This is a genomic window from Parvimonas sp. KA00067 (assembly GCF_001553085.1).
GTDB lineage: Bacteria > Bacillota > Clostridia > Tissierellales > Peptoniphilaceae > Parvimonas > Parvimonas parva.
Genome location: NZ_KQ960148.1, coordinates 57,672 through 115,342 on the forward strand (window position 1 = coordinate 57,672; position 57,671 = coordinate 115,342).

Annotated in this window: 57 protein-coding genes (2 of these 57 cut by a window edge); 8 read left to right on the forward strand and 49 right to left on the reverse strand. The window is 28.5% G+C overall.

Annotated features, from left to right (window positions below; translation table 11 throughout):
- The 21 genes from obgE to uvrB form a co-directional block, all read right to left on the reverse strand.
- Positions 1-933, reverse strand: the 5' portion of a protein-coding gene (obgE, locus tag HMPREF3181_RS03280; protein ID WP_068472936.1) for a GTPase ObgE. 333 nt of this gene lie to the left of the window's left edge; 933 of the gene's 1,266 nt are visible here — the first part of the coding sequence; the start codon lies at positions 931-933; its stop codon lies off the left edge, out of view.
- Positions 934-1,009: 76 nt separating this feature from the next.
- Positions 1,010-1,669, reverse strand: coding sequence for a ribulose-phosphate 3-epimerase (gene rpe, locus HMPREF3181_RS03285; protein ID WP_068472939.1), 660 nt, complete (start codon positions 1,667-1,669; stop codon positions 1,010-1,012).
- Positions 1,670-2,545 carry a ribosome small subunit-dependent GTPase A gene (rsgA, locus tag HMPREF3181_RS03290; protein WP_068472942.1) on the reverse strand — a complete coding sequence of 292 codons (876 nt, stop codon included), beginning with the start codon at positions 2,543-2,545 and terminating at the stop codon, positions 1,670-1,672.
- Between the two features lies 1 nt (position 2,546).
- Positions 2,547-4,493, reverse strand: coding sequence for a Stk1 family PASTA domain-containing Ser/Thr kinase (pknB, locus tag HMPREF3181_RS03295; RefSeq protein ID WP_068472945.1), 1,947 nt, complete (start codon positions 4,491-4,493; stop codon positions 2,547-2,549).
- Positions 4,487-5,239 (reverse strand): PP2C family protein-serine/threonine phosphatase, encoded by a 753-nt coding sequence (locus tag HMPREF3181_RS03300; RefSeq protein ID WP_068472948.1) that lies wholly within the window; start codon positions 5,237-5,239, stop codon positions 4,487-4,489. Before HMPREF3181_RS03300 ends, pknB begins: the two co-directional genes overlap by 7 nt.
- Positions 5,240-5,341: 102 nt before the next feature.
- Positions 5,342-6,538, reverse strand: a complete 1,197-nt coding sequence (locus HMPREF3181_RS03305) for a S41 family peptidase (RefSeq protein ID WP_231723260.1) — start codon at positions 6,536-6,538, stop codon at positions 5,342-5,344.
- Positions 6,539-6,550: 12 nt separating this feature from the next.
- Entirely contained in the window at positions 6,551-7,747 is a 1,197-nt protein-coding gene (locus HMPREF3181_RS03310; RefSeq protein WP_068472951.1) for a murein hydrolase activator EnvC family protein, read from the reverse strand.
- A 9-nt stretch (positions 7,748-7,756) separates the two neighbouring features.
- Positions 7,757-8,653, reverse strand: coding sequence for a permease-like cell division protein FtsX (ftsX, locus tag HMPREF3181_RS03315; RefSeq protein ID WP_068472954.1), 897 nt, complete (start codon positions 8,651-8,653; stop codon positions 7,757-7,759).
- A complete protein-coding gene (ftsE, locus tag HMPREF3181_RS03320) occupies positions 8,640-9,329 on the reverse strand; it encodes a cell division ATP-binding protein FtsE (protein WP_068472957.1) in 690 nt (229 codons plus the stop codon). Before ftsE ends, ftsX begins: the two co-directional genes overlap by 14 nt.
- A gap of 138 nt (positions 9,330-9,467) precedes the next feature.
- On the reverse strand, positions 9,468-11,132 hold the full coding sequence (gene ptsP / locus HMPREF3181_RS03325) for a phosphoenolpyruvate--protein phosphotransferase (RefSeq protein ID WP_068472960.1): 1,665 nt from the start codon (positions 11,130-11,132) through the stop codon (positions 9,468-9,470).
- Positions 11,133-11,182: 50 nt separating this feature from the next.
- Positions 11,183-11,443 carry an HPr family phosphocarrier protein gene (locus tag HMPREF3181_RS03330; RefSeq protein WP_068472963.1) on the reverse strand — a complete coding sequence of 87 codons (261 nt, stop codon included), beginning with the start codon at positions 11,441-11,443 and terminating at the stop codon, positions 11,183-11,185.
- A 254-nt stretch (positions 11,444-11,697) separates the two neighbouring features.
- Positions 11,698-12,165, reverse strand: coding sequence for an OsmC family protein (locus tag HMPREF3181_RS03335; RefSeq protein WP_068472965.1), 468 nt, complete (start codon positions 12,163-12,165; stop codon positions 11,698-11,700).
- The gene (locus HMPREF3181_RS03340) at positions 12,158-13,339 is read right to left on the reverse strand and encodes a cobalamin-independent methionine synthase II family protein (protein WP_068472968.1); all 1,182 of its coding nucleotides are present in this window, start codon (positions 13,337-13,339) and stop codon (positions 12,158-12,160) included. Before HMPREF3181_RS03340 ends, HMPREF3181_RS03335 begins: the two co-directional genes overlap by 8 nt.
- 7 nt (positions 13,340-13,346) lie before the next feature.
- Complete coding sequence (locus HMPREF3181_RS03345) at positions 13,347-14,168, reverse strand: phosphate/phosphite/phosphonate ABC transporter substrate-binding protein (protein WP_068472971.1); 822 nt, start codon at positions 14,166-14,168, stop codon at positions 13,347-13,349.
- 72 nt (positions 14,169-14,240) lie between these two features.
- A complete protein-coding gene (locus tag HMPREF3181_RS03350; RefSeq protein ID WP_068472974.1) occupies positions 14,241-15,368 on the reverse strand; it encodes an acyl-CoA dehydrogenase family protein in 1,128 nt (375 codons plus the stop codon).
- A 349-nt stretch (positions 15,369-15,717) separates the two neighbouring features.
- Positions 15,718-16,764 (reverse strand): dual-specificity RNA methyltransferase RlmN, encoded by a 1,047-nt coding sequence (gene rlmN, locus HMPREF3181_RS03355; RefSeq protein ID WP_068472977.1) that lies wholly within the window; start codon positions 16,762-16,764, stop codon positions 15,718-15,720.
- Positions 16,765-17,352, reverse strand: a complete 588-nt coding sequence (locus HMPREF3181_RS03360) for a DJ-1 family glyoxalase III (protein WP_068472980.1) — start codon at positions 17,350-17,352, stop codon at positions 16,765-16,767. It lies immediately after the preceding gene.
- A 14-nt stretch (positions 17,353-17,366) separates the two neighbouring features.
- A complete protein-coding gene (locus HMPREF3181_RS03365) occupies positions 17,367-18,575 on the reverse strand; it encodes an ATP-binding protein (protein WP_068472983.1) in 1,209 nt (402 codons plus the stop codon).
- Positions 18,576-18,867: 292 nt separating this feature from the next.
- Positions 18,868-20,928, reverse strand: a complete 2,061-nt coding sequence (locus HMPREF3181_RS03370; RefSeq protein ID WP_068472986.1) for a hypothetical protein — start codon at positions 20,926-20,928, stop codon at positions 18,868-18,870.
- A 762-nt stretch (positions 20,929-21,690) separates the two neighbouring features.
- Complete coding sequence (gene uvrA, locus HMPREF3181_RS03375; protein WP_068472989.1) at positions 21,691-24,525, reverse strand: excinuclease ABC subunit UvrA; 2,835 nt, start codon at positions 24,523-24,525, stop codon at positions 21,691-21,693.
- Positions 24,518-26,491 (reverse strand): excinuclease ABC subunit UvrB, encoded by a 1,974-nt coding sequence (gene uvrB, locus HMPREF3181_RS03380; RefSeq protein ID WP_068472993.1) that lies wholly within the window; start codon positions 26,489-26,491, stop codon positions 24,518-24,520. Before uvrB ends, uvrA begins: the two co-directional genes overlap by 8 nt.
- Positions 26,492-26,708: 217 nt before the next feature.
- Here uvrB and HMPREF3181_RS03385 point away from each other — a divergent pair, with 217 nt between their 5' ends.
- The 4 genes from HMPREF3181_RS03385 (at position 26,709) to asnA (ending at position 31,909) form a co-directional block, all read left to right on the forward strand.
- Positions 26,709-27,407 carry an ABC transporter ATP-binding protein gene (locus tag HMPREF3181_RS03385; RefSeq protein ID WP_068472996.1) on the forward strand — a complete coding sequence of 233 codons (699 nt, stop codon included), beginning with the start codon at positions 26,709-26,711 and terminating at the stop codon, positions 27,405-27,407.
- Position 27,408: 1 nt separating this feature from the next.
- The gene (locus HMPREF3181_RS03390) at positions 27,409-29,718 is read left to right on the forward strand and encodes an ABC transporter permease (RefSeq protein WP_068473000.1); all 2,310 of its coding nucleotides are present in this window, start codon (positions 27,409-27,411) and stop codon (positions 29,716-29,718) included.
- Between the two features lie 178 nt (positions 29,719-29,896).
- Entirely contained in the window at positions 29,897-30,778 is an 882-nt protein-coding gene (locus tag HMPREF3181_RS03395; protein WP_068473003.1) for a PSP1 domain-containing protein, read from the forward strand.
- A 117-nt stretch (positions 30,779-30,895) separates the two neighbouring features.
- The gene (gene asnA / locus HMPREF3181_RS03400) at positions 30,896-31,909 is read left to right on the forward strand and encodes an aspartate--ammonia ligase (protein ID WP_068473005.1); all 1,014 of its coding nucleotides are present in this window, start codon (positions 30,896-30,898) and stop codon (positions 31,907-31,909) included.
- Positions 31,910-31,954: 45 nt separating this feature from the next.
- On the opposite strand, the gene HMPREF3181_RS07675 is transcribed toward asnA, so the two are convergent.
- The 7 genes from HMPREF3181_RS07675 to HMPREF3181_RS03430 all read right to left on the reverse strand — a co-directional run bounded on the left by HMPREF3181_RS07675 (position 31,955) and on the right by HMPREF3181_RS03430 (position 36,010).
- Positions 31,955-32,080, reverse strand: a complete 126-nt coding sequence (locus tag HMPREF3181_RS07675; protein WP_231698822.1) for an LPXTG cell wall anchor domain-containing protein — start codon at positions 32,078-32,080, stop codon at positions 31,955-31,957.
- 12 nt (positions 32,081-32,092) lie between these two features.
- The gene (locus tag HMPREF3181_RS03405; protein ID WP_068473008.1) at positions 32,093-32,899 is read right to left on the reverse strand and encodes a hypothetical protein; all 807 of its coding nucleotides are present in this window, start codon (positions 32,897-32,899) and stop codon (positions 32,093-32,095) included.
- 3 nt (positions 32,900-32,902) lie between these two features.
- Entirely contained in the window at positions 32,903-33,175 is a 273-nt protein-coding gene (locus tag HMPREF3181_RS03410) for a cyclic-di-AMP receptor (protein WP_068473011.1), read from the reverse strand.
- Positions 33,176-33,183: 8 nt separating this feature from the next.
- Positions 33,184-33,510 (reverse strand): cyclic-di-AMP receptor, encoded by a 327-nt coding sequence (locus HMPREF3181_RS03415; protein ID WP_068473014.1) that lies wholly within the window; start codon positions 33,508-33,510, stop codon positions 33,184-33,186.
- Positions 33,507-34,136 (reverse strand): dTMP kinase, encoded by a 630-nt coding sequence (gene tmk / locus HMPREF3181_RS03420; protein ID WP_068473017.1) that lies wholly within the window; start codon positions 34,134-34,136, stop codon positions 33,507-33,509. Before tmk ends, HMPREF3181_RS03415 begins: the two co-directional genes overlap by 4 nt.
- Positions 34,137-34,147: 11 nt before the next feature.
- Complete coding sequence (locus HMPREF3181_RS03425; protein ID WP_068473020.1) at positions 34,148-34,465, reverse strand: pro-sigmaK processing inhibitor BofA family protein; 318 nt, start codon at positions 34,463-34,465, stop codon at positions 34,148-34,150.
- A gap of 135 nt (positions 34,466-34,600) precedes the next feature.
- Positions 34,601-36,010 (reverse strand): L,D-transpeptidase family protein, encoded by a 1,410-nt coding sequence (locus tag HMPREF3181_RS03430; protein WP_231723261.1) that lies wholly within the window; start codon positions 36,008-36,010, stop codon positions 34,601-34,603.
- Positions 36,011-36,216: 206 nt separating this feature from the next.
- Between HMPREF3181_RS03430 and HMPREF3181_RS03435 the strand changes: the two genes are divergently transcribed.
- Both HMPREF3181_RS03435 and ppdK read left to right on the forward strand, forming a co-directional pair.
- Entirely contained in the window at positions 36,217-37,023 is an 807-nt protein-coding gene (locus tag HMPREF3181_RS03435) for a pyruvate, water dikinase regulatory protein (protein WP_068473025.1), read from the forward strand.
- 12 nt (positions 37,024-37,035) lie between these two features.
- On the forward strand, positions 37,036-39,660 hold the full coding sequence (ppdK, locus tag HMPREF3181_RS03440; protein ID WP_068473028.1) for a pyruvate, phosphate dikinase: 2,625 nt from the start codon (positions 37,036-37,038) through the stop codon (positions 39,658-39,660).
- A 180-nt stretch (positions 39,661-39,840) separates the two neighbouring features.
- On the opposite strand, the gene HMPREF3181_RS07840 is transcribed toward ppdK, so the two are convergent.
- The 20 genes from HMPREF3181_RS07840 to HMPREF3181_RS03535 all read right to left on the reverse strand — a co-directional run bounded on the left by HMPREF3181_RS07840 (position 39,841) and on the right by HMPREF3181_RS03535 (position 54,798).
- Positions 39,841-40,014: a hypothetical protein gene (locus tag HMPREF3181_RS07840; RefSeq protein ID WP_197415917.1), complete on the reverse strand. Its 174-nt coding sequence runs from the start codon at positions 40,012-40,014 to the stop codon at positions 39,841-39,843.
- 162 nt (positions 40,015-40,176) lie between these two features.
- Entirely contained in the window at positions 40,177-41,097 is a 921-nt protein-coding gene (locus tag HMPREF3181_RS03445) for a pseudouridine-5'-phosphate glycosidase (RefSeq protein ID WP_068473031.1), read from the reverse strand.
- On the reverse strand, positions 41,069-42,187 hold the full coding sequence (locus HMPREF3181_RS03450) for a carbohydrate kinase (protein WP_068473033.1): 1,119 nt from the start codon (positions 42,185-42,187) through the stop codon (positions 41,069-41,071). Before HMPREF3181_RS03450 ends, HMPREF3181_RS03445 begins: the two co-directional genes overlap by 29 nt.
- A gap of 177 nt (positions 42,188-42,364) precedes the next feature.
- On the reverse strand, positions 42,365-42,544 hold the full coding sequence (gene rpsU / locus HMPREF3181_RS03455) for a 30S ribosomal protein S21 (protein ID WP_004832359.1): 180 nt from the start codon (positions 42,542-42,544) through the stop codon (positions 42,365-42,367).
- Positions 42,545-42,693: 149 nt separating this feature from the next.
- Complete coding sequence (locus HMPREF3181_RS03460) at positions 42,694-43,035, reverse strand: histidine triad nucleotide-binding protein (RefSeq protein ID WP_082713889.1); 342 nt, start codon at positions 43,033-43,035, stop codon at positions 42,694-42,696.
- Positions 43,036-43,211: 176 nt separating this feature from the next.
- Positions 43,212-44,600: a beta-Ala-His dipeptidase gene (gene pepD, locus HMPREF3181_RS03465; RefSeq protein WP_068473039.1), complete on the reverse strand. Its 1,389-nt coding sequence runs from the start codon at positions 44,598-44,600 to the stop codon at positions 43,212-43,214.
- 1 nt (position 44,601) lies between these two features.
- Positions 44,602-45,813 (reverse strand): peptidase T, encoded by a 1,212-nt coding sequence (pepT, locus tag HMPREF3181_RS03470; protein ID WP_068473042.1) that lies wholly within the window; start codon positions 45,811-45,813, stop codon positions 44,602-44,604.
- Between the two features lie 78 nt (positions 45,814-45,891).
- Complete coding sequence (locus tag HMPREF3181_RS03475; RefSeq protein WP_068473045.1) at positions 45,892-46,677, reverse strand: J domain-containing protein; 786 nt, start codon at positions 46,675-46,677, stop codon at positions 45,892-45,894.
- Position 46,678: 1 nt separating this feature from the next.
- A complete protein-coding gene (locus HMPREF3181_RS03480) occupies positions 46,679-46,900 on the reverse strand; it encodes a YdbC family protein (RefSeq protein ID WP_068473047.1) in 222 nt (73 codons plus the stop codon).
- A 9-nt stretch (positions 46,901-46,909) separates the two neighbouring features.
- Positions 46,910-47,731 carry a hypothetical protein gene (locus HMPREF3181_RS03485; RefSeq protein ID WP_068473050.1) on the reverse strand — a complete coding sequence of 274 codons (822 nt, stop codon included), beginning with the start codon at positions 47,729-47,731 and terminating at the stop codon, positions 46,910-46,912.
- Positions 47,721-48,011, reverse strand: a complete 291-nt coding sequence (locus HMPREF3181_RS03490; RefSeq protein WP_068473053.1) for a GIY-YIG nuclease family protein — start codon at positions 48,009-48,011, stop codon at positions 47,721-47,723. The genes HMPREF3181_RS03485 and HMPREF3181_RS03490 overlap by 11 nt, the downstream gene beginning before the upstream one ends.
- Entirely contained in the window at positions 48,011-48,628 is a 618-nt protein-coding gene (locus tag HMPREF3181_RS07495; RefSeq protein ID WP_082713890.1) for a regulatory protein RecX, read from the reverse strand. The genes HMPREF3181_RS03490 and HMPREF3181_RS07495 overlap by 1 nt, the downstream gene beginning before the upstream one ends.
- A gap of 99 nt (positions 48,629-48,727) precedes the next feature.
- A protein-coding gene (gene prfB / locus HMPREF3181_RS03500) for a peptide chain release factor 2 (protein WP_197415918.1) occupies positions 48,728-49,841 on the reverse strand; the annotation gives its coding sequence in 2 pieces (ribosomal slippage) (positions 48,728-49,765 and positions 49,767-49,841; 1,113 coding nt in all).
- 87 nt (positions 49,842-49,928) lie between these two features.
- Complete coding sequence (locus HMPREF3181_RS03505) at positions 49,929-50,624, reverse strand: DNA alkylation repair protein (RefSeq protein WP_068473060.1); 696 nt, start codon at positions 50,622-50,624, stop codon at positions 49,929-49,931.
- Between the two features lie 13 nt (positions 50,625-50,637).
- Positions 50,638-51,159 (reverse strand): nitroreductase family protein, encoded by a 522-nt coding sequence (locus HMPREF3181_RS03510; protein ID WP_068473063.1) that lies wholly within the window; start codon positions 51,157-51,159, stop codon positions 50,638-50,640.
- Between the two features lie 11 nt (positions 51,160-51,170).
- Positions 51,171-51,392, reverse strand: coding sequence for a DUF951 domain-containing protein (locus HMPREF3181_RS03515; protein ID WP_369817069.1), 222 nt, complete (start codon positions 51,390-51,392; stop codon positions 51,171-51,173).
- Positions 51,373-52,203, reverse strand: a complete 831-nt coding sequence (locus HMPREF3181_RS03520; RefSeq protein WP_068473069.1) for a mechanosensitive ion channel family protein — start codon at positions 52,201-52,203, stop codon at positions 51,373-51,375. The genes HMPREF3181_RS03515 and HMPREF3181_RS03520 overlap by 20 nt, the downstream gene beginning before the upstream one ends.
- Positions 52,196-52,468 carry a putative Se/S carrier protein gene (locus tag HMPREF3181_RS03525; RefSeq protein WP_068473072.1) on the reverse strand — a complete coding sequence of 91 codons (273 nt, stop codon included), beginning with the start codon at positions 52,466-52,468 and terminating at the stop codon, positions 52,196-52,198. Before HMPREF3181_RS03525 ends, HMPREF3181_RS03520 begins: the two co-directional genes overlap by 8 nt.
- Before the next feature lie 12 nt (positions 52,469-52,480).
- Entirely contained in the window at positions 52,481-53,497 is a 1,017-nt protein-coding gene (locus HMPREF3181_RS03530; protein ID WP_068473075.1) for a hypothetical protein, read from the reverse strand.
- A gap of 8 nt (positions 53,498-53,505) precedes the next feature.
- The gene (locus HMPREF3181_RS03535) at positions 53,506-54,798 is read right to left on the reverse strand and encodes an NAD(P)H-dependent oxidoreductase (protein WP_068473078.1); all 1,293 of its coding nucleotides are present in this window, start codon (positions 54,796-54,798) and stop codon (positions 53,506-53,508) included.
- Positions 54,799-54,992: 194 nt separating this feature from the next.
- On the opposite strand from HMPREF3181_RS03535, the gene HMPREF3181_RS03540 reads away from it, so the two are divergent.
- A complete protein-coding gene (locus tag HMPREF3181_RS03540; RefSeq protein ID WP_068473081.1) occupies positions 54,993-56,051 on the forward strand; it encodes a rod shape-determining protein in 1,059 nt (352 codons plus the stop codon).
- Between the two features lies 1 nt (position 56,052).
- Entirely contained in the window at positions 56,053-56,970 is a 918-nt protein-coding gene (locus tag HMPREF3181_RS03545; protein ID WP_068473083.1) for a tRNA modification radical SAM protein MnmL/YtqA, read from the forward strand.
- Between the two features lie 20 nt (positions 56,971-56,990).
- On the opposite strand, the gene HMPREF3181_RS03550 is transcribed toward HMPREF3181_RS03545, so the two are convergent.
- On the reverse strand, positions 56,991-57,671 hold the 3' portion of the coding sequence (locus HMPREF3181_RS03550; protein WP_068473086.1) for an MFS transporter. It continues 456 nt past the right edge of the window; the window shows 681 of its 1,137 coding nt (coding positions 457-1,137); its start codon lies off the right edge, out of view; the stop codon is at positions 56,991-56,993.

Sequence of the window (57,671 nt, forward strand, 5' to 3'; positions counted from 1 at the left end):
AACTGCTGAAAGTTCTAATATTGTTCTATCTTTAAAATATTCTCTAACTCTTTCTAAATTTTCATTAGAAGTTAGCAAGTCCATTTTATTAGCAACAATTATTTCTTTTTTATTTTTTATATTTTCATTATAAAGTTCTAATTCTTTATAAATTGTATTGTAGTCTTCGATTGGGTCCCTTCCTTCAATTCCGGAAACGTCCAAAACGTGAACCAAAAGTCTAGTTCTTTCAACGTGTTTTAAAAATTCAAAACCAAGCCCTACTCCGTCACTTGCTCCTTCAATAAGCCCCGGAATATCTGCAATCACAAATGATTTATTTTCTTCAACTCTACAAACTCCTAAATTAGGTTCTAAAGTTGTGAAATGATAATTTGCAATCTTTGGCTTTGCATCACTTAATACAGAAAGCAAAGAAGATTTTCCAACATTTGGAAGTCCAACAAGGCCGACATCTGCAATTAATTTTAATTCTAACTTAATTGTTCTTTCTTCACCTTTTTTACCAGGTTGTGCAAATCTTGGAGCTTGTCTTGTACTTGTTGCAAATCTTGCATTTCCTTTACCTCCACGACCACCTTTTGCAACGATGAATTCATCATCTTTAACTTTGAAATCGTGAATTACTCTATTAGTTTCAAAGTCTTTAATCAATGTTCCAACAGGAACTTTAACTATTAAGTCTTCACCTTTTTTACCGTATTGTCTTTTTGTTCTTCCGTTTTCTCCATTCTGTGCGAAATAATGTTTCTTATATCTAAAGTCCATAAGAGTTCTAACTCCTTCATCAGATATAAAAATTACACTACCACCGTCACCACCGTCACCACCATAAGGACCTCCGTCCGGTTCGTATTTTTCTCTTCTAAAAGATACACAACCGTCGCCACCTTTTCCGGCTTTTAATTCTATTTTTGCAATATCTATAAACATATTTACCTCTTTTTCTTTTTTCAACTATAAAAAAGATTGAGAGTTCAATCTTTTTTGTATGATAACTCACAAAAAATTATTTTTTATAATTTTCAAAAATCTCTTTGTAAGCCTTAATTCTATTTTCTTTGTCAACAAAAACATCAGAGCCTGAAACTATTAAATCTGCTCCTGCATCTATTACATCTTTAACATTTGTAGTTTTAACTCCACCGTCAACTTCTATTATTACATTCAAATTTCTCTCATCTATTTTTTTTCTTAAATTTTTTATCTTATCAATAGCTGACGGAATAAAACTTTGTCCACCAAAACCTGGATTTACACTCATAATCAAAACTAAATCCAAATCTTCCAAAACATAATCCAAAACATCAATATTTGTTGCAGGATTCAATGAAACTCCTGCCTTCATTCCCAATGATTTTATATATGATATAGTTCTATGAAGATGCTTACAAGCCTCATAATGAACAGTTAGTATATCAGCTCCGGAATCTTTAAAATTTTGAACATATCTATCCGGCTCTTCAATCATCAAATGAACATCAAAAACCATATTTGTTAAAGGTCTTAACTGTTTGATTATCATTGGTCCAAAAGAAATATTTGGAACAAACATACCGTCCATTACATCTAAATGTAAATATTTAACTCCGTTTTTATCAAGCACCTCCAAATCTGATTTTAAATTCGTAAAATCAGCTGACAACAATGATGGTGATAATTCTAACATTTAATACCTCCTATTTTTCAAATACTCATTTAAGTAGAATAGATAACTGTTATATCTACTCTTACTTATATTTCCATTTTCAAGTTCATTTTTCACATAACAACTTGGCTCATTTATATGTTTACAATCTGAAAATTTACATTCTAAATTGTACTTAAATTCTATAAAAGCATCTCTAATTTGGCTTTCATTTTCTATAAATTTAGTAATGTCCAAAGAAGTAAAACCTGCCGTATCTATTATAAAAGAATTTTCAAAAATCTCATATAAAGTTGCAGACCTTGTAGTATGCTTTCCTCTTTTTGTCTTATTACTAATTTCTCCAACCCAAATATTATAATTTGGATTCAAATAGTTCAAAATTGTACTTTTCCCCACTCCGGAAGGACCTGTAATAACAGAAATTTTGTCCCCACATAGTTCTTTAAATAATTTTTTATTATCTAAATTCACACTATTAAATATAATTTTATATCCCAGCTTTTCATAAATGATTTTAAACTCTCTTTCAAGTTCTTCGCCAATCAAATCGCATTTGTTCAAACACAAAATTATCGGAACATTCATTATTTCATAATACATTATATATCTATCTATAATCTTATATGAAATTTCAGGATTTTTTAGTGAAAAAACCACAATGGCTTGGTCAACATTTACAACTGGAGGTCTTAAAATTTCATTTTTTCTTTCAAACACCTCTACAATATATGCAGTATTATCTTCAAAAATTTCAATCTTAACATTATCTCCAACCATCGGAGAAAATTTTTGTTTTCTAAAAACACCTCTAGCCTTAGACATATAGTTTCCATTTTCAGTTTTTACATAATATAAATCTTTTGAAATATCAAATATTATTCCATTTTCAAACATATTAATTCTCATTTGATAGTACAAGCTTATCATTTACATAAATGTGGAATTTTTCTTCAAACCTAGCTTTAATATTTATAGTAAGTTTTCCACCACTTGTAACCATTGTTTTTTCATATAATCTTGTTTCATTAGGTCCCATATCTCTAGTAACTAATAAAACATAATTTTTCTTAGGTTCATCAATAGTATATTTTTTTATAACAAATCCCGGATCATTAGAAGAAGTAATATCTAAAGTGTTTTCTTTAGCAGATTTTCCTGAGCTAACTGTTATATCAACCTTAGTTTCAGCATCAACCTTAGTCCCTTTTCCATAAGATTGCCATATTACAGTTCCAGCTTTTTGCTCAGATTCTTTCTTTTCAGTTTTTCCTACTAAAAGTCCGATATCATATAACATTTTAACTGCCTCTGCCTCAGTTTTACCGACTAAATCAGGAACTTCAACTTTCTTATCTTCTTTTCCTCTACTAACGACAATATCTATCTTAGTATCTTTTTCAACTTCTTCACCATAATTTATACTTTGACTAATTACCTTATTTTCTTCAACTTTATCGTCATATTTTCTTTCAACATTGCCTAAAGTTAAATTACTCTTCTTTAACAATCCTTCAACTTTATCATACTCAACATTAGAAAGATTTGGAACTATTGTTTTATTTTTTCCAACGCTAACTGTAAGTTCAACATTTGTTCCCTCTTTTGCCTCTGCATTTGGACTTGGAGATTGACTAACAACTTTACCCGCTTCAACAGAATCATCGCTAACAGTTTTTACAATAAGTCCATTAAGTTTTTTATCTTTTAAAACCTTTATAGCCTCATTTTTTTCTAAACCTACAACCGGTGGCACTTTTACAGTATTTCCGGCTTTATTTGAAACAGCTAGTCTATAAATAAAGAAAACAGAAACAACTATAAGTAGTGCTAAAATAACATAGGTTATACTGTGATCAAAAATTCCTTTTTTCTTATCAAGTATTTCCCTATTTTTATTAGTATTTCTAACCGGTGGTTTACTGGAAACAAAGTCTTTTTGCTTATTAGTTTTGTAAACAGATTCCTTATACAATGCTCTATCACTATTGTCGTTAAATGTAACCTTTTGATTTTTTTCAATTTTTCTATCTTCCAAAGCTTTTATCAAACTTTCAGCACTATCAAATCTATCATTTGGATTTTTTTCCATACATTTAACAATTATAGAATTTATCCAAGGCTCTAAATTTGGAACAAGTCTAATCGGCTCAACTAACGGCTCATTTATATGTTGCATAGCTATTCCAACTGCATTATCTGTATCAAAAGGCACTCTACCTGTTACCATTTCATACATTACAACCCCTAAAGAATAAAGGTCTGATTTCTCATCAATAAATTTTCCCTTTGCTTGTTCAGGAGAAATATAATGAACAGTTCCAAGAACTGAAGAAGTATAAGTTATTGTTGAACTTGTGGCAATTCTTGCAATACCAAAGTCTGTAACCTTAACATTCAAATTTTCATCTATAATAATATTATGTGGTTTTATATCCCTGTGTATTATATGATGCTTATGTGCACAATCAAGAGCATTTGCTATTTGTTTAGATACAGCAACAACTGCATTTGAATTTAATCTTCCTTTTTCTTTTATTAACTGATTTAAAGTTTTACCATTTATATATTCCATAACAATATAGTTATATGTCTTATCATTCTCGATATGTTGTCCAACATCGTAAATTTTAACTATATTTTGATTATTTAAATTCGCAACAGATTGTGCCTCTATAACAAATTTTTTAATAAATTCCTTATCTTCAAGATATTGTTCTTTTAAAACTTTAATCGCAACAATTCTCTTTAAATAAATATCTTTTGCTTTATATACAATGGCCATTCCACCAATGCCAACTTTTTCCAGTATCTCATATCTACCATTTAAAACCGAACCTAACATAAAATCACCTCATCATTTTTAAAAATTCCAACAGTAACATTATCTCTTGCTAAACCATTTTTAACAGCAGATATAATATTATCAACCATTTCTTTTGCACTATATTTCAAGTCTAACATTTCTGAAATCTCATCATCACTCATTTCATTTGTAAGTCCATCAGAACATACAAGCAAAATATCATTATTTTTTATCTTCATACTATCAACATCGACTTCTATATATTTTTCTGTTCCTATTGCTCTTAAAAGAGAATTTTTGTCACTATAATTCTCTACTTCTTCTTCTGTCAACGCTCCACTGGAATATAAATATTGAACTAAAGAATGGTCTTTAGTCAACATTTTAAAATTATCATCTTTAATATATATTCTACTATCTCCAACATGAGCAAAATATAAAGTATCTCCGTCTATCAAAAGAGTTTCCAAAGTTGTCCCCATCGTCTTTCGAGAAATTGGTTCACCTTCTGAAATTTCTTCTAAATTCATTTGATAAATAATTTTATTTGCCTCACAAAAAGCATCAACTAACAAATGTGAATAGTTTGAATACAATTTATAATTATCTTTTATATAATTCATAACTACATTAACTGCACAATTAGACGCAACTTCTCCTCTTTCGTGTCCTCCTATACCATCAGCTAAAATTAATATATTCAATTTTTCAAAACTTTCAAAAAGAAAACTGTCTTCATTATTTTTTCTAACATTTCCTTTATCTGAATTCATATAAAAAGACATAAAACGCCTCCTAAAAAAAAACCATTATAAAAATTTAAAATTTTCATAATGGTATTATATCATTTTTTTTTCAATTTAACAACTAACAATAATTTGCAAAGTTTATTTTAATAAATCCAACGCTTTTTGTAATTGTTTATCTTCATTCAAATGTTCTATTCCAATTTTAGAATTATTTTTTTGTTCAATCTTATAATCAGGTTCCAATCCTACTTTATGAATTTTTGTTCCGTTAGGTCCAAAATATTCAGCAACAGTCATTTTTATTCCTTCAGTCTTTCCACCATTATTTATAGGGAAGATTGATTGAATAATTCCTTTACCAAAAGATTTTTCTCCAACTAATGTAGCTTTCTTATTATCATGAAGTGCAACACTTAACACTTCAGACGCAGAAGCTGATCCCTTATTAATCAAAACTACTATAGGAATATCAATTCCTTTTCCACTAGCCTTTTCAAAAGTTTCTTTTCCTTTACTATCTACAATTTTCATAATTGTAGATTCCGGTAAAAGTTTATCAGCTACTTGTTTAACCGCTGTTAACAATCCTCCGGGATTATTTCTAAGGTCGATGATTAAAGATTTTGCTCCTTTGCTTAGACCTTCATCTATAGCTTTTTCAAAATCCACTCCTGTTTTTTCAGCAAAATTAGTAATTTGAACATATAATATTCCATTATCTAAAAGTTTTGAAATTACAGATTCAGTAGTTATTTCTTCTCTTTTTATAGTAAAATCAATAATCTTTTCTTCAGAATCTACAATTCTCTTAATTGTGACCTTAACCTCTGAACCAATTTCTTCATTTCCTCTCATAAGTTTAACAGCTGATTCCAAATCATTTTTATTTAGTGCTTCGTCATTAATCTTTACAATAACATCTTCCGACTGAATACCTGCCTTTTGACTCGGACCTCCTTTTATAGGAGCAACAACAACTACTTCTCCTTTATCATTAACACTTACCTGAACACCTATCCCAATAAATTTTCCGGTACTGGTCTTTTTAAGTTCCTTCATATCCTTTTCAGTCATATATTGAGTATAAGGATCTCCTAAAGAAGAAAATATTGCTTTCTTTATTTCAGTATTCATCTTATCATAATCAATATCAAAATAATATTTTTCTTTTATTGCATCTACAAAAGGTTGGAAACTTCCATAATCTAAAGCTCCCCCACTCGAACTGTTTTGAATTGATAATGTTGATGAATTCTTTCCAGCTTTATATGATATAAATGAACACACAAATATCAATAAAACTAAAAAAGATACCAATTTTTTATTTTTTATCATAAATTATTTCTCCTAGTGATTCAAATATTTAAGAGGATCAACCGGATAACCATTGTATCTTACTTCAAAATGCAAATGTGGTCCTGTTGAATTTCCTGTTGAACCTACCAAAGAAATAACTTGTCCTTTACTTACTCTTTGTCCTGCTGAAGCTATTAAGCTAGAGTTATGTCCATATACAATAACAATATTATTTGTATATTGAATCATAACAGCATTACCATAACTTCCATTCCAACCTGAAGAAATTACTACACCGTCAGTTGCTGAATATACAGGTGTTCCTGTTGGAGCCGGAATATCAATTCCTCTATGTCTTTCTCCACCACTACCAATAGGTGCATTTCTCCATCCAAATGGACTTGAGATTGAATAATATCCACTTAATGGCCACATCATTTCTCCGTTTGAAGGACGTGCTTTTATTTCTCCACTATCTATACCTTGTTGAATTTTCTTTTCATTCATTCCTCTTAAAATATCAGCTTTTACTTTTTCCTCAAAACTTATATTTGCATCTAAATTCTTAACTTTATTTTGTAATTTATCAACTTCTGATTTTGTAAACTCTATACTTTCTTCCAACTTTGCAATACGTTGTTTATTTTTTGCAACTTCTTCAGTATATGTTTGATATTTTATTTCCATTTCTTTCTTTTTAGCCACTTTTTCTTCTTTTCTAGCCTCAAGATTTTCTTTTTCTTTAACCAAAGTTGCCTTATCATTTTTTAAACTTGTAATTAATTTTTTATCATAATCAGCGATTGATTGCATCATAAAATATCTTGAAATAAAATCTCTTATATCAGACGCAGAAAACAAAACCTCAATAGAGTTTAAATCTTTATTTCCGTACATTACACGAACTCTTTTTTTGAAAAGGTCCTCATTCTTTTTAATTCTTCCCTCTAAAACTTGAATCTTTTCTTTTGAGGCTTGAATTTCATCGGATAATTTATTTATCGCATCTTCCAAATCTGTAAGATCTTTATCTAACTGATCAATAAGTTTTTGCTTTTCAACAATTTCTTTAAAAGCTGAATCTTTTTCAGTAGTCATATCTTCAATTGATTTTTTCTTATTTTCTAAATTTTGTTCTTGATTTTGTTTTTCTTTCTTTAAATCTTCAACTTTGTCAGCATAAGAAACTGCTCCAGAACCTAACATTGAAAACAAAAGTAATAACGCTAAAAATCTTTTCTTTTTCATATCAATCACCTATACTTTCATATACTTTCTACTTGAGAATATTGATGCTAAAACTCCAATACCTATACCTATTCCAAAATATGCAACGGCTACATAATATCCAAATGTATTTAAAGGTAGAAGATAGTTATAAAATATATTTCCGATTCCCCAAGTAAGACTTTCATAAACATATTTATAAGCAAAGAATATCATAGAAAAAGATACTCCGGCACCAAGCAAACCCAGTACCATTCCCTCGACAACAAAAGGTCCCGTTATACTCATATTTGTTGCTCCTATGTACTTCTTTATGCTTATCTCTTTTCTTCTTGCAATAACAGTAAGTTTTATTGTTATAGACATTATAAAGAAACTAACTAATAACAGTACGCCTACTAATGAAATCCCAACATATTTTACAATTTGAGACATCTTTGTTATCTTGTCAACTATATCCTTATAATAAACAACTTTTTCAACATCTTTTATATTAGAAATACTTGATGCAACAGTTGTTGAATTTTCTATACTTTCAACTTTTACTTCGTAACTTTCAGGAAGCGCAGATTCCATTCCATCTAATAGAAATGAATTTTCTTTCCATTGTTCTTTCATTTTAGAAAGTGCCTCTTCTTTTGAAACATATTTAACATCTTTTATATTTTCAATTTTTTGTAATTCTTTTTTTATCTCTCTAACTCTAGCAGGAGCAACTTCCGGTTCCAAAATAATATCAATTTGGTCAACCTTTGTTTTCATATCATTTACAATATTATTTGCAACAAAAACCCCAAAAGTAATTCCTCCAAGGATTAAAAGCATCGAACAAATAGAAACTATTGATGCAACACCCATAGATTTATTTCTCCAAATACCAACTAAGCCCTCTCCTATTGCAGAGAAAAATCTTCTAATTGAACTCATCAAAATAACCTCCATGCTCTTCATCGTTTACCATTTCTCCATGATTCATACTAATAACTCTCTTTTTAAGTTTATTAACTATATCCTTATCATGTGTAGAAACAATTACAGTAGTTCCACTTGCGTTTACATCTAACAGCGCCTTCATAATTTCTTCTGAAGTATTAGGATCCAAATTACCTGTAGGCTCATCAGCGATTAAATATTTTGGTTTATTTACAATGGCTCTTGCAATACAAATTCTTTGTTGTTCCCCACCTGATAATTGATTAGGGAATGCATTCGCTCTATCAGAAAGTCCAACTAATTCTAAAAGTTCAGTTACTCTTTCGTTAATTTCTTTCTTTGAAACACCTAGAATTTGTAATGGATACTTTATGTTATCGAAAACCGTCTTTCCCTCTAACAATCTAAAGTCTTGGAATACAACTCCCATTGTTCTTCTAAGTTGTGGAATTTTTCTATTTCTCAATTTAACTATATTTACATCATCAACAATTATTTGCCCTGAAGTAGGTTTAATTTCTCTTAAAAGCATTTTTATGATACTTGTTTTTCCTGCACCACTTGCTCCTATTAAAAACACAAACTCTCCGTCCTCTATTTTAAAACTAAGATTCTTCAAAGCACAAACATCATTTGTATATGTTTTATTTACTTCTATAAATTCTAACAAAATATCACCTCAAATTTATTTTAATTAATCATCGGTATTATTATAACACAAAAATTACAAAATGTAGTAAAAAAAGCAAAAAAAGTTACAAAAACATTACAAAAATATTTCAATAACTTAATATTTGCTAGGTTTGTTCTATTTGTTGTCAAAATAATATAGTACAGAACGTCCTGTTTTAAACTTATTTATATTTTCAAAGAAGTCTAAATAATTATTTTGGTCGAACAATTTTATTCTCTTCTTTATTTTTTGTAAAACATCATTAGTAACACTAAATTCATCAATTCCAAGTAAAATTAAAAGCTCAACAGCGTCCAATTCACTTGCAAAATTTCCACACATAGAAACTCTCTTTCCATTTCTATGTGCAATATCGACAACCCTATGAATAGAACGAATAACAGAAGGGTCATAACAATCATAAAGTAGTTGCATCTTGGAATTTTCTCTATCACAAGCAAGCATATATTGAACAAGGTCATTAGTTCCAATGCTTACAAAATCAACCTCTTTAACTAAAATATCAAAAAGAAAAACAGATGCCGGTGTTTCAATCATTATCCCAAATTCAATATCCTCATCAAAATCAACTCTTTCTTCTTTCAATTCATCTTTGATTTTTAATATTTCATTTTTTATCCACAAAATTTCTTCCAAAGTAGTTATCATAGGAATCATAATCTTTAAATTTCCAAAAGCTGATGCTCTTAAAATTGCTCTTAAATGTTTCCTAAGCTCCTTATGGAACTCTTTATAAATTCTAAAACCACGAAGTCCTAAAAACGGATTCTTTTCTTCATCTAATCTAAAAAATTTAGACTTTTTATCAGCACCAATATCAAAAGTTCTAATAATAATCGGTTTATCTGTACTTTCTGCAAGTTTTTTAAAAATTTCAAATTGATATTCTTCAGTCGGAGAATCGTCAGACATATACAAGAACTCTGTTCTAAACAATCCACAGCCGTCTGTTCCGTTTTTTAATGAAACTTCAAATTCTTCAAAACTTGAAATATTACTACAAACTCTAATATATCTATTATTTCTTGTTCTCACTATATTAGTATCTAAAAATTCTTTTTGTGATGATTTAAGTAAGTTTTTATAACAACTGATAGTATCTTCATTTGGACTTAAAAATATTTTTTCACTATCACAGTCTAAAATACAATCAAAATTCTCATCTTTTAATTCTTTCAAATCCAAAGAATCACAAATCATATAAGGAATTTGTAAATTTTTTGCATACAAAGACGCATGAGAAGTCTTTCCACCATTTGTAGATACAATTCCAAGCAATCTATTTTTATACTTATCAATTATTTTAGGAGATAAATTTTCTATAAATAAAATAAATTTATTTTCAGTAATTTCAACATCTTTTGCTGAAGTTAAAGTCCTAATAAACTCTTCTTGAATAGAAATATAATCATAAATCCTATCTCTCATATAGTCAGACTCAAGATTATTTAACTCAAAACAAATTTGATTAAAAGTTTCCTCAATCGCCTTTTCTAAAGACTTATTTTCTTCTAAAATTTTATTTTTTATCGTATTTTTCAAATACGGGTCGTCTATAAGTTCAATATGAACATTCAATAGACTCTCGAGTTTTTTGTCAACAGCCTTTACCCTTTCAGACTCCAAATAACTTGACAACAAACTTTCAAATCTCGCTATTTCTTTTTCTTTCTCACAATCAGAAATTTCATCACGAACAAATTTTCTCTCATAACAAACAGTTATCGCCTTGCCATAAGCTATTCCGTCAGAAACAGAAAATCCCTCATACAATTTCATAACGCACCACCAAAAAAAGCTCCTCAAAAAGAGAAGCTATATTTCAAAAATTAGTCAGCTAAATTTTCAATGAAATTAAAAACTTCTTCCAAAGTTTTTTCTTCATTTTCCCCATCAACTCTTAATGTAACTTCAGTACCCTTAGAAATACCTAAGCTCATAACATTAAAAATACTCTTAGCATCTGCAACCTTGTTATCTAAAATAATTTCAATGCTTTCATCGAACTTCTTAACAAATTGAACTAAAGATGCTGCAGGTCTTGCATGTAAACCTGTTTCATTTTTTATTGTAACGTTTTTCTCTACCATAATACGCCTCCTAAAAATTTTATATTTAAACTATACATATATTTTACCATTATTATAAAAACAATTCAATAGTTTTTAAAGAAATTTTAAAAAACGTTTTTCATAATTGTTAAATTAATTTAGTTTGTAATTTTTTACATAAAATATAAAAAAATCTATATTAATAAATTTTAATATTGTTAAAAACATCTATCAAAAAAGACTTCAAATAATTAATCTTTTTATTAAAAATTTGAAGTCTATTATTAATATTTTTATAAAATTGGAATAAATCTTATATTAATATCCATTACATCCTTGAGTGTATTATAAATAAAACAACTATTTAAAGATTTCTTACAAAAATCAACTAACTCATCATCTTCAAGATCTGAAAATAAATATACTATGATATCACAACTATCAATTTTAGCTTCCTCTGAATAGCCTTTAACAGCTAATATTGTCAGTGGATTTTTTAATTTTATTTTAATTTTTCCCTCAATATCCTCTAATTTTATATTAAGTTTTTTTGAAACAAAAATTAAATTGTGAATTATCCCCGAAATAATTGAGCTTGCAAAATAATTAAAAGAAGTTTTATTACTATCTTCTATATCAAAACTTATCTGAGAATTTACTTCAATAAAATCTTTTTCTGTAAAAACTTTTACAACATCGTTATAACTTACAATAGCCCTGTAAGAAGCATCATAATTATATGATTCATATAAACTACTCATACATTTCCCTTAAAGCATTTTTAGCTATTTGTAATTGTTCCAACTTCTTTTCAATTATTTCAAATGTATTTACAGGTCTATTTGAAAAAGTAGCAAAGCCACAATCCGGATTTAACCAAAGTTTTTCCTTGGGGATAAATTTCAATGCTTCTTTAGCTCTATCAATTATTGATTGTGCTGTTTCAATCACGTCTGTCCTAGGATTTATAACTCCAAGTGCAAGAATTGAATTTTCTTTAATTTTTTCACTTGATAATAAAGAATCAAGTTCTCCTGCACGAGGAGTCGAAAATTCAAGTGCCAAAATATTGGGAGATGTTTCTTCAAAAAGAGGAACAAGAGGAGTATATGGTCCTTCAAGCAAAATACTCTCATTCTTACTCCAGTTTCCTCTACAAACATGAAGTGAACTAAGTATAGGTTTATCTTTCATATAATCCATAACGCATTTTATCAAACTAGTTGCAAATATCAACTCTTCTGTAGGATCTTTTCTTTCAGAAAGAGCAGCACACATAAAAGATCGAGTTTTCCCTTCAGAAAAAACAACTTCTGTAAGTACAGGTTCATCAAATTGAATTATATCAACACCAGCTTCTATTAAGTTATCTATCTCTTGCTTTAAAATTTTTATTACATCTTTACCTAATTCTTCTTTACTATTGTAAAATTTTTTGCTAAGAGCCGGAAGCCACATAGATCTTGTCATAAGATACGGTCCAGGAAGAGTTGCTTTAACAGAACAAGTTGTAATTTTTTTCAAAAATTTTATCTCATCAGAAACTAAACTTTTATTATATTTTAAAACGCCATTACAAATAGCATTTTTTATACTAACAGATGGAACATCAAGTGTTTCCAAGATTTGTTCGAACGCCTGTTTATCGTCTATATATTCAAGCATATCGCCCATATTCATCATAACAACTCCATCTATCTTATCTGCTACAAAAGAAACATAATTATCTCTTGCCAATTCTCCATTAGTTATTATATCTATTGAATATTTTTCTTGAAGTTTAACCAATTTTTCAGTTTCAATTTTTATTAAATCCTCATATTCCTTTTTATAATCAACATCAAATTTTAATCTTCTCTTCAAAGCCATTACCTCTTTACTTCTTGGCAGACTTCCTATAAGAGAAGTTGTAAATGGTTTAAAAGTTTTTTTCATCTCATACCTACTTATAAAAAGTTTCTAAAAAATTAATATATTCATTTGCATTTTTTATTTGCTCAAATCCTGTTGTTCTACCAACAACCCATTTTTTTAAACCTTCCATATCCATCATTTCTTTATGTTCAGGATTGTTGTAATCCATTTTGTGTAAAATTTTCGCAAACATTTCAAATTTTTCAACTTCAAGACTAGGTCTTCCTGAAAAAATACAATGATCAAAAAAAGGAGTTTTATAAATTATATCAACTTGATTTTTGTCAATAGTTCCATCTAATATCCATGCATCATAATTCAAATCTAACATCCAAGTTGCATCAACTTCACCATTAATCATAGCTTTTGCAGAATCCAATTCTCCACCAACATGATCTCCATGAAGTCCAATTCCTATATCAAATCTTTTTTCAACATAATCTTTTTTAAATTCAAGACCATGTTGATGTAAATTATATATCGGTATAAGTCTGGCTTGAGGAGAATCAACAGCTCCAAAACCTATTATTTTTCCCTTTAAATCTTCCATAGATTTTATATTTGAAGACTTTTTTACAACCAAATATGTTGAACGATCATTATCTGTATCTCTCATAGAACCATTTAATGCTTTCCCATTAGTTCTTAAATTAGCATCCAACCAAGCGAGAGGAGAATTCCAAGCAACATCAATTTCTTCTTTAATAAGTCCGTCAACTTGTGATCTATAATCTTTATAATAAATAGGTTCAATTTCAAAACCTTCTCCTTTAAAGAAATCAGCGATTATTCCCCAAATAACGGTTACTCTAGGTGCATAAACTACTGCACCGACTTTTAATTTATTCATATATGTTTCTCCTATTTTTTAAATATTTAAGATAAATCTAAGCAAAAAGCTTATTTATTAAAAAATTAAAATTTAGATTAAAGGTAATCCTAAAAGAGCTCTTCCTAACCAAAGAATCAAAACATCAACACTTGGAGCCATAATTTGTCCTGCATAAGAATCCCTTAAAAGTCTTTCCATTATTCCCATTTTATTATAAGCTTTTCCTCCGCCAACTCTCATTCCTAATCTTGCAACTTCAATAGCAGCCTCTGACGCAAAAATTCTAGCTGATATAATTTTCACTATAGCATCACTTTCTCCGGCATCAGCAGCTCTGGCTGCTTCTTTTGTTCCTAAGATTGCAGCATTAGTTTGAGAATATATTCTTGAAATATGTGTTTGTACAGTTTCATATTCTGCAAGTTTAGAACCAAAAGTATGTTTCCTATTTGTTGCATGACTTAACGCTTCTGAAAGAACAGCTTCACAAACACCTGTATAAACTGAAGCTAAACCTGTAATAAAGAAAGGTGCAACAACTTCAAAAATATGAGTCATAGCATCTCCAATTTTACCTATTCTATATGATTTTGGCAAATGAGCATCTACAAATTCCATAGGACAAGAAACATTTCCTCTCATTCCTAAACCTTTCCATTCACTTTTCTTAAATTCAACACCTTCAGTTTCAATAGGAACAATCCAGTTGTCAATTCCTTCACCTGATTCTGAAGAAGAAAGTAATATATAATAAGAAGCCTGTCCAGCAGATGTAACCATACTCTTTGTTCCATTTAAAATTACTTCTTTATCATTAAACTCAGCTTTAATATCAGGTCGATAAAAATTTGTACCTGATCCAAACTCTGAGTAAGCAAATCCTAAAAACTTATTATTTTCAACAACATCTTTAACAATTTTGCTTTTTAGCTCATCGCTGGCATATTTCAAAACAATACTTAAACAAACATTATGCATCATATAACAAAGTCCGGCTGTTGCACTACTTTTAGCAAAAGCCCTACATGCTTCAGAATGCTCTGTCATTCCTTTTCCTAATCCCCCAAGTTCAGTAGGAATCATCAATTTAAAATATCCAGCTTTCCCCATTTCTCTAAAAGATTCAACAGGAAATTCCATCTTTTCATCAATCTCTTTTGCATAAGGCAAAATATGTTTTTCGGCAAATAATAATGCCTCTTCATAAAACTTACTCATACTAACCTCCAATTTTAAAATATAAATAATCTTTATAATCATTAAAGATTATTTAATCTTTACCCATTATAGCACAATAATAATTATTTTAAAAATTTGATTTGATAGCCTAAATAATTTTTTCTTATTTTATAATTTATTAAAATTTCAATATTTATAAGCATTTATCAATAAATATTACTTATTATATAAAATACATATATATAAATTTTTTATATAATTAATTTTAGTAAATATTGATATTTACAAATAATAAAATTATCAAATTATAAAAACTTTTAATAATAAATATTTATTTATTAATTAATTTAAAAATTTTTACATAAAAAAACTGACCTACTCAGTCAGTTTAATCTTCATCTTCTAATACACCTTGTCGAAGTTGTCCACAAGCTCCATTTATATCATCACCTTGTTTTTTTCTAATCGTTGCATTTATTCCATAATTTTCCAACATTGACTTAAATGCGTAAATGTATTTCGTACTTGGAGCAACTCCGTCAAATTCTTTTATGGAATTTAATGGAATTATATTTATGTGGCAATTTAATCCTTTTAAAATATTTTTTAATTCCAAAGCATGCTCTCTTGTATCATTTTGTCCTTTTATTATCGTATATTCAAAACTAACACGTCTTGAAGTTTTATCAAAATAATATTTACAAGCCTTTAATATCTCATCGATAGAAAAACTATCTGTAATCGGCATTATCTCTCTTCTTTCCTTTTGGAAAGGATTATGAAGTGAAATAGTAAGTGTTACCGGTAACTTTTCATCAGCAAGTTTATAAATATTGTGAACCAAACCACAAGTTGAAATTGTAATATTTCTAAGAGATAAATTTTTTCCTTTTTCAGAATTTATTAGTTTTAAAAAGCCAATTACATTTTTATAATTATCAAGTGGCTCACCAATTCCCATAATTACGATATTATTTACAGTTAAATTCAAATCGTTTTCTATTAAATAAATCTGGTTTAACATTTCTGCCGAAGTTAAATTTCTCTTAAAATTTTCCTTTGTAGATGCACAAAAAGTACAACCCATTCTACAACCGACCTGACTTGAAATACAAACAGTACAGTAACTACCATAGTCCATAAAAACAGTTTCTATTATTCTGTTGTCAAAAAGTTTTATCAAATATTTTTTTGTATTATCTATTTTCGATTCGTACTTTGTGTAAATTGTTGAAGTATTTATATATCCGATACCTTTAAGTTTTTCAATCAAAGTTTTAGGAAGTTGTTTACAATTTTCTATCTCATAATTTTTCTTTTGGTGCATAAATCTAAAAAATTGTTCAGCTCTAAACTTTTTTTCTCCTAAACTCAAAAATAAATCTTCAAGCTCTTCAAGTCTCATCGAATTAAATTCTATTTTTTCATTTTTCATTTATTTATTTTCTTCCTTTAAGATAAAACTCTTAAGCAAATGGTCAACAGATGCAAATCGAATTTGTTTTTCTTGAACTTTTCCTTTAATCTTTCTAATAAGAGTATATGCAAATTCTAAAGCAAGCCCTGCTCCTCTTGCAGTTATTATGTTATCGTCAATACAAATTGCATCTTCTTTTACATTTGCGTCTAACAACTCACTTTCCATTCCCGGAAATATTACTGCATTTCTACCGGATAACACACCAGCTTTTGCAAGAACACAAGGCCCTGCACAAATTGCAGAAACAAGTTTTTTCTCATCATTAAATTTCTTTACAATATCCAAAACTCTTTTATCATCTCTAATATCAAAAGCTGCAGGAAGTCCGCCCGGAATAATTATTCCGGCATACTCTTTTAAACTTATATTTTCAATTAAATCATCAGCTAAAACAGTTACTCCTCTGTTACTTGTTACTTGAAGTTTTCCGGTAATCGAAATCATATCAATTTTTATATCAGCTCTTCTCAAAAAATCAACTTGAGTTAGCGCCTCAATCTCTTCAAAAGTATCTGTTAATATTAACATATATTTTTCTTGCATATTCTCCTCCTAAATTAATCTAAATCTTCCAATAAAAAATCTATTATATTTTTATGAATTATTCCTTGTTGGCTAAAGTCAAAACTATCGAGTGACAAAACAAATTTTGGATAATTATCATTTACAAACTTATATGCACCAAATTCTCTTTCTCTTGTTGATTCTGTCGGCATTAAATAAGAAACTTGATAATAAAAAATTTCTTCATTTTTCTTAGCGATAAAATCAATTTCTTTATCTTTTACTCTACCAACTTCAACATTATATCCTCTTGAAATCAATTCAATAAAAACTATATTTTCAAGAGAGCGCTCAATATCCTTAATATTAGAAAATCCCACAGCCTGTCTAAATCCATGGTCTGTTAGATAATATTTCTCATCAACTTTAAGAAGTTTTTTCCCGAAAGTATCATATCTTGAAACTTTTTTTATAATAAATGCTTTTTTACAATATTCCAAGTAATTTAAAATTGTATCAACTGAAACATCTCTATTTTCATTTTTAAAATATTTTTTTATACTATTCGCAGAAAAATTCATACCTATATTTTCAATTACATAAGATAAAATTCTATTAAACAAATCGACATCTCTTATACTATTATATTCCAAAACATCTTTTATAAGAACTGTATTATAGACATCCGTTAAATATTTATAACTTGGCATTTCTTCTAAATTAAAATATTTTAAAAAAGGCATTCCCCCTATTTTTATAAATCTATCAAATAATTCTTCTTTCGATAAATTTTCTTCTTTAAAAACACAAACAAACTCACTAAATGTAAATGGCTGAATTTCAAATTCTACATATCGTCCAGCAAGTAAAGTAGAAATATCTCCTGAAATTAAAGTTGAATTTGAACCTGTAATGTAAATATCACAATTAAAATCTACTAACAATCCGTTAACAACTTTTTCCCAATCTTTAACCATCTGTATCTCATCGAAAAAAAAATACATTTTTTTGTTTGAGTTTTTCAAATAAGGCTTTAAATATTCTAAAAATTTTATCGAATTATTAATTTCTAGAAATTTCATAGATTCAAAATTGCAATATATCTTTCTTTCACTTTCAACATTAATTAACATTTCATCTTTAATAATCGATAGAAGGGTTGATTTTCCTACTCTTCTCATTCCTGTTAGTACTTTTACAATCGGCTTATCTATAAATTTTTTTATTTTATTAATATATTTAGGTCTAGTAATATAATTCATATGCTCATCTCCTTTTATCTATTATAAACGAAAATAAAACATAAATCAATAAATTTATAGACTATAATCGAAACTATTAAGCATTTTTTTAATTTTATCGATTATAGTCTAGAATTTTATTTTCCTCCTAAAAATGTAAATAATCATCTAATAATTACGCTGTATGAGTATTATACCCAAAAACAAAAAAATTTAAATAATACAAATTAATCTGTTAAAAATAAAAAAGAACACAGCAAAACTGTGTCCTTTTATTTGTTTTTTAACTTATTCTCAACTTTTTTGAAAATTATTAAGCTAAAGCACCTGATTCATCAAAACTATATTTAGTTCCGTTAATTTCTAATGTTTCATTGCAAGCCATTCTTCCGTCTTCTTTTGCATAGTACCAAACGCCACCTACTTCGAACCATTCGTTTTGAGCCATTCTTCCGCTTGGATTAGCAAAGTACCATTGATCATTTACAAAGAACCATTCGTTTTGAGCGATTCTTCCGCTTGCATTAGCAAAGTACCATTCGTTGTTTACATAAACCCATTCGTTTTGAGATAATCTACCGTTTGCGTTAACCCAGTACCATTCTTCGCCAACTTTAACCCATTGGTCAGCTAACATAGCACCTTTTTCATCAAATCTGTACCAAAGTCCGTTAATTTTACCCCAAGCGTTCTTGTAAACATCTTTTCCGTCTTTGTCTCTGTAGTACCAAACTCCGTCAACTTTACTCCAAGATTTTTCAACTACTTCTGAGCTGTTGATGTCAATTGTTGGTAAGTTGTTTTCTTTAGCAAAATCATTATATTCTTTAAGTTCTTTCAATAATTTTTCTCTTATCATATCCATTTCTGCTTTAGTAGCACCTTTTATAACAGCTTTATTATATTTCTTGAAAGATTCAAATAATTCTTTTGATTTTGCTTCAAATCTAGCTATATTTCCTTTAACTTCTTCAACAGCCTTTTTAGCATCATCAAGTTTTTTTTGTGCATCTTTTAAATCATTTTCTGCAGTTTCAACTCTTTCTTTAACTACTGGATTTTCAGGATCAGCTTTCAATTCTTTCTTTAATTCATCTAATTTTTCTTGTTTTTCTTTAACTTTAATAGCAACCGCTTCTTCTACTGCTTCATGTTCTTCTAACTTAGCTTTAAGTTCTTCAAGAGCTGCTTGTTGATTGTTGTACTTAGAAAGAAAATCTTGTGAAAATTCTGAATCAGCAGCTATACCAAGTGCAGAAACTTTTTCTTTAGCTAATTTAGTAGCATCGTCTAAAGCTTTTTTAGCAGCTTTTTCAGCTGTATAAGCCTTATCATATTCTGTATCATCAGCTTTTGGTGCTACTTGTTGTTGTAGAATTTCTGCTTTAGCTTTTTTTGCTTCACTATAAGAATCAAGATCTGCTTTAGCTATAAGTCCTTCGATCAAAGTAACTTTTTTTGCTTCAAGATTACCATGGTTTTCTTCTAGATATTTATCTACGTCTTCAATAGTAAGTTCTGTATTTGTTTTTAATACTTTTTCTATTTTTGCTTTTGCATCATCATAATTTTTTTCTGCAGTTGCTTTAGCTTCTTTAAGCTTGTCTTCTGTTCCATATTTTTCATAATCTTTTTTTGCTTTTTCATAAGCATTCTTTTCAGCTTCTAATTTATTAGCTGTTTTAAATTCAGCTACAGCTTTTACTGCTCTATCTTTAAATGACTCAATAAGATCGTTAAGTTTTTGATAATTTTCAATTTCATTAATTTCAGTTGCTAATTCATTTTGTGCTGTTAAAAGTGCTTCTTGTTTTTGTGCAAGAACTTTTTGTGCAGCAACAACTTCACTACTAGCTTTTGCTTTTTCTGCGTATTTATCATTAGGTATTTTGTCTGAAGCAGCTTTCTTTTCAGCTAAATCTTCTTCTGCTTTTCTAACTTCAGCACCTTGATTATCATCAATATCTTTTTCTTTTGCTTTTCTGTATTCTTTAATACTTTCTGCTTGACCTAAGAAGTTTTTGTTACCATAAGCTTTGTTTTCTAATTTACCAAAATCTGCAAAAACACTTTCTTTTGCTTCATATGTTCCTATTTTTTTACCTAAAAGAGCGTTTAAATCTTCAACGATAGCTTTAAATTTTAAAACTTGTTCTTTAGTCAAATCTTCAAAAGCAGCTTCTGATTCATAATCTTTAAATATTTGTACTGATAAGCCTTCATCTACTTTTTTAGCTTTTTCTGCTACTTCTTTCTTTAACTCATCAAGAGTTTTTTCTTCTTCTGCGTAAACAACTTTTGTAGCAACGTGAGCTACTGTTGGCACTACCATAGCTGAAGCTAATGCTAAAGCTAATACTGTTTTTTTCTTCATAAAATCACCTCACATAATACATTTAGAGTTTTCCTCCATAATCTTGTACACTGAAGATATGTACAAAACTAAAACAATTTATAGACCCGATCGGCCAGCCTACAAACTAAACTACTTAACAAAACAAAAGCCAATCGAGTTAAATGACTCTAATGATACAATTACTACAAAGTATATGTTTCAAAACAATCACAAGTCAATCTGGTTTTATTAAGTAGCATATCCACTTGTCTAAATCTACAACGATAAGAAAGATATGTTACTTAATAAAAGGATTTGAACTAAACAAACATTTACCTTAAATTATCTAGTGTAATCAATCATCTGATTTATATAACACATTATATATAATTTTAAAAAACATGTCAAGTTTTTTTATAAAAAAATTTTAACTTTTTTGTTTTTGTTACTTTTTTGTAATCTTTTATCTTTAAAATCATTTCAAAAAACTGTTTAAATATTGTTAACGATTTATAATTAAATTTACTTTAAAGAAATTATCAAAAGGAGAATTTAATTTCACGCATTATTTACCTTAATTAAAGTTATCAAAATGTAAATAATCGTATAATTCAAATTAAATAATGTTAATTAAAAATATTTAAAACAACTCTTTTACTTTACCCGAATATTATACCATAATTATAATATTTTTGCAAATAAAATCATTTTATTTTAGATATAAAATAAAAAAGATAAACACAAATTAATGCGTTTACCTTTTTAGATGTATTAGTAATTTAAGAGTTTATCAAAAATTAATTATTTTTCTTTTTCAAATATTTTTTTCAAAAATTGTCCTGTATAAGATTTTTCACATTTAGCAACTTCTTCTGGTGTTCCTGTTACAACGACAGTTCCACCACCATCGCCACCTTCAACTCCTAAGTCGATAATATGGTCGGCTATTTTTATCATATCCAGATTATGTTCAATAACTATAACTGTATTTCCTTGTTCAACCAATGTATTTAAAACTTCAATCAATTTCTTTATATCTTCGATATGAAGTCCTGTTGTAGGCTCGTCTAAAATATAAACTGTATTTCCAGTTCCACGTTTTGCAAGTTCGGATGCAAGTTTTACTCTTTGTGCCTCTCCACCTGAAAGCTCTGTTGAGCTTTGTCCTATTTTAATATAGTCCAAACCGACATCATATAGTGTTTGTAGCTTTCTTTTTATTGACGGGTGGTTTTCAAAAAATTTAAGTCCGTCCTCAACGGTCATATCTAAAACTTCAAAAATGTTCTTTCCGTTATATGTTACTTCTAATGTTTCTCTATTATATCTTTGTCCGTTACAAACTTCACAAGGGACATAAACATCGGGTAAAAAATGCATTTCAACCTTTATAGTTCCGTCGCCCTTACAAGCCTCACAACGTCCTCCATGAACATTAAAACTAAATCTACCCTTAGTATATCCTTTCATCTTTGCCTTTGTTGTCATTGCAAAGACATCTCTAATATTATCAAAAAGTTTTGTATATGTTGCGGGGTTGGAGCGTGGAGTTCTTCCGATAGGACTTTGGTCTATCTCTATAACCTTATCAAGTTTTTCATATCCCTCAATCCTATCAAATTTTCCAGTTTTTTGTTTACTTCTGTTTAATTTATTGGACAATTCCTTATTTAAAATTGAATTTACCAAACTACTTTTTCCACTTCCTGAAACACCCGTTACACAAGTGAATACACCGATAGGAAATTCAACGTCAATATTTTTTAAATTATTTTCTCTGGCACCAAAAACTTTAATTGTATCTGTATATTTTCTTCTTGTCTTAGGAACTTCTATTTTACTTTTTCCTGAAAGATATGCTCCGGTAATTGACTTTTTACTTTTCATAATATCTTTTAGAGTTCCTTGAGCGACTACCTCTCCACCATGAATACCTGCTCTAGGTCCAATATCTACAATATAATCAGCTTGACGAATTGTATCTTCATCATGCTCTACGACAATCAAAGTATTGCCAAGATTTGTTAAATTTCTCAAAGCACCTAAAAGTTTTTCATTATCCCTTTGATGCAAGCCGATACTCGGCTCATCTAAAACATAAACAACTCCAACAAGTCCTGACCCAATCTGTGTTGCAAGTCTAATTCTTTGACTTTCTCCGCCTGACAAAGTTCCTGCACTCCTTGATAAAGTCAGATACTCAAGTCCTACATCTTTTAAAAACTTTAATCTTTCTTTAAGTTCTTTTAAAATTCTTTCTCCAATTATATTTTCAGTTTCAGTAAGCTCTAAGTTTGAAAACCATTCATTAAGTTTTTCAACAGACATATCTGTAATATCTGCAATATTTTTATCCCTTATATAAACAGAAAGCGCCTTTTCATTAAGTCTTTTTCCTTTACAAGTTTCACATGTTTTTTCTGTCATAACTGTTTCAATCTTTTCCCTAAAAGACGATATCGGATTTGTATTATATCTTCTTTCTAAATTTTTTATAATTCCCTCAAAAGGCTTATTAAAAACTTTATTTTCATTCGAAAATTTACTTTCAAATCTAAATTTTACGCATCTATCATTCGTTCCATAAAAAAGTTCGTCCAAAGTTTCCTTGCTCAAATTTTTAAAAGGAGTATTTTCATCAAAACCATTATATTTTATGATTTCATTAAAAATTTTATAGTAGTACCCGTCTTCCCCTGTTGTCATATTGTAACACTCAATCGCGCCATCTAAAAGAGATTTACTCATATCGGGAACAACTAAATCTGGGTCAACAATCTTATGACTACCAAGTCCATTACAATCTTCACACATTCCAAAAGGACTGTTAAAGGAAAAAGTTCTCGGTTCAATTTCATCAAATGAAATATGCCCGTTTGGACAAGCCATTTTTTCTGAAAATAAAATTTCTTCCCCATTAACAACCTTAACTTTTACAATGCTATCGCTAAACTTAAAAGCTGTTTCCAAACTTTCTGCAAGTCTTGACTCAATTCCATTTTTCACAATAAGTCTATCTACAACAATATCAATATTGTGTTTTTTATTTTTATCAAGTTCTATTTCTTCGTTGAGTTCATATTCTTTTTCATCGATGATTACACGAACAAAACCTTGAATTTTTATATTTTCTAAAAGTTTTTTATGCTCTCCCTTTTTTCCACGAATAACGGGAGATAGTACAAAAATTTTACTTCTTTCTTCAAGAGCCATAACCCTGTCAACCATTTGGTCAATACTTTGACTTTTTATCTCCGTTCCACATTTTGGACATTTTGGAATCCCAATTTTTGCAAAAAGTAATCTCAAATAGTCATAAATTTCTGTAACAGTTCCAACGGTTGACCTCGGATTTCTGTTTGTAGTTTTTTGGTCGATAGAAATTGAAGGACTAAGTCCGTCAATATATTCAACATCAGGTTTATCCATTTGACCTAAAAATTGTCTGGCATAACTTGATAAACTTTCAACATATCTCCTTTGACCTTCTGCATAAATCGTATCAAAAGCTAAAGAAGATTTTCCGCTTCCACTAAGACCGGTAAAAACAACCATTTTATCTCTTGGAATTTCCAAATCTATATTTTTTAAATTATTTGCCTTTGCACCTTTAATTTTAATTGTATTTTTAGACATCTAATCCCCACATTTCCTTTAATCTCTTTATTTCATCTCTTATTGACGCTGCTCTTTCAAATTCTAATGAATCTGCAGCAGATAACATTTCGTTTTCCAAGTCGGCGATAAAACTTTCATAATTTGTTATTTCAACATTTTCAGTTTTGTATTCAGAAATATCTTCAGCAACCTTTGTCGCCTGAATAATTTCTCTAATATCTTTCTTAACACTCTTTGGTGTAATGTTATGCTCTATATTATATTTATTTTGAATTTCACGCCTTCTATTTGTTTCGCTTATAGCAATATCCATTGATTTTGTAATTCTATCTGCATACATAATTACTCTACCGTTCACATTTCTTGCAGCACGTCCAATAGTCTGTATCATAGAAGTTTCAGAACGTAAAAAGCCCTCTTTATCTGCGTCCATTATGATTACCAAACTAACCTCGGGCAAGTCGAGACCCTCTCTTAGCAAGTTAATTCCAACTAAAACATCAAACTTTCCAACACGCAAATCTCTAATTATTTCCATACGTTCAATTGTATCAATATCACTATGCAGATAAGTAGTTTTTATTCCTACATTTTTTAAATAATCTGTTAAATTTTCAGCCATTTTTTTAGTCAAAGTTGTAATTAAAACACGTTCGCCATTTTTTATAACTGAATTTACTTCACCAATTATATCATCAATTTGTCCTTCTGTTTTTCTAACTTCAATTAATGGGTCTAAAAGTCCTGTCGGCCTTATAATTTGTTCAACTTCTTCTAAGTGATGACTCTTTTCGTACTTACCCGGAGTTGCAGAAACATATAAAATTTGATTTATCATATTTTCAAATTCAGTAAATTTTAAAGGTCTATTATCCAAAGCTGACGGCAATCTAAAACCATAATCTACTAAATTTTGTTTTCTACTTCTATCTCCTTCGTACATTGCTCCTATTTGTGGAACGGTAACATGACTTTCATCAACGATAATTAAAAAATCATCAGGAAAATAATCTATTAGAGTATAAGGTCTTGATCCTCTTTCTCTACCACTCAAATGAGCTGAATAATTTTCTATTCCACTACAAAAACCAATTTCTTGTAACATTTCTAAATCATATTTTGTTCTTTGTTCAAGTCTTTGAGCCTCAACTAATTTATTTTCTTCATTTAAAACTAAAAGTCTTTCTTCCAATTCCTTAGAAATTGTACCGACTGCTCTTTCTATTTTTTCAGAACTTGTAGCAAAGTGAGATGCAGGATAAATTGCAATATGCTCACGAGTTCCAATTACATCTCCTGTTAAAGAATTTATTTCAGAAATTTTATCAATTTCATCTCCAAAAAATTCTACCCTAATGCTGTTTTCAGAAGAAGAAACGGGAAAAATCTCTAAACTATCTCCTCTAACACGAAAAGTTCCACGAATAAAATTAATATCATTTCTAACATATTGAATGTCAACAAGTTTTCTTATAACTTCATCTCTATCTTTTATCATTCCGGGTCTTAAAGAAACAACTAAATTTTCATAGTCAATCGGATCTCCTAAACCGTAAATACATGAAACGGACGCAACGATAATTACATCACGTCTTTCAAAAAGAGACATAGTCGCAGAGTGCCTAAGTTTATCTATCTCATCATTTATGGAACTATCTTTTTCAATATATGTATCAGATTGTGGAACATAGGCTTCAGGTTGATAATAATCATAATAGGACACAAAAAACTCAACAGCATTGTTAGGAAAAAATTCCTTAAATTCACTCGCAAGCTGATAAGCCAAAGTTTTGTTATGTGCAATTACAAGAGTTGGTTTTTGAACTTTTTCAATAATATTTGCCATTGTAAAAGTCTTTCCACTTCCTGTAACACCTTTTAAAATTATTTCTTTATTTCCTTTTTTAATCGAATCCGAAATTTTTTCAATAGCCTCCGGTTGATCTCCCGTAGGTTTAAATTTTGAATTTAGAACAAACTCCATAATGTACTCCTATTTATATATTAATCAAAAATTTTTTTATTAAAAATAATTTACCTATATTATACTATATTTTTCATCTATAACATAATTAATATACCGCAAAAAATTATTTAATAATCAGAATATAAACTCCTTTCCATTATAAAACAACTTGATAGTGTATATCAAAAGTGCTATAATTGAGCTGTAATAAAATTAAATTTTTATGGAGGTATTTATGTTTTTAGTTGTTAAAAATTTGAATAAAACTTATGGTACAAACGAAAATAAAATTTCCGTTTTAAAAGATATAAATTTTTCTTTAGAAAAAGGAGCACTTTGTACTCTACTGGGACCATCAGGTTCGGGAAAGTCAACATTGCTTAATGCTATTGGCGGACTTGAAAAAATTGACAGTGGGTTGATAACGATAAATAATTGTGAAATTTCAAGTTTAAAACAAAATCCCCTTTCAAATTTTAGAAGAAAATATTTAGGTTTTATCTTTCAATTTTATAATCTAATTCCGGATTTAAACGTAACGGAAAATATTCAAGTGGGTTCTTTTATACACAATGACCCTATGGATATTGAAAAATTAATAAAAGATTTAGGTTTGTGGGAACACAAAAACAAATATCCTAGACAATTATCAGGCGGTCAACAACAAAGATGTGCAATCGGACGTGCTTTAATAAAAAAGCCTGAAATACTGCTTTGTGATGAGCCTACAGGTGCTTTGGACTATAAAACTTCTAAAGATATTTTATCCCTACTTCAAAGAATAAACAAAGAGTATGAAACTACAATTATTCTTGCAACTCACAATGAAGAAATAACAAAGATGTCTAATATAGTTATAAGACTTAAAGATGGTGTCATATCTAAAGAAATGAAAAACGAAAAGGTATTGGATGCACAAGAATTGGAGTGGTAGTATGAGAAACTTAAATAAAAGAATTTTCAGAAGTTTAAAAACTCAATGGTCAAAAAACTTATTGCTTTTTATCCTTATGTGTTCTATGATTTCCGTAACTTCCGGTATGTTGGTTGCATCAGGAAGTATAAAGACTATATATTATGAACTTATGTCTAAAGGAGTTGTTGAAGACGGAAAATTATTATTTGCATTTAATCCGACAGATGAAATTATAAAATCTATTGAAGATGAAAATGTAAAAGTCGAAAAATCTCCTTATGTTGATGCAAAAATTAAGGAAAATAAGGATAATAAAGATGAAAAGACGATTAGGCTTTATACAAATAGAAAAAATATTAATCTTCCTATAATTAATGAAGGAGTTCTTGCAAAAAATAAGAATGAAATAGCCATAAATCATTTGTTTGCTAAAACAAATGATTTAAAAATCGGAGACACTATAACATTTAAAAAAGAATTTTTTAAAGACAATAAGGAACATACTTTTAAAATAGTAGGATTTGCCTCTATTCCTGATTATAATTCATCCTTTCAAAAACATAGCGATTTAATATTTAATGCAACGGATTTCGGAACAGGATTGCTATCTAAAGAAGAAAAAGATATTTTTAATGAGAGCAAATTAAAATATCAAGTTTCTTATAGATTTAATAATAGGAACTTAAGTGAAAAAGAAATTGACGAAAAAAATAAAGATATAGTAAAATCAGCAAATAAATCGAAAACAGTTTTGGAGCAGATTACAAAAAAAGACAATAATGCAATAAGTTATTTGATAGACGACATGGGCGGAGATAGACCTATGATGATTGTAATGCTATGTCTTATGGTAATTTTACTAAGTTTTATATTCGCACTTTCAATTGTAAGTAAAATACAGGAAGAATCTGAAATAATCGGAATACTACTTGCAAATGGATATAAAAAATCGGAACTTGTTTTAAATTATATTGCAAATTCAGTAATAATAACTTTTTTGGCAGCAGTTTTAGGTAATATTTTAGGTTACACATATTTTACAGATTCATTCAAAGCTGTTTACTACAAATCATTTAACTTGCCTAACTTTACCCCTACTTTCAACTTGGAAGCACTAATAATTACAACTATAATTCCAATTTCTATAATTTTGATTTTTAATTATTTATATATCTATAGGAAATTAAATTTTTCACCTTTAGATTTTTTGAAAAAAAATTTAAAACATTATAAAAATAAAATAAAATCAAAATCTGAAAGTGAATCGAAAATAAAGAAAAATTTTTTGGGGTCTTTTAGAAAATCTATTATAAAATCAAATAGAGGTGATTATGTAGCTATAATACTTGGAATTTTTATTACTTCAATCTTATTTATTTTCGGTATTTCTGCAAAGCCGACATTTGATAACTATGGAAATAACTTGAAAGAGAATTTATTTTGTAAGTATCAATATGTCTTAAAAGCACCGATAGAAATTGAAGGTAAAACGGCTGAAAAATATACAACAATATCTGCAAGTGTATATCATCCTATCAGAAAAGCAGATGATGATATATTGTTATTAGGAATTAGTGAAAATTCAAAATATTTTCAAAATACAAAACTGCCTGAAAATAAAAATGAAATCATTGTAAGTGAATATCTTTCAAAAAAACTCAGAAAATATGTAGGAGATGAAATAACTATAAAAAGCAAATTGTTAGATAAAGAAAAAACTTATAAAATAGTTGGTATTTACAAAAAATCATCTACTCTTTCAGCTTTTGTAAAAAAAGAATTCCTAAACGAAGAAATAGAACAAAAAAAAGAATTCTTTAACGGCTATTTCAGCAATGAAAAATTGGATATTGATGAAAAATACATCGCAACTACAATTGATGAAAATTCAATGACCGATGTTTCCAAACAATTATCTGAAATTATGGGGCCTCTTATAAATACTTTTGTATTTTTATCTGCAGTGTTTTTGGCAGGTTTTATGTATAGCCTTATGAAAATAATAACTGATAAGAACACTTTACAAATAGCTTATTTAAAAATCTTCGGATATACTAACAGAGAAATTTCAAAAATTTATATACGACCGATAACTATAACAGTCTTAATAAGTTTGCTAGCTTTAATTCCTCTTGAAGTATATGTGGTAAAAGAAATAATGTACTACTCTATGCTTAAATTTTCAGGATATTTAGAGCTTTATATTTCTTTTACAATAGTAATTTTATCAGTTCTAATAACTATTGCAACCTATGCGTTTGTAAGTATATTACAATTTTATAGAATATCCAAAATGAATTTTAGCGAAGTTTTAAAAAACAGAGAATAAAAATAAATATTTGATAGTTTACCTAGTTTTAAAATAAAATCAAAAAAGATGACGGACTTTTTGTCCGTTATTTTTTTGAATATTTTCTCCCGTCGGTTTTCCCGTTATTAAGTCTATATATCTAGTATTCAGCAGAAAATTATGATATAATATGAATGTACATTTTTTAGGAGGAACTATGAAAAAAGTAGTTGGGGTAAGATTCAAAGAGGCCGGAAAAATTTATTACTTTGACCCTTGCAACTTTAGTATAAATCAAAATGACAATGTAATCGTAGAAACTTCTCGTGGCGTTGAGTACGGACATGTAGCAATAGCACCGAGAGAAGTCGAAGAATCAAAACTTGTTTCTTCATTAAAACCTGTTTTGAGAATTGCCGACAGTATGGACGATTATATTCATACGGAAAACAAGAAAAAAGCTAAAGATGCAATTGAAATTTGCAAAGTAAAAGTAATTGAACATGGCTTAGATATGAAATTAGTTGATTGTGAATATACTTTTGACAATCAAAAAGTAATTTTTTACTTTGTTTCTGATAATAGAATTGATTTTAGAGAATTGGTTAAAGACCTTGCATATATATTTAAAAACAGAATCGAACTTAGACAGATAGGTGTTAGAGACCATGCAAAGATAGTTGGTGCTATCGGTTCTTGTGGACAAACTTGCTGTTGTAAAAGATTTTTAGGAGAATTTGCTCCTGTAACGATAAAAATGGCAAGAGACCAGTCGCTTTCTTTAAATCAAAATAAAATTTCAGGAACTTGTGGTAGGCTTATGTGTTGTTTAAAATATGAGCAAAATGTCTATGAAGAAAAGTTGAAAAAAATTCCACCTTGTGGAACTTATGTTATAACTAACGAAGGAAAAGGTGTTGTTGTAGATAGTTATACTCTATCTGAGATTGTAAAAGTAAAAATTGTAAATGAAGAAGCAAATACAGAAAGTATTAAACCATTTTTCGTAGATGATATTGCTATTACAAAAGAAAGAGATATGGCTTATGCAAAGAAAGACGAGGATATTCAATTTGAATATATCGAGAAATTATTATAGAGTTGTTTAACAACTCTATTTTTTTGTTTCAATATTTTAATTCAATATGGCGTTGACAATATTTGTAAATTATAGTATCATTTATGTTATATTTTTAAATTTATAGGGAGTGATTTTATGAACAATGTGATTATACCAAAAGGGTATTGCTCAGACTTAAACATTATTGAAACACAAAAAGCAATTAAAGAAATTAAGGATTTTTTTGAATCAAATTTAGCAAATGAATTAAATTTAACGAGGGTTTCTGCCCCACTATTTGTAAAAAAGAATACGGGAATAAATGATAATTTAAACGGTAGTGAATCTCCTGTTAGCTTTTCACTAAGTGAAGAAGAAAATTCACAGCAACTTGAGATAGTTCAATCTTTAGCAAAGTGGAAAAGAATAGCTCTAAAAAAATATGAAATTCCGGTTGGCGAAGGAATTTATACAGATATGAATGCAATAAGACCTTGTGAAACTTTGGATAATATTCACTCCGTATATGTTGACCAATGGGATTGGGAAAGAGTTATAAAAAACGAAGATAGAAATGAAAAATTTTTAACAGATATTGTAAAAAAGATTTTTAATGTATTTAAAAGAACGGACGAATTTTTATCAAGAAGATTTTTAGATTACAAAAAAATCTTACCTGAAAAAGTGTTTTTTATCACAACACAAGAGCTTGAAGATATGTTCCCTAACGATACCCCAAAAGAAAGAGAGCACAAAATCGCAAGGGCAAAAAAAGCAGTTTTTATTACAAAAATTGGTGATATATTAAATAGTGGTAAAAAACATGACGGAAGAAGTCCAGACTATGATGATTGGAATTTAAATGGAGATTTAATATTTTGGAATCCCGTTTTAGATTCATCTCTTGAACTTTCTTCAATGGGAATAAGAGTTGATAAAGAAAGACTTTTAAAACAATTAGAGCTTAGCAAAAATGAAGATAGAAAAAACTTAGACTATCACAAAATGCTCCTAAACGATGAATTACCATTTACAATTGGTGGTGGAATCGGACAATCCAGAATATGTATGTTCTTTTTACAAAAAGCACATATTGGAGAAGTGCAATCAAGCTTTTGGTCTGATGAAATGCTAAATATATGTAAAGAAAATAAAATAAATTTACTTTAATTCAAAAAGGATATGACTTTAAAATCATATCCTTTTTATATTTATCTATTTCTTTCTCTTTAAAAATATAACTACTCCCATTGCTAATAAACTAACAGCTCCTACTGCTAAAAATAATTTTCTACTGCTGTTAACATTCATAAGAGTAATAATATTAGCAAAATTTTCCATAAGCTCCTCCAACTATCTTAAAATTGTTATAAATATTTTTTCAATAGATAGTTGAAAATTTACATTATTATACAAATTTTCTCTAACAATTTCTATCGATTTTAAAATTTTAAGCAATTTTTCTTTATCAAAATTAACATTGTTTTTAAATATTTTTAAAATATCTCTGTTTGAACTATCTTTTTTAGTTTCTAAAAACATATAAAACTCTTTAAAGAAATCATATAGTAGTGGCAGGAAATTTCTATCTTCCTTTAAACCTAACAAATACTCCTTATTCTTAGAATCATATATAGCTAAAAAATCTCCTTTTAAAGCCATTGATAAAATTTCTAATAGTTTTCCATACTCAGAGTAATCAAAAACTTCTGTTAAATCCGTTTCGGAAACAAAGATACATCTACTTCTTATGGTTGACAAAAGTTTGTATCTTGAATCTACTAAAATACAGATTATAACATAATCAAAAGATTCTTCTAAAGTTTTTAACAAAGCGTTTGAAGATTCTGTTCTTAAAAACTGCCCACCCTTTATGATAACTAATTTATATTTTGAATCTAAAGGTCTTTTTTGAACATACTCAATCATATTTCTAATAGAATCAATAGAAATATTATTCCTTTCAGGTTCTACTATCATCAAGTCGGGGTGAGTATTTTCTTCAATTTCTCTTGAATTTTTAAATTCATCATCAGGATTTAAAACTTTTTTTATAAGCTCACTAGAAACTTTTTCCAAAAAGCTTTCACTTCCCTCAACTATATAATTCTGAGAAAAAGTCAAAGAATCCAACTTCTCTTTAAAAAGAGCATAATTCATAAACTACATCCTTACTAATTGATTCATATTTAAAACAAACATTACAGTATTAGCAGTTTTATCATCAACAGTTTCTTTATTTTTTGAAATATTTAAAATCATTTCTTTAACTCTATCTACTTTTTCATCTTCTATCCCTATCAAAACAGTAGTATTTCCTTTTTTGAAAAATCCCCCTGTTGAAGATAATTTAGTAGCTCTAACCTTATTTTCAGAAAGTTCGTTTAAAACATCTTGAACAATGTGGTCTTGTATAATAGCCATAATAAGTTTCATAATATCACCTACATTCTAACGAAATCTACAACATCAAGAACAAAAACTGTTGCTCCTCCAACTAAAACTTCCATAGGGAATGGAATATATGCATCCCCCGGCATAGTAACGCTTAGAACTGACGTTGTAATTTCTCTTGATTTACAATTTTCTTCAATAATCTTTAGACATTCATCTAATTTTTCTTCTTCAACACCGATTAAAAGAGTTGAGTTTCCTGCTCTTAAAAATCCACCTGTTGACGCAAGGTTTGTCATTCTAAAACCTTTTTCAGTTAAATCGTCTTGTAAAGGGTTCAAGTCTTGATCTTGAACTATTGCAATTATCATCTTCATAGCAATTCCTCCAATTTCTCATCTATTATATTTTTTACATCTTCAAAAACTTCCATCATACTCTTTGTAGCATCAACTTTTTTCAAAAATTTTTCATTTTTCATTTCTTCAAGAAGTTCCATATATGTATTATAAACTCTACTATGGAAATTATCTCCTGAAAGTTCAAGCCTATCTGCCTCATCACTTAAAGATTTTCTCTTCAAGGTTGTTAGAGGGTCAACATAAAAGAAAATCACCATATCCGGATTAACTCCATTTATTGCAAAATCATTTATTTTCTTAACATTTTCAACGCCAAGTTCTCTACCACCACCTTGATAAGCAAGTGAACTTAAAACAAATCTATCTGAAATAATCACATTTCCTTTTTCTAAATTCGGTTTTATAAGTTCATCAATATGTTGGGCACGACTTGCTGAATAAAGTAACGCCTCTGTACGAGCTGACATTTCACTATTATCATTAGATAAAATAATTTCTCTAATTTTTTCTGATATTTTCGTTCCACCCGGTTCTCTTGTGAAAATTATCTTTTCATTATTTTTATAATATTCCTTCAATAAATTTATTATTGAAGTCTTACCACAACCGTCCGGACCTTCAAAAGTAATAAATAAACCCATTTTTTATCTCCCTAAATTGAATAAAATAAATATGATAAAATTATTCCTACTATTCCAAAAGTACCAACTAGAAAATAACTTATATAAGTAAATGGTACTATTACAATCTTAAAAAGAAACAGAATATATAAAATTACATATCCAATTATAGAATTCAAAATAATCTTTTTTATAATTTTTAAAGGGAATTTTAATAATTTAAAAAGAATATAAATTAAAACAATTCCAATAATATAAGAAATAATACTGTTTTCAAAGAAAAATTTAGTAAGACCGGAAAAATCTAATGATTTTAGTGACTTAAAATATATTTCTTCTAACTTACCCATAGTATCACTCTCCTATCTTTATATTATTATTTTATCACAATGTAAACATTTTATCAATTAAAATTATTGTACGTAATTTATTTTTTGTTAGTGGCATCAAAAAAGCAAATAGATTTTATCTACTTGCTTTTAAATTTAATTACTCTTATAAACAATAACCGGAGTATTTATTTGGACATTTTCATAAATTTGTTTTACTTTTTCTAGTGGTGTATTTATACAACCATAACTTCCTGAAGTTTTATAAATATTTCCTCCAAATTTTCCATTTCTCCAAGTAGCATCGTGAATACCAACGCCTTTCCAATTTATAGGCATCCAGTAATCAACGTGAGCAACATAATCGTAACCTATCGGAGATAAGCCTTTAAGATTCCTATCCTTTTCACGACTCCAAACTTTCATAACACCGATTTGTGTTTCAACTTTTTTGCTAACATCTCCAGTAACAACATCAGTATCTAAAAGAAGTTTCCCATCTTTATAGAACCACATATGTTGTCTGGTTAAATCTATTTCTATATAAGTATTCCCTATATCGTCAGTATTTTCATAAGACAAGCCTTTGTGTATAAATACAGGCTCAATAGCAGTTGATTCATACGCTAAAAGTTTCTCTATCAAAAGGTCTTTCGTTTTATTAACATCAATTTGCCAACCGTAAATTCCATCTTTTCCGGGAACTGTAATTTCACCTTTGCCGGTAGTTTTGAATTTTCTATCCATTCCGAAAGTATCATACTTTATCGCAATTCTTCTAATATAGTCTTTTACTTTTCCTTCATCAGGTTTTAGTTCACCATCTACAAAAGTAAAAATATTAGCTAAAATTTCTCCGTCTAATATTTCTTTATTTGACCCTATGGAAATTTCATATTTTAACTTTGAAATTTTTTGATATTTTTTAAGAGCCTCTTGCAAAGATGCATCGTCTTTCTTTATCTTCGGCTGTTCAGAAATTTTACTCATATCTATACTATCTTTTCTTTCAGACAAAGCAATCAAAATTGCCTCTTTCAATTTTTCTTTAGTAGTATATGTTCCTAAAATTTCATCTTTTATAATATATTGTCCATCTTTAAAAATTATTTTTGCATCTTCAGGGTGCTTTACTCCCTTTAAAATCAAAGTATTTTTCAAAAACTCTTCGAACTTTTCATTATCGTAACTTACATTTACTTCCAATTTTAAATTACGGCTTGTAAAGAAAGAAATAGGCCAAGCGAATTGATTTTGTAAAATTTTCTTATCTGCCAAATATTCTTCTTTATAATTTATTTTTTCCGGCTTAAAAAAATCACTTTTACCATCAGCACGATTCAATTTAATAGATGTATCAGTCCAGTCTTTGTTAAACACATCATCTATCATAACATAACTAACATCATTTCCATTTATTTTTGTGTTAGGTAAAGCTACAAAAGAAAAAATAATAACTCCAAGTAAATAAATAGATAGAATTAACGCTCCTACAAATATTGCTATCTTCTTTCCTATAAACTTACCGGTTTTTGTTTTTTTACTTTTCTTTATCAAAAAACACACCTCCATTTTATTAAATATAAAAACAATATTATATTAAATACCTCATTTTAAAATAAAATAATCATTTTTCATATTATACAATAAGCAAATGAATAATTTATATTATTGCTTTATTTTATCATATTTAATTTCAAAAGTAAAATTGATAAAAAACTTGTATTTATTTAATTAAAAGTTTATAATATATTTAGTAAGGAGGAAGATAAATGCTTAACATTTTTTTAATTTCTGACTCTACTGGAGAAACAGCAGAACAACTTGCACGTGCTGCTCTTGCTCAGTTTAATGGCATTGAATATACTCTTGAAAGATTTTCTCATACAAGAGAATTTTTAGAACTTTCAGAGATATTAAACAAATGTAAAGAAACTGAAAATTCTATTTTATTTTATTCTTTAGTTGATGCATCTCTTTTAGATTATGTTAAAAAATTCTCAGAGCTACATTCTATAACAAATGTAGATTTGCTTTCTGCGTCTATTTTAGCTATTCAAAGAGTAAGCAACACAACTCCCGGTAATACTCCTGGAGCACTTAGAAAACTAAATGAAGAATATTTTAGAAGAATTGACTCTATTGAATTTGCAGTTCGTTATGATGACGGAAAAGACCCAAGAGGAGTTTTAATTGCAGACCTTGTAATTATTGGAATTTCTCGTACGTCTAAAACTCCATTGTCTATGTATCTTGCAAATAAAAACATTAGAGTTGCAAATATTCCTTTGGTTCCAGAAACGCCGGTTCCAGATGAATTATTCAAAGTTTCGCCTAAAAAAATAATTGGCTTAACTAATTCACCAGAAAAGTTGGAAAGTATAAGAAAGGAAAGACTAAAATCTTTAGGTCTTCCTGATAATAGTATTTATTCAAATTCAAATAGGATACTTGAAGAACTTGAATATTCTAGCCGAATAATGAAAAAAATAGGTTGTCCTGTAATAGATGTATCTACAAAAGCTATTGAAGAAACAGCAGATATTATTTTAAAACATCTATTAAAAATTAATAAGTAATTGGAGGAAAAAATGAGCAAATTTGTTTACAATTTTGACGAAGGCAATAAAGATATGAGAGCTTTATTGGGCGGTAAAGGAGCTAACCTTGCCGAAATGACTAATATTGGACTAAATGTTCCTTTTGGTTTTACTATTACTACTGAGGCTTGTAATAATTTTTACAAAAATGATGAAAAAATTTCTGATGATTTAATTGAAGAAATCAAAACTCACATTAAAGACTGTGAAAACAAGCTACAAAAAAGTTTTTCAAGTACAGAAAATCCTCTATTATTTTCTGTAAGAAGTGGTGCCGTTATATCAATGCCTGGTATGATGGATACTATTCTTAACTTAGGTCTTAACGATGAATCAGTTATCGGTCTTGCAAACTCTACAAGTAATGAAAGATTTGCATTCGATAGTTACAGAAGATTTATCCAAATGTTTAGTGATGTTGCAATGGAAATTCCAAAAGTTTATTTTGAAAATGAACTTGACAAAATTAAGGAAGAAAAAAATGTAAAACTAGACACAGAATTAACTGCAGAAGATTTAAAAAGCTTAGTTGAAAAATTTAAGAAAATTTTTAAACAAGAAACTGGCAAAGAATTTCCACAAGACCCTATCGAACAATTAATCATAGCTATTAAAGCAGTTTTCAAATCTTGGATGAATCCAAGAGCTATCGTTTATAGAAAATTAAATGGTATTGACGATTCTTTAGGAACAGCTGTAAATGTTCAAGCAATGGTATTTGGTAATATGGGTAATACAAGTGGTACCGGTGTAGCTTTCTCTCGTAATCCAAGCACAGGAGAAAACAAATTATTTGGAGAATTTTTAATGAATGCACAAGGAGAAGACGTTGTTGCAGGTATTAGAACTCCAGAATCAATCGAAAAATTAAAAGAAATTATGCCGGAAGTTTATGATGAATTTTTAAGAATTGCAAAAACATTAGAAAATCATTATAAAGATATGCAAGACTTGGAATTTACTATTGAAAAAGGTAAATTGTACTTATTACAAACAAGAAACGGAAAGAGAACAACAGATGCTGCAATCAATGTAGCAGTAGATTTAGTTAATGAAGGCTTAATCTCAAAAGAAGAGGCTATTTTAAGAGTTGAACCAAAGAGCTTAGACCAACTTCTTCACCCTATCTTTAATGCTGAAATGATGAAGAATACTCCTATATTAGCAAGAGGTCTTGCTGCCTCTCCGGGAGCTGCAAGTGGTAAAGTTTACTTCCACTCAAAAGACATTGTTGATGCTGTTAAAGCAGGAGAAAAAGTAATTTTAGTTCGTCAAGAAACTTCTCCGGAAGATATTGAAGGAATGGTTGAAGCTGAAGGTATCTTAACTGCCAGAGGTGGAATGACTTCTCACGCAGCCGTAGTTGCAAGAGGAATGGGTAAATGTTGTATCGCCGGAGCTAGTGAAATCAAAGTTGATGAAATCGAAAAAGTTATAAAAACTCAAAATGAAATCGTCAAAGAAGGCGAAGTAATTTCACTTGATGGAACAACCGGTATTATTTACAAAGGTGAAATCGAAAAACTAAATCCACAATTAACAGGAAACTTCAAAATCTTTATGGATTGGGTAAATGAAATCAAAGATTTAGGCGTTAGAGCTAATGCTGATAATCCAAGAGATGCTAAACAAGCTGTTGAATTTGGTGCTGAAGGAATCGGACTTTGTAGAACAGAACATATGTTCTTCGACAAAGAAAGAATACCTGTTGTAAGACAAATGATTCTTTCAAAAACAATCGAACAAAGAATCGATGCATTAGAAAAAATCAGACCAATGCAAGAAAAAGACTTCTATGATATTTACTGTGTATTAAAAGAAAAAACAGTAACTATAAGATTACTTGACCCACCTCTACATGAATTCTTACCTTACGAAGATGAAGATATCAAAAATTTAGCAAAAGAAATGAATATCGAAGAAAGTCATTTAAGAGATGTAATCTTAGAATTGGAAGAAGTAAACCCAATGCTTGGACATAGAGGTTGCAGACTTGCTGTAACTTTCCCTGAAATATATAGAATGCAAGCAAAAGCAATAATAAATGCTGCAATAAAAGCACAAAAAGATTTAAATATCTCAATTACGCCGGAAATAATGATTCCATTAGTTGGAGAAATTGAAGAATTAAAATATGTTAAAAAAGAAATCGTTGAAGAAATCGAATTAACATTAAAAGAATTAAACGAAAATATTAAATACAAAATTGGAACAATGATTGAAATTCCAAGAGCTGCCCTACTTGCTGATGAAATCGCAACAGAAGCAGAATTCTTTAGTTACGGTACAAATGACCTAACTCAAATGACATTTGGTTTTTCAAGAGATGATGCCGGAAAATTCTTAAACGAATATGAAAGCAAAAAAATATTTGACTTTAATCCATTCTCAAAACTAGACCAAAGAGGTGTTGGTAAATTAATCAAAACTTCATTCAAACTAGGAAGAGAAACAAATCCACATCTTCACGTTGGAATCTGTGGAGAACATGGTGGCGACCCTGAAACAATAGAATTCCTAAACGCAGTTGGAATTGACTATGTATCCTGCTCACCATTTAGAGTGCCAATCGCAAGACTTGCAGCAGCACAAGCAAAAATAAAACAAAGTAAATAAACTATAACTAGAAGAAATATAAAAAATAATGGATAGCGAAATGCTATCCATTTTAATTTATAACAAAATTTTTACTTTTTATTTTCTTCTTAACTTTTGGGAAAGGTAATTCATCATATATTCCACCTACAACTTTTTCTTTATAATAGATAATATATTCTCCCATCATCGCCCTATATTTTATTTTTTAATTTTATATAATCCACTTAATAGCAACAATCCAATAGAAATTCCGAATAAAAATCCTAATACTATATCATTTATATTAGAATATCTTTTTAGAATTAATGCTATTGATAAAAAAATTGCACCGATTGGTAAATAATAATTTTTAAATTTACATTTATTTTTCATCTTAAGCTCCTAATATTTTTGATAAGTTTATTTTACTATTTTTAATGTATTTTGTCAAACAAAAAAGTCAGAAATTTATTCCGACTTTTTTTGTAATTTATTTTGAAACAACAAGGTTCCCGGGCACCCACACGATGCAAAGCTCGTAAATGAGTGGAGTTCTTATCTTAAGTTTGAAAGTTCTATTGCTATTTTACTTGCAAGTTTTGCGTTATTGAATACTAATCTGATATTAGCTTCTAAGCTCTTTCCTTGTGTAAGTTTTTGAACTTTATCAAGTAAGAATGGTGTTGTATCTTTTCCTTTTATTCCGTTTTCATCTGCCTCTTTTAAAGCGTCTAGGATAGTTTTGTCGATAGCCTCTCTATCCATTGAATATTCTTCTGGAATTGGATTTGCGATAACAACTCCACCGTTTAATTCTAAATCCCATTTAGTTTTTAAAACTTTTGCGATTTCTTCTTCTGAATTTATTTTATTTACCTTAAAATCACTTTCTCTTGTATAGAATGCAGGTAAAATATTTGTTTGGTATCCATAAACAGGAACTCCTTTTGTTTCTAAGTATTCTAAAGTAAGTCCCATATCCAAAATTGATTTACAACCTGCACAAATAACTGCAACATTTGTTTGTCCTAATTCTTCAAGGTCAGCTGAAATATCCATTGTAGTTTCTGCCCCTCTATGAACTCCACCTATTCCACCTGTTGCAAAAACTTTAATTCCTGCAAGTTCAGCACAAATCATAGTTCCGGCAACTGTTGTTGCTCCATTTAATTTATTAGCTACAACATAAGGTAAATCTCTTCTTGAAGTTTTTGTTACGCTAAGACCTGCTTTACCGATTACTTCGATTTCTTCTTTAGTTAAACCAACTTTAATTTCTCCGTTTACAATAGCTATTGTAGCAGGAATAGCACCATTTTCTCTAATAACTTTTTCAACTTCAAGAGCTGTTTCAACATTTTTAGGATATGGCATACCATGTGAGATAATTGTTGATTCTAAAGCAACAACCGGTTTATTTTCTTTAATTGCATTTTGTACTTCTTCACTAATTGTTAAATATTTTTCTAATTTCATAACTTCCTCCAAAATTTAATAGATTTTTTTCGCTAATATGTTTACTAACTGTATCCATTGATTGTGCCGTTATAAATCCGGCAACATTGCCAAGTTTGGCACATTCTAAAATATTTTTTTCATTAACTACACCAAAGATGATTCCACTCATAGACGCATCGCCACAACCTGAAGTGTTTTCAACCTTTGCAGTTTCATTTATCTTTACAATTCCACTATCATTTTTATCAGCATAAAGAATTCCCTTTTCTCCCATTGAGATAAAAACTTTTTGAACACCTTTTTTCAAAAAGACATCTACAATATTTTTTAAATCTCTTTCATCATTATAAGCTACTTCAGTTAATTCTTCAGCCTCATAGATATTTGGCTTTATAAGATAAATATAATTTAGTAAATTTTTAATTTTTAAAGATTTCTTTCTTGAAACACAATCCACAATTATCTTTGAATTAGGACAATTTTTGCAAATATATTCAAGCACATCTTCACTTAAATTTGTATCCATAACGATAAACTTAAAGCTTTTTATTAAATCAATATGTTTTGAAATGAATTCAATATTAATTTCTTCTAAAACTTCCATTGCAGAAATAGCTGTAAATAAATCATTATTTTCATCTAAAATTGAAATGTAGTTTGACATTCCTCTATTTGTTAAAAATTTACTGTTTGAAAAATCTATCCCCACTTTAGTTAAATACTCTTTAATTTCTCTCGAATAAGCATCATCACCAAAAACGCTGATAAATTTATTTTCTATTCCCATTCTTTTTAAATTTTCAGCAATATTTTTAGCGACACCACCAAAAGAATATTCCAAAGTGCCGGGATTTGAATCTTTCATATTTATTTTATCGAAACTCTTTGCGATAAAGTCGATATTGCAACCACCAATGACACAAACATCTTTCGATAAATTAGAGCTAATCACATAAGCTCTACCAACTAAATATCCTTTTTTAATTAAATTTGAAATATGAACTGCAACAGACGACCTCTTTATACCCAGCAAATCAGCCAATTCATTTTGAGAAATATAAGGATTTTCTTTAATTATATTTAAAAGTTCTTGTTCTCTCTTTGTCATAAGCCCTCCTTAAACAACAGTTAATTATATTATATCAAAAGTTTATAATAAAAACAATATTTTTTAGAAAATTTTTAAAATAAAATTCAATAATACCCATACCATTCCACGATTCTTCGCAATAAAAAAAGCCCTTAAATAAAAGGACTTTAGTTACTTTTTAATACAGCTATTAAATTAGAATTTTTTCTTTTTTCTTCTTGCTGCCTCTGATTTTTTCTTTCTCTTTACACTTGGCTTTTCGTAATGTTCTCTTTTTCTATATTCTGAAAGCACTCCAGCACGTGCACATTGTCTTTTAAATCTTTTCAACGCATTATCTAAAGATTCGTTTTCGCCAACTCTGATTTCTGCCATGATATCCCCCCTCTCTTTATACAGACAAACTCTGCCTTGAGAAATAATCATACATATTATACAACAAAATCAATATAAATTCAAGTAAATTCATAACATTTTTTTATATAATTTATATAAACTCAAAAATTTTTAACTAAAATTAAATTTTAACCCGGTGGCCAATTTAAACTACGTCCTGCCAGGACATGAAAATGAAGATGCTTAACTGTTTGCCCACCGTCATCGTTACAATTATTAATAATTCTATAACCTGACTCATCAAATCCCATTTCTTTTGCAAGTTCGGAAATCTTTTCAAATATTTTTCCAACCACTTCTGAATTTTCTTTATTTACAAAATTACAAGACTCAATATGCTTTTTAGGAATTACTAAAAAGTGAATCGGTGCTTGAGGTGATAAATCGTTAAATGCAACTATATCATCATCTTCATAAATTTTATTTGACGGAATTTCTCCATTAACAATTTTACAAAATATACAATCCATTATCTCACCTCCATACTCATATATTGTACCATATTTTGTGTCTTAGGTAAATGTTTTTGTCAATAAATTTTGAGATTCTTCGACTTCACGTTTCGCTCAGAATGACAAAAATGGTATGTTTTTTAGATTTTTTACACAAAAAACGGAATATCCCTATTCCGTTTGAATGTTTAAAATTAATTTTTTGCAATTTCTTCGATTAGTTTTAGTGTAAAGTCATAAACTCTTTTAGTTGATGAAATTGAAAGATTTTCTTTTGGAGTATGTGCTCCTCTTATATCAGGTCCAAATGAAATTAATTCAAGATTTGGATATTTTTCATAGATTGCTCCACATTCAAGTCCTGCATGAACTATAATATTTTCAAATTCTTTTCCTGTTAAGTCTTTATAAACTTTGTTTGCAAATTTTTGTAATGTTGAATTTTCTTTCTTTTCCCAAGATGGATAACCACCTGAAAATTCATAATTCAATCCTAATTTTTCAGAAATTTTAGCAAATGCTGTTTTCATTTCTTCTAAGATACTAAGTGATGATGAACGAATTGAATCACGAATTAAAATTTCATCTTGGACGGTTTGAACAATTGCAAGGTTTGAAGAACTTATGATACCTGTTTCATCTTTTGTATTTACTCCTGTTGGTAATTTTTCTAAAATTTCAACCAATGTGTCTTTTAAAGCATTTGTTAAAACTTTTCCTACAAAAACTTCCTTTTTGTCTATTGTCAATTGTTCTTCACCATTATATTTTTCTACAAATTTAGCAATTACTTCATCTAATTTTGGAGAATTTTCGATTACAATTTCTCCAACTCTAGGAATTGCATTATCTTTATTTCCACAGTCGATACTTAAAACGGAAAGTCCTGTTTCTTTTATAAATTCAGCGATTGTTTTAATCATATTTCTTCTATTTTTTCCGATTTCCATTCCTGAATGTCCACCCAAAAATCCGTCAAAATGAAGTTTAACAAGCTCTACTTCCCTATTTTCAAATTTTAATTCCAAATTAGTTTTAAATAGAGTTCCTCCTGCTGAGCCAAGAGTTAAAATTCCTTCTTCTTCAGAGTCTATATTAAAAAGATATTTTCCTTTTAAAAGTCCTTTTTCAAGTCCTAAAGCCCCTGCCATTGTAGTTTCTTCAGTAACAGTTATAAGCACTTCAAGTTCAGGATGAACTAAACTATCGTCCTCTAAAATAGCCATTGCCATTGCAACTGCAATCCCGTCATCAGCACCCAATGTTGTATCATTAGCAAAAAGCAAATCGTCCTTTATCACCCATTCAATCTTATCTGTTGCAAAATTATGATTTGAACTTGTAGCCTTTTCACAAACCATATCCATATGTCCTTGTAAAATTATTCCGGGTTTATCTTCATAACCCTTTGTAGCAGGTTTTCTTATATAAACATTTAAAATGTCATCTTGTTTTGTTTCAAGTCCTAAACTTTTACCAAAATTATAAATATAATCAGATATAGCTTTTTCATTATGTGATTCGTGAGGAATGTTTGAAAGCTCTCTAAAATAATGAAAAACTCTTTCCGGTTTTAAATTCATACTATTCTCCTTTAACAATATTTTCTACAATTTTTACAAGTAATTCTGAGCCTTTTTCCATATATGAAACAGGAACGAACTCATATCTTCCGTGGAAGTTAAATCCACCTGCAAAAATATTTGGACAAGGAAGTCCCATAAATGAAAGTCTTGAACCGTCAGTACCTCCTCTAATTGCTTGAATTTTTGGAGTTATTCCAATCTCAACCATTGAATTGTAAGCAAGGTCAATTATATCCATTCTGTCTTCCAATTTTTCTCTCATATTGTAATAAGAATCTTTAAGTTCTAAACTAATTGAATTATCATATTTAAAATTTAAAACTTCAACAATTTTTCTCATATATTCTTTTTTATTTTCAAATTTTTCTCTATCAAAATCTCTTATGATAAATTCCATATGAGTATTTTCTGTATCTCCGTTCATTTCTAATAAATGATAAAATCCGTCATAACCTTCAGTATGTTCAGGTCTTTCATTTGCAGGTAACATTGATAAAAGATTATGAGCAACCATAAGTGAATTTCTCATAATATCTTTTGCAGAACCAGGGTGAACATTCTTTCCTTTAATATCCACAACAGCACTACAAGCATTGAAACTTTCATATTCAAGTTCTCCGATAGGTCCACCGTCAATTGTATATGCAAAGTCTGCACCGAATTTTTTAACATCAAAACAGTCTGCTCCACGTCCGATTTCTTCATCAGGAGTAAATCCTATTGAAATATCTCCATGTGGTAAATTATTTGATATAATTTTTTGAACCATATCCATAATAATAGCAATACCTGACTTATCATCAGCACCCAACAAAGTATTTCCGTCAGTTGTTATAAGTCTTTCTCCAACAACTTCATTTAAACAAGGAAATTCTTTTACAGACATCGTAAATTCATCATTTAATTTAATATCGCCACCCTTGTAATCAACAAATTGTGGATTTACATTTGCTCCAGTAAGTTCTGTTGCAGTATCCATATGTGCAATAAAACCGACTTTTTTAAGATTTTTTTCTACATTTGATTTTAAATGAGCATAAACATAACCCTTTTCATCAATATGAGCATTTTCAATTCCCATTTCTTTTAACTGTTTAACAAGCAAATTACCCAAGTTTTTTTGCTTTTCTGTTGAAGGAACAGTCGCAGACTTAGGATTTGATTGCGTATCAATTTTTGCATATTCAACAAAACGTTCTACTATATTCATAACTACCTCCAAAATTTTTTTAAGATACATTTATTTTACCACATTTTATGAATTTAAAAAAGATAGCAGTTATTTTTGCTATCTTTTCATTTGATTATATCTTTTTATATTTTCTTCTGTTAAGAATTCAAAAGCTGAATTAATTTGTTGAAATTTTTCTGTTGTGTCAACATCTCTATTCAAATCAGGGTGATATTTTTTAGCAAGTTTTCTGTATTGCAACTTAACTTGGTAAAAATCTATATCATAGGTATTAAATTCCAACTCATCACAAGACTTTTCAAATTTATTTTTAAAGTCGCTGTACGGGTCGGAGTAGGCTCCGTTATAATTTTGATAGCCTTGATAACCTTGACCTTGATAGTTCGTATAGAAACCACCTTGTGAAAAATATTCATTAAATGAATTAAATCGTCTTTCCCATTCTTCTCTTTCACGTCTTTGTCTTTCTTCACGTTCTCTTTGTCTTTGTTCTTCTTGTGCTCTTTCGTACTTTCTTTTATATTCTCTAAAAGATGAATAGTTTTTGTTATTTCCCATTAAAAAGTTTCCGTAATCATTCAAATATTCACATAATGAATAATTAACATACCTTAAAAATGAAATAAATTTCTTTCCCAAAAACGGCACGATGAAAAAAACAAAAATTACTGCCCAGAAAAACGGACTTGCAAGTAAAATTATAAGTATAAACGGAATTATAAATGAGCCTAAGGCTAAAAATCCAATTCCAAGTATTACTAAAAATACAGATAAACTGCTAAGTAAATTTACAATGTAAGATAAAATATTTACAAGTCCTCCCAAAATTACATCTAAAACTTTAGAAAGACCTAAAATAAATTTTCCAAAAAGTTTTTTCACATTATTCTCCAAATTCTTCTTTTAAAATTTCATAAAGAGCCTCAGCTTCTTCTTTTGTAAGAGTTACTCCTTTAGACATTCTTTCGTGGCTTGGGTTCCAATCTCTTATGTCGTACTTAGCGTCTCTTTCATTCCAGCTAACTAAGTTTAATTCTTTTCTCCAGCCTTTTTCATTTTCAGATAAAACTCCTAATTCTTCTGTAATTTCGTATTTTAATTCCATATTCTCCTCCTAATTTAACATTCCGTTTTTATTTGCAGGTAAAGATGCTATAAAGCCGTCAACTAAACCATTTCTAATTTTTGTCAAAATTTCTATTGAATGATTGATTTCAACTTTTTTATTCTCAACCTTTTTTAACAATTTAGTCATCTTTTTTACTTTTTTCTCATCAAGAGTATCTTTACAAGACTCTCCAAGATTTCTAACTTCTCTTTCTAAAAACTCTAAATTATTTTCCAAAGTCCTAATATTTTTAGAATATTCATCAATATTAAAATCTATCGGACTTTTATTCAATCTTTTCTCTTCGATTGTCTTAAAAATCTTATTCATAGTTCTTTTGCTGTCGTCAGCCTTTGCCTTTAAAGTCTGTTTCCAAAGCTCTCTATCCCAATTTTCACTATTTGTATGTGGAGATATTTCCTTTGCAATAGCTTTAAAAACATCATCACAATTTTTGTTTTCCTCAATATCAAGTTCATCAAAAAGTCCAACAAAATTTTTAACTTCGTTTGAATTAAACTTTTTGCTATTATTATTTTCAGAATTTATAATTGTATATACTTGACTAACATCGACAAAATTGTTTGAAAATTCAAGTGTTTTTAAAATTTCATTTGCCCTGAAAAGATTCATAACATCTCTTTCTAAATGTTTTTGCACCTCTACAAGACTTTCTATATTTTTTTTATATAAAAGTTTAAACTTTTCTTCGTCCTCTAAAACTAAATCATTTCTAATTGAAATAATTTCCTCTTTTAAAAGTAATAATTCTGCTAAATTTTCTCTTAAATTGTTATATTTCTCATATAAATTTTCGTTAATTACCATTAAAATCACCTTCCATATAAGTAGAAAATTTACTCTTATCAAAATTTAATACTAATTTTTCTTTTTGTATTCTAGTTAATTTTTTTATCTTAATCTCTCTTTTAAGCGCCTCAGACTTTGTTTCAAAAACTTCAAAATAAATAAGTTTTACAGGAGTTCTTCCCCTTGTATATTTTGCCCCAAGTCCCAAATTATGCTTTTCAATCCGTCCTTTTAAATCAGTTGTATAACCGGTGTAAAAATTCCCGTCCTTACACTCTACAATATAAACAAAAGTCATCACAAAATTTCCTTTAAAACATCATTTATTACATCAAAACTAAAGCCTCTATAAGCTAAATAATTTATAATTTTCTGCTTTTTCTTAAATTTATCTTCTTCATTTGCCAATAGATTCAACTTTTTTATACCCATTTTAACAGCATTATCAAATTCATCTTCATATTCAAAATTATCTAAAAAGTCTTCAAAAATGCTTTTTGAAATTCCCTTTTGAATTAATAAAGATTTTATTTTATTTTTTCCATAACCGTTTAATCTTTTTTTATCCTCGATGAAAATTTCACAATAAAGCCTGTCATTCAAATATTCTTCATTTTCTAAAATTTCTAAAACTTCATCTATTACTTCATTTGAAAATTCATTTTCTCTAAGTTTTAATCTAACTTCATATTTTGTCTTTAATTTTCCGGAAATATAATTTATCGCTCTTGACTTTGCTCTTTCAATATCTGAAAAATATTTCATCTCCAAAATTTCTGTTTGTGAAAAGTCCATATCAACAGAAACTTTATATTTTTCAAAAATATTATAATTCAAAAGAAGTTTTGTTTCATCTTCAAAAATCACTTCAAAAACTTCCTTTGACTTGTTATACTTTATATCAATAACCAACATTATCTAAATAATCCTATAACAGTTGGAAAAACTCCGGCTAACATTAATAAAGCTAATATAAGAGCAACTGCTCTAGTTATTTTTTCTCTTTTCATAAAATCACCTACTTTTTTTAATCAATTCACATAAATATTGATTTATAAATTCATCAATATTACCATTTATAACAGACTCCACATTTCCTGTTTCATAACCTGTTCTATGATCCTTAACAAGAGTATAAGGCTGAAAAACATAAGACCTTATCTGTGAGCCCCAAGCTATTTGTGAATATTTACCCTGAATATCCTCTATCTTTTCTCTATTTTCTTCTTGTTTTATTATCAAAAGTTTAGCAACAAGTTGCCTCATAGCCGTATCCTTATTAAACATTTGACTTCTTTCGGATTGACAAGAAACAGTTAAGCCCGTTGGAATATGAGTTATCCTAACAGCCGAATCCGTTTTATTTACATGCTGACCACCCGCTCCACCTGAACGGAAAGTATCAATCCGTAAATCTTTCGGATTTATCTCAACATCTGTAATCTCTTCAATCTCCGGAAATACATCGACACTTGCAAAACTTGTATGCCTTTTATTTGATGAATCATAAGGAGAAATCCTAACAAGCCTATGAACGCCCTTTTCTCCCTTTAAAAAGCCATAAGCATTTTCTCCATCAACCTTTAAAGTAACAGACTTAATTCCCCCTTCAGTATCGGAATTATAATCCAAAATGGAAAATGAAAAACCCTTATTGCTAATCCACCTCGTATATAAACGTTGTAACATTTCTGTCCAGTCCTGAGCGTCAGTTCCCCCTGCTCCTGCATGAATTTCCAAAATAGCATTGTTTGAATCATATTCTCCAACCATTAGAGTATCTAACTTTAATGCAAAATATTCTTTTTCAATATTTTTAATATTTTTTAAAACTTCTTTCTCATACTCCATAAACTCCTCATCAGATAAAATTTCTAAAAATTCTATTGAATCCGAAATTTTTTTACTTAAACAAGTAAAAGTTTCAATTTTAAATTTTAAACTTTTCATTTTATCAAGAATTGACTTTGCACTTTTAGAATCATTCCAGAAATCTTCTTTTAAAGTTTGAGCCTCTAAATCTCTATAAGTCTCCTCTAACTTTGAAATGTCAAAGTGAATCACCAATTTCTGATAAATTTTGTTGTAATTTTTTCAATCTTTCGATAACCGTACTTAGATTTTCCATTAATCCTCCAACAATATACATAATATCTAATTTTATAACATTAAAATATTTTCGTCAAGTCCAATAAAAAAAGAGCAGTCGCTCTTTTTATCTCATTATCTTAACTTTTAAACTTCTTAAATATATTTTTTGTTCATCAGTTATTCTTCTACTCTCTATTGCTTTTTGAATTGCTTTGTTGTGAGTCCAATCGTCAAGTTTTTTATTTTCTATAAAGAAAATCGTACTGTCCCATTTTTTAGCAAGAGCAGTAGCAAAATACCAAGCAATCATCATATTTATATAATATTCTTCAGACCTAATCTTTGAAACAATTTTTAAATGTTCCTCTTTAAAATTTTCATCTAAATAATTTGAAAGCAAAAGTCCTATTCCATATCGAACAACATAAGTTTTATCAGACTTTATCCAAAGTAAAATTTTTTCATAAGTTTCATTTACATATTTTTTAAAAACTTTCGGACAAAAAGAATCGCAAGTCGCCCAATTATCTATAAAAGGAATAAAATTTTCTGTATATTCCATAGCTAAATCAAAATCTTTTATTTGCTCAATTAAAAATCCATGTAAATTATTTTCTTCATAATATTTATGTGGAAGACTATTTAAAAACTTAAAGCTTCGTTTTTCATCTTCTTTAAATAATTTTTTTGCATAATTTCTTAAATCAGGCGTTCTAACTCCGATTATTAAGTCTTTATCTACTGTAGGAATAAGTTTTGCATTAAAATTTTTATATTCAATATCTTGTAAAGAAAATAAATCTTCTAATATTTTATCCATATAATCCCACTGCTTATCTAATTTTTAATTCTTCAAATAATTCTTCGTCTTTTTTGTATTCTTCGTGCATTGGAGATGGCATAGCATTTTCTCCTTTATATCCCATAAATAAAAGCATAGCAATTTTATTTTTTTCAGGAATTTCAAAATTTTTAGTAACTATTTCAGGGTCAAAAGCTCCAATATAAACTGAGCCTAAGCCTAAGTCCTCAGCCTCTAATACCATTTGTGTTGCAACTATTGTCGCATCTACTATTCCACTTGGTATGCCACTATGTTTGTTGTACCAACATTCGTCTAAATCATAAGTTATTACAAACATAAGTTGTGCGTTGTACTCACAAGGAGATGATTCATTTAAAAGTTTTAGCTTTTCATCATCTGTACAATAATAAATTTTTATCGGTTGTTTATTTTTTGCAGTCGGTGCAATTTTTGCAGATTCTAAAATTTTTAAAATCTTTTCTTTTTCAACCTTTTTAAAAGAAAATTCTCTAACAGAATATCTATTTTTTGCTAATTCTAAAAAATCCATAACTACCTCCTTTAAAGATTGGCAACTTTATAAAGCTTTCCGTCTATTTCAACTTTTCTAAGTCTTTTTTCAAAGTCAATTCTCTTAACCCAAACTTCTCTTTCACATCCCAAACATTTTAATTTTATATCAATGCCGGTTCGTAAAATTTGCCATCTATTTGTTCCGCAAGGATGCTCTTTTTTTAATACAACAATGTCTGATACTTGATATTTATACAATTTTATCACCATTTTCGAACTTTAAAAATTCAATATTTTTTTCTTTAAATTTTTTGTATAATTCTTCTCTTAAAATTTTTTCATTTTGCCATTGTGTTGACTGTTTACTCCAAAGAGCAACAGCTATTTTTATATAATAACTTTCCATTTCTGTAACTCCGAAAAATACAGGAGCTTTGATTACACTTTTATGTTTTTCTGGAAATTCAGTTGAAAAATCGCTTATTATTTTCTTAACTTTTTCAATATCCACATCAGTTGGAAAACAGAAAGTAACAATAGATCTTTGGTTATTTTTACTTAAATTTGTAACAGTAGTAATACTTCCGTTTGAAATGGTATTTATACTTCCATCATAACCTTGTATCTGTGTATTTCTCATATTTATAGTAATAACATTTCCGGCAATATCATTTATAATTACATCATCACCGATATTATATTGGTCGTCAAGTAAAATAAAAATCCCACTAAAAAGGTCTTTGATAATGCTTTGAACTCCAAAGGCAATGATGATACCACCAATTCCAGCAGTTGCAATTAAGGACAATGTATTTACATTAAAAATACTTAAAATTATAACTATTACAATAAAATAAATTATATATTTCAAAACACTTGATGATATGGAAACAATTGAATTTACTTTTTTAGAATTTCTAAAATCATTCGATTTATAAGTTTTAACTAAATTCTTTAGAGCTTTTTTAAAAATATAAATAATAATTTTAGCAATCAAAAAAACTATGACTGATAAAATTATTTTTATAATTAAACTTTTAAGCGACTCCGAATAAATAAAATTTTTAAAAAATTTATTCATTAATATTTATCTCCGTTATTACATTTCCTCTATCTTGTGTTTTTTCAAAAGACCAAATGTAATCAACATTTTTTCCGTCCTCTTTCAATGATTTTACAGTCACAAGTTCGCTTGGGTCAAGTAATATCGCAAGTCCACAAGAACGACTAACTTCTCTAGGCGTTGGAATTGTTTTAAATTTCTTTTCTAAGTTCTTAAGTTCTTTTTCTATTTGCATTGTATGATTAACTGAATTAAAAGTTAATAATAAATACTTTTCGTTCAAAATAAACACCTCCTACTTTATTTTCTTATATCTATCTTTTAATATCAAATATGCAGAATTTTCACTATCAACTGAATCTACGATTTCAGCAGGAAACTCTTTTAGATTAAAACTATTTTTGTCAACTAATACATACCCATTTTTTTTTACCAACAAAATATTTTCTGATAAATTATGAGCATTTATATATTCTCCTTCAATAGCAATTTCCTTTTCAAGTTTTAAATCTTTTGCATTAAAAACTTTTATATCGTTTGAAATCAAATAAATCTTTTCGGAATCATAGATAATATCCTTTAAATTTTTTATATAATATTGATTTTTTATAATATTTTTTTCAAAAAGATATAACTTTTCATTCGTAACAACGTAAATCTTATCGTCAGAATTATTTACAAATCCAAAATCAATTATAAATTCATTAAAAAAAGTGAAATCACAAATAGTTGACTTGTCTTTCAATTTTAAAATGTGAAATCTCGATTTTATTGAATTTTCCGACTTAACATAATCTGTATATACAAAGTTGTTATTGTCCTTTGAAAATTTAACATACCCCGGACTTTGAACATCATCATTTGAATATATTTCAGTTAAAGTTTCGTCAAAAATTTTAAAACTTGCATTATTTATCAAAATCAATTTATTATTTTCAATAAAAAAATCTTGACTTTCTTTCTCTAAAGATATTTTTTTTATCTCATCAAAATTTTTACTATACATAATTATTTCATTAGGCATAAGAGAATATATAATATCGTTAGAAATTCTAATTTTTCCATTATTTGAAATTTCTTTTTCTGTTTTTAATTTTCCATTTTTATTAAAGCGTGAAAATTTATTTTTTTCAAAAATATACATTTCATCTTTTATAAATTCAATTTTTGTATATGGTTTTGAAAAATCAAAGGCTACTTCTTTATTCGAGCCTCCTCCAAATTTCACAGTCAAAAATATAATTAAAATAATAACTGCTACAACAGAAATGCCGATAGCAATTTTATTTTTATACCGAGAAATTATTTCCATACCTTCTCCTAAAGACCTAATTTATCTTGTTTTCTTCTAAGTTTTGTAATGATATGTTCCTCATCAAGCTCAACCATATCCAGAGTTATAAGCTCATCTTTTTTTACATCAACTTTTAATTTTGTTTTCTTAGTAATCATAGCAATCGGTAAAAGATTTCTATTTTTTTGGTCTGCATGGCTTGTTATTGTACCAAAAACAGACTTTCCACCAATTCCCTCTAAAATTTCTCCAGCTTTCAAATCTCTTTTTGCAACTGTAACAGTATCTGAAACTTGTCCACAAGCAGGAACAATAGTTGACTCTTTTTCAACGATTGCATTGTAAATTGTAATCGGTGTTTCTAAACTTGTTAAGTGATATGGTCTGTAAATTGCGTAGTTAGGTCCATCACCCATTTTTAAATACTTCATTAGGTCATGTACTTCATCACTATCACTTGTAACTATTGCATACACTCCCGGAGCAACTCCAAAAGCAAAATCTACCGTTTTATAGTTATTTAAAATTCCACCTTGTTCTTTTAAAGAAAATAATTTTCCAAGCTCATTCGGTGTAGTTGTTGGCCCATGACAACCAATAACATCAGGAACAAAACCCAAAGCATTAGCTGCACTTGTCAATTCAATCATTGTATTTGTTCCGTCAATAAAACCTGCAAGCATTTTTGGATAAAGACCTTTTGAAATGGCCTCTTCTCTAACATCATCTTCAGTAATATAATAATTAAGTGGATTGTTCTTTCCTTTACCGACAGCAAGAAGTTTAAAACCTGCACCTAAAACAAAGTCTGCAAGCTCCATAATTGCACCCGGTTCATCTCCGGCAGAACCGGTATAAATTACATTTTTCTTTTTGGCTAAATTGTATAAATAAGGTCCAATAACAGCATCACATTCAACATTTAACATAATCGTATGTTTTCTATTTTCGATTGCCTCCATCGCAAGAACGGCACCAAAAGGAGGATTACCCGTTGCGTCAACAACTCCTTTAATATCTTGTAATTTACAAGCAATGGAATAGTCATCAGAAACTACATACATTCCATTTTTTATAGAATTTTCTATTATTTTTATATTATCACTTGTAGTTATATCCGACTTTCTAATTCCGGAAGAAAGAAGAGCATCCATAGCTTTTTCAGGCTTTTCATCAATTACAACGGCACTTGTTAAACCTTTAATTCTTGAAAGTTGATTAACAAGTCCTTTACCCATCTTCCCGGCTCCTATAAGAGCAAACTTAACCTCTTTATTTGCATTATATAAACTATTAAGTTTGTTTTTCATTCTAAACATAAAAGTCCTCCATATTATTAATTTTATCATTCTTATTTTACTACACTAGAACAATTTTATCAAATTTTTTTAATAATTAAACTCCTACTTTACTATATACTAATTTTAGTGTAAAATTATAATAGCATAATGTAAAATGTGCTTTAAATTAAATAATTAACATAAGTAAAATAAAAATTATATTAGGAGATATTATGAAATATTTTAGAAAAACTCTTGCTATTGATTTTGGAACATCAAAAGTAACGACTTTCGTAGAAAATAAAGGTGTAATAGTAAACGAGCCATCAATAGTTACTATGGATACATATAAAAATAAAATAATTTCTTACGGAGAAACTGCAAAAAAATTATTAGGACGTGTTCCCGGTAATGTAGTTGCAAAAAGACCTTTAGTCGCCGGAAATATTGTAGATTTTAACGTAACAGAAGCAATCATAAAAAGAGCAATTAAAAAATCTATTGGAAAAAACTTTTTTAGACCGAATGTTTTAGTTTGTATTGCAAGTGAATTAACTCAAGTACAAAAAAGAGCAATAACTCAAGCGGTTAAACTCGCCGGAGCAAACAATGTTGTACTCTTGGAACAAACAATCGCTGCAGCAATAGGTTGTGGCATAAATATAAATGACCCTTCAGGAACTATGGTTGTGGATATTGGAGCAGGAAAGACAGATATTTCTGTAATTTCAAATGGAGAAATTATAATTGCAAAAAGTTTAAGTATTGGCGGAAACACAGTTGACGAAGCAATCGCAGACTTTATTCGTACAAGATATAATATGTTGATTGGAGAAAATACTGCTGAAATTATAAAACTTTCCATTGCAACTGCTTATCCAACTAGCGACGGAGAAATGTATGAAGTAAAGGGAAGAAATGTAATGAACGGACTTCCTATGCATATTTTTGTAAATAGTTCAGATATTTCACATGCAATTGGAATGACTTTAAATAAAATTTTAAATGCAATAACTGAAACTTTAGAAAAAACTCCACCAGAATTGATTGCCGACCTTTTTGAAAAGGGATTGATTCTAACAGGTGGCTCATCATTAATTCCCGGCTTTGTTGAATTAATAACCGACAGAACAAGATTAAATGTAATAAATCCTGAAAATCCTGAATTAATGGTAATAAAAGGTGCAGGAAGATTCTTGAAAAATGTTGATTTTTCAAATGATGAAATAGAATATTTAGATGAGTTGAAAAGACATGTTTTAGAACAAAAGGAACAATTAAGAAAGAGATAATATGGAAAGATATAACACTTTAAGTTCTTATCTAAAGGAAAAATTTGGCTCAAAACTTTTAAAACTCTCCATTGACGGAGGGTTTTCTTGTCCAAATAGAAAAAATGGTAAAAGTGGTTGTAAATTTTGCTCTGAAAACGGAAGTGGTGAATTTACAACAAAACGAAAATCCATAATAGAACAGTTAAATGCTCAGATAAAATTTTTAAAAGATAAAAATGTCGATAAAGGATATATCGCATACTTTCAAAGCTATACAAATACATTTTTACCAATAGAACAACTTAGACAAATGTATTATGAGGCGATAAATTTTCCGAATGTAAAAGTATTGTCAATAGCAACAAGGGCTGATTGTTTTAATGAAGAAATATATAATTTGCTTGATGAATTAAATAAAAAAATTGAAGTTTGGATCGAACTTGGACTACAAAGCTCGAACGAAAACACAAGAAATGCTATGAATATCGGTTACAGTACGGAAACTTTTGAAAATTGTGTAAAAAAATTAAAAGAATTAAATATAAAAACTATTTTTCATATAATTTTCGGTTTGCCAAACGAAAATCAAAAAGATTTTAAAAATACTATCGACTATGTAAACTCACAAAAACCTTGGGGAATTAAAATTCATAGCCTTTTCATTCAAAATGATTGTGAATTGTATGAAGATTATTTACAAAATAAATTCAAAGCTTTGACTTGGAATGAATATGTAGATGCTTTAATTATGGCAATAGAAAATTTAGATAAAGAAATCATAATTCACAGACTAACGGGCGACGGCGACAAAACAAAATTAATCGCTCCCCTATGGTCAAAAGATAAAATTAAAACAATTGGCGAAGTCGGAAAAATATTAAAACAAAAAAATTCATATCAAGGAATAAATTATAAAAAGGACAAAGGAGCTTTATAAAAAGCTCCTTTAACATTTCTCTATTCTTCTATGAATTTTGTTACAGCAAAAAATAATCCAAATATCAAAAGTAATATACTCACAAAAATAAAACTATAATTTAAACTATTCTCAGCTAGTTTTGATGAAACAAATAAAAATCCAAAGTCAACAACATTCGCTCCCATACTGAAAGTTGATAAAATAGTTGCTCTGTTTTTGTCATTCAAACTATCTACATATCTATTTTCAACCTTTGAAAAATATGTTTCAACAATTCCAATTAACATTGGTAAAAAAATCATTGGCAGTATAACAAAAATATTTTTTATTAAAATTAACGACATGAGTAAAACAGAACTCATAGTCAAAAATATAAACAAATTTCTTTTTAGTTTGACTTCTCCAAACATTTTTATAATTTTGGGACTCAAAAGTCCGATTACAGAATATAACAAAATAACGAAAGTCATATAGTTTTCACTTAAATTTATATTTTGTAAAATGACTACATAAAAGAAATTTATCAAAATAAATGTTATGCTAATCATTCCATTAAACACCATAAAAATGATTAAATATTTATTTAAAATACTTTTGAAATTCAATTTAGTATCATCTTTTTCAAAACCTTTTTCTTTTTCTAAAAATAAAGTAAATAAAAAAGAAATAAAAGTTGAAATAATTGTAAAAATTATCAGAAAATTTTGTCCGAAATATTT

Excerpts from the sequence above, each read along its gene's own strand:
- HMPREF3181_RS03530 (WP_068473075.1), bottom strand. The coding sequence starts at position 53,497 with ATGGAAATAATTTCTCGGTATAAAAATAAAATTGCTATCGGCATTTCT.
- HMPREF3181_RS03520 (WP_068473069.1), bottom strand. The coding sequence starts at position 52,203 with ATGAATAAATTTTTTAAAAATTTTATTTATTCGGAGTCGCTTAAAAGT.
- tmk (WP_068473017.1), bottom strand. The coding sequence starts at position 34,136 with ATGGGTTTATTTATTACTTTTGAAGGTCCGGACGGTTGTGGTAAGACT.
- pepD (WP_068473039.1), bottom strand. The coding sequence starts at position 44,600 with ATGAATTTAAAACCGGAAAGAGTTTTTCATTATTTTAGAGAGCTTTCA.
- HMPREF3181_RS03535 (WP_068473078.1), bottom strand. The coding sequence starts at position 54,798 with ATGTTTAGAATGAAAAACAAACTTAATAGTTTATATAATGCAAATAAA.
- pepT (WP_068473042.1), bottom strand. The coding sequence starts at position 45,813 with ATGAATATAGTAGAACGTTTTGTTGAATATGCAAAAATTGATACGCAA.
- asnA (WP_068473005.1), top strand. The coding sequence starts at position 30,896 with ATGAACAATGTGATTATACCAAAAGGGTATTGCTCAGACTTAAACATT.
- HMPREF3181_RS03435 (WP_068473025.1), top strand. The coding sequence starts at position 36,217 with ATGCTTAACATTTTTTTAATTTCTGACTCTACTGGAGAAACAGCAGAA.
- HMPREF3181_RS03405 (WP_068473008.1), bottom strand. The coding sequence starts at position 32,899 with ATGAATTATGCTCTTTTTAAAGAGAAGTTGGATTCTTTGACTTTTTCT.
- ppdK (WP_068473028.1), top strand. The coding sequence starts at position 37,036 with ATGAGCAAATTTGTTTACAATTTTGACGAAGGCAATAAAGATATGAGA.
- HMPREF3181_RS03460 (WP_082713889.1), bottom strand. The coding sequence starts at position 43,035 with ATGGATTGTATATTTTGTAAAATTGTTAATGGAGAAATTCCGTCAAAT.
- HMPREF3181_RS03540 (WP_068473081.1), top strand. The coding sequence starts at position 54,993 with ATGAAATATTTTAGAAAAACTCTTGCTATTGATTTTGGAACATCAAAA.
- HMPREF3181_RS03545 (WP_068473083.1), top strand. The coding sequence starts at position 56,053 with ATGGAAAGATATAACACTTTAAGTTCTTATCTAAAGGAAAAATTTGGC.
- HMPREF3181_RS03515 (WP_369817069.1), bottom strand. The coding sequence starts at position 51,392 with ATGGTGATAAAATTGTATAAATATCAAGTATCAGACATTGTTGTATTA.
- HMPREF3181_RS03350 (WP_068472974.1), bottom strand. The coding sequence starts at position 15,368 with ATGAGTAAGTTTTATGAAGAGGCATTATTATTTGCCGAAAAACATATT.
- HMPREF3181_RS03425 (WP_068473020.1), bottom strand. The coding sequence starts at position 34,465 with ATGGGTAAGTTAGAAGAAATATATTTTAAGTCACTAAAATCATTAGAT.
- HMPREF3181_RS07675 (WP_231698822.1), bottom strand. The coding sequence starts at position 32,080 with ATGGAAAATTTTGCTAATATTATTACTCTTATGAATGTTAACAGCAGT.
- HMPREF3181_RS03305 (WP_231723260.1), bottom strand. The coding sequence starts at position 6,538 with ATGATAAAAAATAAAAAATTGGTATCTTTTTTAGTTTTATTGATATTT.
- uvrB (WP_068472993.1), bottom strand. The coding sequence starts at position 26,491 with ATGGAGTTTGTTCTAAATTCAAAATTTAAACCTACGGGAGATCAACCG.
- HMPREF3181_RS03505 (WP_068473060.1), bottom strand. The coding sequence starts at position 50,624 with ATGGATAAAATATTAGAAGATTTATTTTCTTTACAAGATATTGAATAT.
- HMPREF3181_RS03415 (WP_068473014.1), bottom strand. The coding sequence starts at position 33,510 with ATGAAGATGATAATTGCAATAGTTCAAGATCAAGACTTGAACCCTTTA.
- HMPREF3181_RS03450 (WP_068473033.1), bottom strand. The coding sequence starts at position 42,187 with ATGACAAAGAGAGAACAAGAACTTTTAAATATAATTAAAGAAAATCCT.
- HMPREF3181_RS03385 (WP_068472996.1), top strand. The coding sequence starts at position 26,709 with ATGTTTTTAGTTGTTAAAAATTTGAATAAAACTTATGGTACAAACGAA.
- HMPREF3181_RS03330 (WP_068472963.1), bottom strand. The coding sequence starts at position 11,443 with ATGGTAGAGAAAAACGTTACAATAAAAAATGAAACAGGTTTACATGCA.
- rsgA (WP_068472942.1), bottom strand. The coding sequence starts at position 2,545 with ATGTTTGAAAATGGAATAATATTTGATATTTCAAAAGATTTATATTAT.
- HMPREF3181_RS03300 (WP_068472948.1), bottom strand. The coding sequence starts at position 5,239 with ATGTCTTTTTATATGAATTCAGATAAAGGAAATGTTAGAAAAAATAAT.
- HMPREF3181_RS03445 (WP_068473031.1), bottom strand. The coding sequence starts at position 41,097 with ATGAAATTAGAAAAATATTTAACAATTAGTGAAGAAGTACAAAATGCA.
- HMPREF3181_RS03370 (WP_068472986.1), bottom strand. The coding sequence starts at position 20,928 with ATGAAGAAAAAAACAGTATTAGCTTTAGCATTAGCTTCAGCTATGGTA.
- HMPREF3181_RS03360 (WP_068472980.1), bottom strand. The coding sequence starts at position 17,352 with ATGCAAGAAAAATATATGTTAATATTAACAGATACTTTTGAAGAGATT.
- rpe (WP_068472939.1), bottom strand. The coding sequence starts at position 1,669 with ATGTTAGAATTATCACCATCATTGTTGTCAGCTGATTTTACGAATTTA.
- HMPREF3181_RS03340 (WP_068472968.1), bottom strand. The coding sequence starts at position 13,339 with ATGAAAAAAACTTTTAAACCATTTACAACTTCTCTTATAGGAAGTCTG.
- HMPREF3181_RS03310 (WP_068472951.1), bottom strand. The coding sequence starts at position 7,747 with ATGAAAAAGAAAAGATTTTTAGCGTTATTACTTTTGTTTTCAATGTTA.
- HMPREF3181_RS03395 (WP_068473003.1), top strand. The coding sequence starts at position 29,897 with ATGAAAAAAGTAGTTGGGGTAAGATTCAAAGAGGCCGGAAAAATTTAT.
- HMPREF3181_RS03345 (WP_068472971.1), bottom strand. The coding sequence starts at position 14,168 with ATGAATAAATTAAAAGTCGGTGCAGTAGTTTATGCACCTAGAGTAACC.
- HMPREF3181_RS07840 (WP_197415917.1), bottom strand. The coding sequence starts at position 40,014 with ATGAAAAATAAATGTAAATTTAAAAATTATTATTTACCAATCGGTGCA.
- HMPREF3181_RS03480 (WP_068473047.1), bottom strand. The coding sequence starts at position 46,900 with ATGGAATTAAAATACGAAATTACAGAAGAATTAGGAGTTTTATCTGAA.
- rpsU (WP_004832359.1), bottom strand. The coding sequence starts at position 42,544 with ATGGCAGAAATCAGAGTTGGCGAAAACGAATCTTTAGATAATGCGTTG.
- ptsP (WP_068472960.1), bottom strand. The coding sequence starts at position 11,132 with ATGAAATTGTATGAGGGATTTTCTGTTTCTGACGGAATAGCTTATGGC.
- HMPREF3181_RS03365 (WP_068472983.1), bottom strand. The coding sequence starts at position 18,575 with ATGAATTATATTACTAGACCTAAATATATTAATAAAATAAAAAAATTT.
- rlmN (WP_068472977.1), bottom strand. The coding sequence starts at position 16,764 with ATGAAAAATGAAAAAATAGAATTTAATTCGATGAGACTTGAAGAGCTT.
- HMPREF3181_RS03335 (WP_068472965.1), bottom strand. The coding sequence starts at position 12,165 with ATGAGTAGTTTATATGAATCATATAATTATGATGCTTCTTACAGGGCT.
- HMPREF3181_RS03410 (WP_068473011.1), bottom strand. The coding sequence starts at position 33,175 with ATGAAACTTATTATGGCTATTATACAAGACCACATTGTTCAAGATGTT.
- HMPREF3181_RS03485 (WP_068473050.1), bottom strand. The coding sequence starts at position 47,731 with ATGGTAATTAACGAAAATTTATATGAGAAATATAACAATTTAAGAGAA.
- HMPREF3181_RS07495 (WP_082713890.1), bottom strand. The coding sequence starts at position 48,628 with ATGTTGGTTATTGATATAAAGTATAACAAGTCAAAGGAAGTTTTTGAA.
- pknB (WP_068472945.1), bottom strand. The coding sequence starts at position 4,493 with ATGTTAGGTTCGGTTTTAAATGGTAGATATGAGATACTGGAAAAAGTT.
- HMPREF3181_RS03390 (WP_068473000.1), top strand. The coding sequence starts at position 27,409 with ATGAGAAACTTAAATAAAAGAATTTTCAGAAGTTTAAAAACTCAATGG.
- ftsX (WP_068472954.1), bottom strand. The coding sequence starts at position 8,653 with ATGAGTTCAATTAGAAGATTTTTCTCTGCAATAGGAGAGGGCTTAGTT.
- uvrA (WP_068472989.1), bottom strand. The coding sequence starts at position 24,525 with ATGTCTAAAAATACAATTAAAATTAAAGGTGCAAAGGCAAATAATTTA.
- HMPREF3181_RS03490 (WP_068473053.1), bottom strand. The coding sequence starts at position 48,011 with ATGACTTTTGTTTATATTGTAGAGTGTAAGGACGGGAATTTTTACACC.
- HMPREF3181_RS03510 (WP_068473063.1), bottom strand. The coding sequence starts at position 51,159 with ATGGATTTTTTAGAATTAGCAAAAAATAGATATTCTGTTAGAGAATTT.